The organism is Kitasatospora sp. NPDC004531, from assembly GCF_053602195.1.
Genome location: NZ_JBSGDD010000053.1, coordinates 1 through 53,364, shown reverse-complemented (window position 1 = coordinate 53,364; position 53,364 = coordinate 1). Strand labels below are relative to the sequence as shown.

Annotated in this window: 43 protein-coding genes and 1 riboswitch; of the genes, 21 read left to right on the top strand and 22 right to left on the bottom strand. The window is 73.4% G+C overall.

The genetic code is table 11. From position 1 onward, the window contains the following. Positions 1-99: 99 nt before the first annotated feature. From ACWEMJ_RS21360 to ACWEMJ_RS21345, 4 genes are all read right to left on the bottom strand, one after another. A complete protein-coding gene (locus ACWEMJ_RS21360; protein WP_452138660.1) occupies positions 100-900 on the bottom strand; it encodes an enoyl-CoA hydratase/isomerase family protein in 801 nt (266 codons plus the stop codon). 263 nt (positions 901-1,163) lie between these two features. After that, positions 1,164-1,397, bottom strand: a complete 234-nt coding sequence (locus ACWEMJ_RS21355; RefSeq protein WP_043912348.1) for a helix-turn-helix domain-containing protein — start codon at positions 1,395-1,397, stop codon at positions 1,164-1,166. A gap of 329 nt (positions 1,398-1,726) precedes the next feature. Next, positions 1,727-3,325 (bottom strand): ribosomal protection-like ABC-F family protein, encoded by a 1,599-nt coding sequence (abc-f, locus tag ACWEMJ_RS21350; RefSeq protein WP_452138659.1) that lies wholly within the window; start codon positions 3,323-3,325, stop codon positions 1,727-1,729. Between the two features lie 122 nt (positions 3,326-3,447). After that, on the bottom strand, positions 3,448-4,359 hold the full coding sequence (locus ACWEMJ_RS21345; protein ID WP_452138658.1) for a hypothetical protein: 912 nt from the start codon (positions 4,357-4,359) through the stop codon (positions 3,448-3,450). A gap of 189 nt (positions 4,360-4,548) precedes the next feature. Between ACWEMJ_RS21345 and ypfJ the strand changes: the two genes are divergently transcribed. Together ypfJ and ACWEMJ_RS21335 are read left to right on the top strand one after the other, a co-directional pair. Continuing rightward, complete coding sequence (ypfJ, locus tag ACWEMJ_RS21340; protein ID WP_452138657.1) at positions 4,549-5,436, top strand: KPN_02809 family neutral zinc metallopeptidase; 888 nt, start codon at positions 4,549-4,551, stop codon at positions 5,434-5,436. Positions 5,437-5,558: 122 nt separating this feature from the next. Then, entirely contained in the window at positions 5,559-6,632 is a 1,074-nt protein-coding gene (locus tag ACWEMJ_RS21335; protein ID WP_452138656.1) for a glycoside hydrolase family 26 protein, read from the top strand. On the opposite strand, the gene ACWEMJ_RS21330 is transcribed toward ACWEMJ_RS21335, so the two are convergent. The 9 genes from ACWEMJ_RS21330 to ACWEMJ_RS21290 form a co-directional block, all read right to left on the bottom strand. Further along, entirely contained in the window at positions 6,609-7,784 is a 1,176-nt protein-coding gene (locus ACWEMJ_RS21330; protein WP_452138655.1) for a GNAT family N-acetyltransferase, read from the bottom strand. The two genes, ACWEMJ_RS21335 and ACWEMJ_RS21330, sit on opposite strands and share 24 nt — an antisense overlap. Continuing rightward, positions 7,781-8,410 (bottom strand): Wzz/FepE/Etk N-terminal domain-containing protein, encoded by a 630-nt coding sequence (locus tag ACWEMJ_RS21325; RefSeq protein ID WP_452138654.1) that lies wholly within the window; start codon positions 8,408-8,410, stop codon positions 7,781-7,783. The genes ACWEMJ_RS21330 and ACWEMJ_RS21325 overlap by 4 nt, the downstream gene beginning before the upstream one ends. A 31-nt stretch (positions 8,411-8,441) precedes the next feature. After that, the gene (locus tag ACWEMJ_RS21320; RefSeq protein WP_452138653.1) at positions 8,442-9,593 is read right to left on the bottom strand and encodes a glycosyltransferase; all 1,152 of its coding nucleotides are present in this window, start codon (positions 9,591-9,593) and stop codon (positions 8,442-8,444) included. Beyond that, positions 9,590-10,378: a polysaccharide deacetylase family protein gene (locus ACWEMJ_RS21315; protein WP_452138652.1), complete on the bottom strand. Its 789-nt coding sequence runs from the start codon at positions 10,376-10,378 to the stop codon at positions 9,590-9,592. The genes ACWEMJ_RS21320 and ACWEMJ_RS21315 overlap by 4 nt, the downstream gene beginning before the upstream one ends. Continuing rightward, entirely contained in the window at positions 10,368-12,083 is a 1,716-nt protein-coding gene (locus tag ACWEMJ_RS21310) for a lipid II flippase MurJ (protein WP_452138651.1), read from the bottom strand. Before ACWEMJ_RS21310 ends, ACWEMJ_RS21315 begins: the two co-directional genes overlap by 11 nt. Continuing rightward, the gene (locus ACWEMJ_RS21305) at positions 12,080-13,411 is read right to left on the bottom strand and encodes an O-antigen ligase family protein (RefSeq protein ID WP_452138650.1); all 1,332 of its coding nucleotides are present in this window, start codon (positions 13,409-13,411) and stop codon (positions 12,080-12,082) included. The genes ACWEMJ_RS21310 and ACWEMJ_RS21305 overlap by 4 nt, the downstream gene beginning before the upstream one ends. A 6-nt stretch (positions 13,412-13,417) precedes the next feature. Further along, positions 13,418-14,923: a sugar transferase gene (locus tag ACWEMJ_RS21300; RefSeq protein WP_452138649.1), complete on the bottom strand. Its 1,506-nt coding sequence runs from the start codon at positions 14,921-14,923 to the stop codon at positions 13,418-13,420. 234 nt (positions 14,924-15,157) lie between these two features. Next, positions 15,158-16,321 carry a glycosyltransferase gene (locus ACWEMJ_RS21295; protein WP_452138648.1) on the bottom strand — a complete coding sequence of 388 codons (1,164 nt, stop codon included), beginning with the start codon at positions 16,319-16,321 and terminating at the stop codon, positions 15,158-15,160. Positions 16,322-16,442: 121 nt separating this feature from the next. Then, complete coding sequence (locus ACWEMJ_RS21290; RefSeq protein ID WP_452138647.1) at positions 16,443-16,883, bottom strand: SRPBCC family protein; 441 nt, start codon at positions 16,881-16,883, stop codon at positions 16,443-16,445. 105 nt (positions 16,884-16,988) lie between these two features. On the opposite strand from ACWEMJ_RS21290, the gene ACWEMJ_RS21285 reads away from it, so the two are divergent. Further along, complete coding sequence (locus tag ACWEMJ_RS21285; protein ID WP_452138646.1) at positions 16,989-17,888, top strand: HipA family kinase; 900 nt, start codon at positions 16,989-16,991, stop codon at positions 17,886-17,888. Between the two features lie 1,251 nt (positions 17,889-19,139). On the opposite strand, the gene ACWEMJ_RS21280 is transcribed toward ACWEMJ_RS21285, so the two are convergent. After that, positions 19,140-20,633 (bottom strand): S8 family peptidase, encoded by a 1,494-nt coding sequence (locus ACWEMJ_RS21280; protein ID WP_452138645.1) that lies wholly within the window; start codon positions 20,631-20,633, stop codon positions 19,140-19,142. Positions 20,634-20,826: 193 nt separating this feature from the next. Continuing rightward, entirely contained in the window at positions 20,827-23,736 is a 2,910-nt protein-coding gene (locus tag ACWEMJ_RS21275; protein ID WP_452138644.1) for a glycoside hydrolase family 48 protein, read from the bottom strand. A 383-nt stretch (positions 23,737-24,119) separates the two neighbouring features. Between ACWEMJ_RS21275 and ACWEMJ_RS21270 the strand changes: the two genes are divergently transcribed. From ACWEMJ_RS21270 to ACWEMJ_RS21260, 3 genes are all read left to right on the top strand, one after another. Further along, on the top strand, positions 24,120-24,764 hold the full coding sequence (locus ACWEMJ_RS21270) for a hypothetical protein (protein WP_452138643.1): 645 nt from the start codon (positions 24,120-24,122) through the stop codon (positions 24,762-24,764). A gap of 444 nt (positions 24,765-25,208) precedes the next feature. Next, entirely contained in the window at positions 25,209-25,748 is a 540-nt protein-coding gene (locus ACWEMJ_RS21265; protein ID WP_452138642.1) for a SigE family RNA polymerase sigma factor, read from the top strand. A gap of 56 nt (positions 25,749-25,804) precedes the next feature. Continuing rightward, entirely contained in the window at positions 25,805-27,004 is a 1,200-nt protein-coding gene (locus tag ACWEMJ_RS21260) for a hypothetical protein (RefSeq protein ID WP_452138641.1), read from the top strand. Positions 27,005-27,026: 22 nt separating this feature from the next. On the opposite strand, the gene ACWEMJ_RS21255 is transcribed toward ACWEMJ_RS21260, so the two are convergent. Then, positions 27,027-28,337: a glutamine synthetase gene (locus ACWEMJ_RS21255; RefSeq protein WP_452138640.1), complete on the bottom strand. Its 1,311-nt coding sequence runs from the start codon at positions 28,335-28,337 to the stop codon at positions 27,027-27,029. A gap of 196 nt (positions 28,338-28,533) precedes the next feature. On the opposite strand from ACWEMJ_RS21255, the gene ACWEMJ_RS21250 reads away from it, so the two are divergent. Continuing rightward, positions 28,534-29,166 carry a TetR/AcrR family transcriptional regulator gene (locus ACWEMJ_RS21250; RefSeq protein ID WP_452138639.1) on the top strand — a complete coding sequence of 211 codons (633 nt, stop codon included), beginning with the start codon at positions 28,534-28,536 and terminating at the stop codon, positions 29,164-29,166. A 165-nt stretch (positions 29,167-29,331) separates the two neighbouring features. Further along, positions 29,332-30,819: an MFS transporter gene (locus tag ACWEMJ_RS21245; RefSeq protein ID WP_452138638.1), complete on the top strand. Its 1,488-nt coding sequence runs from the start codon at positions 29,332-29,334 to the stop codon at positions 30,817-30,819. A 60-nt stretch (positions 30,820-30,879) separates the two neighbouring features. Here the strand turns inward: ACWEMJ_RS21245 and ACWEMJ_RS21240 are convergent, their stop codons facing one another. After that, entirely contained in the window at positions 30,880-31,446 is a 567-nt protein-coding gene (locus tag ACWEMJ_RS21240; RefSeq protein WP_452138637.1) for a Uma2 family endonuclease, read from the bottom strand. Between the two features lie 368 nt (positions 31,447-31,814). Here ACWEMJ_RS21240 and ACWEMJ_RS21235 point away from each other — a divergent pair, with 368 nt between their 5' ends. From ACWEMJ_RS21235 to ACWEMJ_RS21195, 9 genes are all read left to right on the top strand, one after another. Further along, entirely contained in the window at positions 31,815-33,590 is a 1,776-nt protein-coding gene (locus ACWEMJ_RS21235) for a 3-hydroxyacyl-CoA dehydrogenase family protein (RefSeq protein WP_452138636.1), read from the top strand. Positions 33,591-33,784: 194 nt separating this feature from the next. Next, a complete protein-coding gene (locus tag ACWEMJ_RS21230) occupies positions 33,785-34,696 on the top strand; it encodes a TetR family transcriptional regulator (RefSeq protein ID WP_452138635.1) in 912 nt (303 codons plus the stop codon). A 366-nt stretch (positions 34,697-35,062) separates the two neighbouring features. Continuing rightward, positions 35,063-36,433 carry a crotonyl-CoA carboxylase/reductase gene (gene ccrA / locus ACWEMJ_RS21225; RefSeq protein WP_452138634.1) on the top strand — a complete coding sequence of 457 codons (1,371 nt, stop codon included), beginning with the start codon at positions 35,063-35,065 and terminating at the stop codon, positions 36,431-36,433. Then, complete coding sequence (locus tag ACWEMJ_RS21220) at positions 36,433-38,457, top strand: protein meaA (RefSeq protein WP_452138633.1); 2,025 nt, start codon at positions 36,433-36,435, stop codon at positions 38,455-38,457. The genes ccrA and ACWEMJ_RS21220 overlap by 1 nt, the downstream gene beginning before the upstream one ends. Before the next feature lie 21 nt (positions 38,458-38,478). Next, positions 38,479-39,438 (top strand): HpcH/HpaI aldolase/citrate lyase family protein, encoded by a 960-nt coding sequence (locus ACWEMJ_RS21215; protein WP_452138632.1) that lies wholly within the window; start codon positions 38,479-38,481, stop codon positions 39,436-39,438. 4 nt (positions 39,439-39,442) lie between these two features. Continuing rightward, on the top strand, positions 39,443-39,940 hold the full coding sequence (locus ACWEMJ_RS21210; RefSeq protein WP_452138631.1) for a MaoC family dehydratase: 498 nt from the start codon (positions 39,443-39,445) through the stop codon (positions 39,938-39,940). A gap of 136 nt (positions 39,941-40,076) precedes the next feature. After that, the gene (locus ACWEMJ_RS21205) at positions 40,077-41,279 is read left to right on the top strand and encodes an acyl-CoA dehydrogenase family protein (RefSeq protein ID WP_452138630.1); all 1,203 of its coding nucleotides are present in this window, start codon (positions 40,077-40,079) and stop codon (positions 41,277-41,279) included. Positions 41,280-41,714: 435 nt separating this feature from the next. Then, a complete protein-coding gene (locus ACWEMJ_RS21200) occupies positions 41,715-42,392 on the top strand; it encodes a phosphatidylserine decarboxylase (protein WP_400303007.1) in 678 nt (225 codons plus the stop codon). Beyond that, positions 42,379-43,257, top strand: coding sequence for a CDP-alcohol phosphatidyltransferase family protein (locus ACWEMJ_RS21195; protein WP_452138629.1), 879 nt, complete (start codon positions 42,379-42,381; stop codon positions 43,255-43,257). The genes ACWEMJ_RS21200 and ACWEMJ_RS21195 overlap by 14 nt, the downstream gene beginning before the upstream one ends. Before the next feature lie 60 nt (positions 43,258-43,317). Here ACWEMJ_RS21195 and ACWEMJ_RS21190 read toward each other — a convergent pair whose 3' ends face one another. From ACWEMJ_RS21190 to ACWEMJ_RS21175, 4 genes are all read right to left on the bottom strand, one after another. Beyond that, positions 43,318-44,655, bottom strand: coding sequence for a hypothetical protein (locus ACWEMJ_RS21190; RefSeq protein ID WP_452138628.1), 1,338 nt, complete (start codon positions 44,653-44,655; stop codon positions 43,318-43,320). A gap of 364 nt (positions 44,656-45,019) precedes the next feature. After that, positions 45,020-46,138: an alpha/beta hydrolase gene (locus ACWEMJ_RS21185; protein ID WP_452138627.1), complete on the bottom strand. Its 1,119-nt coding sequence runs from the start codon at positions 46,136-46,138 to the stop codon at positions 45,020-45,022. A gap of 182 nt (positions 46,139-46,320) precedes the next feature. Then, the gene (locus tag ACWEMJ_RS21180; protein WP_452138626.1) at positions 46,321-47,376 is read right to left on the bottom strand and encodes a CU044_5270 family protein; all 1,056 of its coding nucleotides are present in this window, start codon (positions 47,374-47,376) and stop codon (positions 46,321-46,323) included. Beyond that, positions 47,373-48,008 (bottom strand): RNA polymerase sigma factor, encoded by a 636-nt coding sequence (locus ACWEMJ_RS21175; RefSeq protein WP_452138625.1) that lies wholly within the window; start codon positions 48,006-48,008, stop codon positions 47,373-47,375. Before ACWEMJ_RS21175 ends, ACWEMJ_RS21180 begins: the two co-directional genes overlap by 4 nt. Positions 48,009-48,137: 129 nt before the next feature. Here ACWEMJ_RS21175 and ACWEMJ_RS21170 point away from each other — a divergent pair, with 129 nt between their 5' ends. Further along, positions 48,138-48,428 carry a hypothetical protein gene (locus ACWEMJ_RS21170; protein WP_452138624.1) on the top strand — a complete coding sequence of 97 codons (291 nt, stop codon included), beginning with the start codon at positions 48,138-48,140 and terminating at the stop codon, positions 48,426-48,428. A gap of 1 nt (position 48,429) precedes the next feature. On the opposite strand, the gene ACWEMJ_RS21165 is transcribed toward ACWEMJ_RS21170, so the two are convergent. Next, positions 48,430-48,924 (bottom strand): hypothetical protein, encoded by a 495-nt coding sequence (locus tag ACWEMJ_RS21165; protein ID WP_452138623.1) that lies wholly within the window; start codon positions 48,922-48,924, stop codon positions 48,430-48,432. A gap of 141 nt (positions 48,925-49,065) precedes the next feature. Continuing rightward, a riboswitch (cobalamin riboswitch) is annotated at positions 49,066-49,195 on the top strand. A 31-nt stretch (positions 49,196-49,226) separates the two neighbouring features. Between ACWEMJ_RS21165 and ACWEMJ_RS21160 the strand changes: the two genes are divergently transcribed. The 3 genes from ACWEMJ_RS21160 to ACWEMJ_RS21150 all read left to right on the top strand — a co-directional run. Next, complete coding sequence (locus ACWEMJ_RS21160) at positions 49,227-50,171, top strand: cobalamin biosynthesis protein (protein WP_452138622.1); 945 nt, start codon at positions 49,227-49,229, stop codon at positions 50,169-50,171. Positions 50,172-50,370: 199 nt separating this feature from the next. After that, positions 50,371-51,918 carry a cobyric acid synthase gene (locus tag ACWEMJ_RS21155; protein ID WP_452138621.1) on the top strand — a complete coding sequence of 516 codons (1,548 nt, stop codon included), beginning with the start codon at positions 50,371-50,373 and terminating at the stop codon, positions 51,916-51,918. A gap of 44 nt (positions 51,919-51,962) precedes the next feature. Next, positions 51,963-53,364 (top strand): ATP-binding protein (locus ACWEMJ_RS21150; protein WP_452138661.1); only part of this gene is annotated, 1,402 nt, incomplete at its 3' end.

The window sequence follows — 53,364 nt, the reverse complement described above, 5'->3', positions numbered from 1 at the left end:
CCGCAAGGTCGCGATCAAGTGCAGGTCATTGTCCTGCGTCGCGATCTTGCGGATGGGTACCCTCCGCCTCGCGCAGTTCCCCGCGCCCCCAGATTCCCGCTAGGCCCCCGCCAGGTCGCGGAGGCGGCGGGCCTGGGCCTCGCGCTCCGCGGCTCGCTGCTGGTCGTACGTGCGGTCGCCCGCGCCCTGGAGGAGGGCCTTGGTCTCGATGACGGCGTTGCGCGGGGCGGCCAGCAGCGCGGCGGCGAGGTCGGTCGCGGTCGCCGCCAGCTCGGCGGCGGGGACAGCGACGTTCGCGAGGCCGGTGGCGACGGCCTCCTCCGCGCCGACGCGGCGGCCGGTGGCGCAGATTTCGAGGGCGCGGGCGTAGCCGACCAGGTCGGTGAGGGGCTTGGTGCCGGTGAGGTCGGGGACCAGGCCGAGGGAGGTCTCCTTCATGGCGAACTGCACGTCCTCGGCGACGACCCGCAGGTCGCAGGCGAGGGCGAGCTGGAAGCCGGCGCCGACCGCGTGGCCCTGGACGGCGGCGACGGAGATCAGGTCGGTGCGGCGCCACCAGGTGAAGGCCTCCTGGTAGAAGGCGATGGTGGCGTCCAGTTCGGCGTCGGCGGAGGCGGCCAGCTGGAGGAAGCCGGTCTCGCCGGGGATGCCTTCGGGGGTGAACATCGCGCGGTCGAGGCCGGCGGAGAAGGAGGAGCCCTCGGCCTGGAGGAGGACCACCCGGACGGTGCCGGGGAGGGCGCGGCCGATCGCGGCGAGGGCGCGCCACATCGCGGGGGTCTGGGCGTTGCGCCGCTTGGGGTCGCAGAGCGTGACGGTGGCGAGTTCGCCGGCCAGGTCGAGGCGGACGCCGGCCTGTTCCCACGCGGTGCGGTCGGCGTCGGGGATGTGGGTGGTCATGGCGGTGCTACCTCCAGCGACAGGGCGGGTACGCCCGTCGACCCCGACGGGCTACTGGAGAGTAACAAAGCGCCGGATCCACGTACAGGAATGCCGGCGCAATACCCGCGAATTGCCGGGCGCACCGGCCCGGAAACGGCGGTCGGCGGCTCGGGAGAACCCGGCCGCCGATCCGTGTGGAACGTCGTGCATTGGCGAGCAGCGTACTGGTGCAACAAGGGCGGCGGGCTGCTCGAGCGCCGTCCGCCGGAGCTGATGGGCCGTCAGGAACCGGCGGCCGCAGCCGTTTTGCCCTTGCCGCGGGTGGCGCCGCCGCGACCGCGGAGGTTGACTCCGGACTCGCTGAGCATCCGGTGGACGAACCCGTAGGAGCGGCCCGTCTCCTCCGCGAGGGCGCGAATGCTCGCGCCGGAGTCGTACTTCTTCTTGAGATCGGCCGCGAGCTTTTCACGCGCGGCGCCTGTCACCCGGCTGCCCTTTTTCAGAGTCTCGGCCACCCGTGCCTCCTCGTAGAGGTGATCAGTCAGATTCCCATGATCACCCATTGCAAGGCTCCTGGCCACCCATTCGACAAGGTCCGTCACGCGAAAGCGGGCTCGGCCGGTGGTGTTCGCAGCGCACCAGGGCGCTCACGGAGGGTGTGCGCGCCCCTCCGCGATTCGTGCCGGCGAGCGAATCCGCTGCTCAGCCCGGCCGGGCGGAGCCGGACCGGGCGGCGGCGGTGCGGGGGTACAGAGCCAACGGACGCACGGCCCCGGGTGTTCCCGAATTCGACGGACGACCAGTTCTTCTCGTACCGGTGGCCGACCCGGCGTCTACGCGGGATTCAGGCGAGCGACACCAGGTCGTGGTAAGCGGGGCTCCACAGGTCCTCGACGCCGTCGGGGAGCAGGATGATCCGCTCGGGCTGGAGCGCCTCCACCGCGCCCTCGTCGTGGGTGACCAGGACGACCGCGCCGCTGAACGAGTGCAGCGCGCCGAGGATCTCCTCGCGGCTGGCCGGGTCCAGGTTGTTGGTGGGCTCGTCGAGCAGCAGCACGTTGGCGCTGGAGACCACCAGGGTGGCGAGCGCGAGACGGGTCTTCTCGCCGCCGGAGAGCACGCCGGCCGGCTTGTCGACGTCGTCGCCGGAGAACAGGAAGGAGCCGAGGATCTTGCGGATCTGCACCAGGTCGGTGTCGGGCGCGGCGGTGCGCATGTTCTCCAGCACGCTGCGCTCGGGGTCGAGCGTCTCGTGCTCCTGGGCGTAGTAGCCGATCTTCAGGCCGTGGCCCGGGACGACCTCGCCGGTGTCGGGCTTCTCCACGCCGGCCAGCATCCGCAGCAGGGTGGTCTTGCCGGCGCCGTTGAGGCCGAGCACGACGACCCGGGAGCCGCGGTCGATGGCCAGGTCGACGTCGGTGAAGATCTCCAGCGAACCGTACGACTTGGACAGCCCGGAGGCGGTCAGCGGGGTCTTGCCGCACGGGGCCGGGTCGGGGAAGCGCAGCTTGGCGACCTTGTCGGACTGGCGGACCTGCTCCAGGCCGGACAGCAGCTTCTCGGCGCGGCGGGCCATGTTCTGCGCGGCGACCGTCTTGGTGGCCTTGGCGCGCATCTTGTCGGCCTGCGCGTTGAGGGTGGCGGCCTTCTTCTCCGCGTTGGCGCGCTCGCGCTTGCGGCGCTTCTCGTCGTCCTCGCGCTGCTGCTGGTACTGCTTCCAGCCCATGTTGTAGATGTCGATGGCGGAGCGGTTCGCGTCCAGGTAGAAGACCTTGTTGACGACCGTCTCGACCAGGTCGACGTCGTGCGAGATGACGATGAAGCCGCCCTTGTAGGTCTTCAGGAAGTCCCGCAGCCAGGCGATCGAGTCCGCGTCGAGGTGGTTGGTGGGCTCGTCGAGCAGCAGGATGTCGGCGTCCGAGAACAGGATCCGGGCCAGCTCGACGCGGCGGCGCTGACCACCCGAGAGGGTGTGCAGCGGCTGGCCGAGGATGCGGTCGGGCAGGCCGAGCGCGGCGGCGATGGTGGCGGCCTCGGCCTCGGCGGCGTAGCCGCCCTTGGTGAGGAACTCGGTCTCCAGCCGGGAGTACTTCTTCATCGCGTTGTCGCGGGTGGCGCCCTTGCCGTTGGCCATCCGCTCCTCGTTCTCGCGCATCTTCTTGAGCACGGTGTCGAGGCCGCGGGCGGACAGGATGCGGTCCCGGGCGAGCACGTCCAGGTCGCCGGTCCGCGGGTCCTGCGGCAGGTAGCCGACCTCGCCGGAGCTGGTGACGGTGCCACCGGCCGGCAGCCCCTCGCCGGCGAGCACCTTGGTCAGCGTGGTCTTGCCCGCGCCGTTGCGCCCCACCAGCCCGATCCGGTCGCCCGGGGCGATCCGGAAGCTGGCCGACTCGATCAGGATGCGGGCACCGGCACGAAGCTCCAGGGCGTTCGCGGAAATCATGGCTGGGGTCACTCCTAGACGTGGGTATGGCACTCAGCCATTCGCTTCAGTCTACGGGAGCGCGCGAACCGTTTTTCAGGGGTGGGGGAGCACGGCCGGGGGCGCCTGGGGGTACCTCCGTCTCACTTCTCGCAGTGCGGGGCCACCGCCGCGAACGGCACCGCCGTTCCGCAGTTGCTCTCCCGCGCGCCGCGGGTGGTGTCGTAGACCCAGGTGCCGATCACCGGGCCGTCGTCGATGGCGATGCGGTGGCCGTCGAGGGCGCGCATCGTCACGTCGGGGCCGGTGTTGAGGAAGTTGCCGGGGGCGGTGAGGGAGAAGACCATGACGCCGCCGGGCAGTTGGCGGGCGCCGGCGTTGTTGGTGGGCGGGCAGACGCGGGGAATGAGCACCGCGTCGTCGCTCTGGGCGGTGCGCGCCGGGTCGAAGGTGCAGCCCGCCGGGGGGCGGGAGTTGAAGCGCAGGTCGCCGTCGCGGTCGCGGAAGCCCATCAGCAGGCCGGGGGTGACGACGGTCACGAAGGCGTCGGCCTTCGGGTCGGCGGACGGGTGCAGGACGGTCGCGGCGCGCTGCACGGCGAGCTGTTGGCGCTGCTCGTCGGTGCGGTCGGCCTCGCCGGCCTCGCCGTCGGCGCGCAGCCAGTCGGCCAGGCCGGGGACGCCGCGGTGCCAGCGCACCGAGTGGTCGGCCGGGTTGACCGAGGTGATGATGCCGTCGTCCCAGACCACGGCCGCGTCCTCGCCGGTCATGGTCAGGTGGAGCGCGGTGCTGTTGTCGCGGCGGTAGGACCACAGGTGCTCGCCGGTGCTCCGCGAGAAGGCCTCGACGCCGGGCCCGACTCTCAGCTCCAGGTCGCCGGCGCCGGCCGACTGCGCGCCGACCGGGCTGACGGCCGCGGCGCCGGGCAGGACCTGGTCCCCGAACGGCTGCGGGCGGTTGGCGTGCGCCGCCGCGCCGGCCGCGAGGACCAGCAGTGCGGCGGCGGCGGGCAGGACCGATCGGGGCGACAGACTGCGCAGCGGATTGAAGGACACGGCCGGAGCGTACCGTCCGTCCCTGACGGAATTCAGCTGGATTCGAACGCGCCACGCCGCCGCGGAGGGCCTTGGCCGGTTCCGACGCCACCGTGTCCGACCTGCGTCTGCCGGGCGCTCCCGGGCCGGGGCGGCCGGTTAGGGTACGGCTTCGAAGGGCCGGTGGACTGTTACAGAGGTGAGACAGGGATGCAATTCGACGACGACGCGCAGCTCGACGATTCGCAGGTGCAGGACCGCCGGGGCATCCCGGGCGGCGGGCTGGCGATCGGCGGGGGCGCGGTCGGCATCCTCGGCCTGGTGGTGGCGCTGGTGTTCGGGCTGGACCCGGGCCTGTTCGGCTCCTCCGACCCGCAGGGCAGGCCGGCCGCCAGGCCGGCCGGCGACCAGGGGCAGCTCGGGTCGACGTGCAGGACCGGCGCGGACGCCAACCAGCGGCAGGACTGCCGGATCCTGGCGGTGGTGAACAGCGTACAGAACTACTGGCAGGGCGAGTTCAAAAGCCGCGGCAAGCAGTACTCGTCCGCGCCCACCGTGCTGTTCACCGACCGGGTGCAGACCGCGTGCGGCCCGGCGAGTTCGGCGGTCGGGCCGTTCTACTGCCCGGGCGACCACAAGGCCTACTTCGATCTCGGCTTCTTCAACGACATGACCCGCCAACTCGGCGCCCGGGGCGGCCCGTTCGCGGAGGCGTACGTGGTGGCCCACGAGTACGGGCACCACGTGCAGACGCTGCTCGGCACGATGAACAAGGTCGGCAACGACCGGCAGGGCGCGGACAGCGCCTCGGTGAAACTGGAGTTGCAGGCCGACTGCTACGCGGGCGTGTGGACGCACCACGCCACCACCACCCCGCAGGCCTCCACCGGCCGCCCGCTGATCACCGAGTTGACCGACGACGACATCGCCCGGGCGCTGGACGCCGCCGAGTCGGTCGGCGACGACCGGATCCAGCGGCGCGCCACCGGCGGCACCAACCCGGAGACCTGGACGCACGGTTCCTCGGCGCAGCGCACCCAGTGGTTCACCACCGGCTACCGGAGCGGCGATCCGGCGAAGTGCAACACCTTCGGCTGACCGTTCGAACACGGCGGCGGGGCACGGATGACTCGATGGGGTGACCTGCGTCATTTCTGATGGTCTGTCAGGTTAGGCTCCAAAGACCGGAGTTGTCACCGATCTCTGTTCGGAGTGAGCCCATGCGCCTCGGCCGTCTGACCCTGGCTGCCGCCGCTCTGCTGCTGATGACGACCGCGAGCGTGCCCTCGGGCACGCCGCTCAGCCAGACCGAGCGGCATGCGGCGCTCTCCTCGGAGGCCATCCAGCCGCGCGGCGCCGCGCCCCGCCCGGTGGTGCAACGGGCGCTGCACGAGGTGCCGTTCGGAGCTTTCGTCGGCTCCTGGAACGAGTACATCCCGAACATCGCGCGGATGGCGTCCTGGCTGAACAACGCCAACATGCAGGTCGGCCACACCTACTTGGCGGGCAACGGCTGGCAGGACGTCGAGGGCGAGTCCGCGGTGCTCGGCCTGTGGTCGCAGTGGCGGCAGGCGGACCCGACCCGGCGGCTGGTGCTGGGGGTGCCGATGCTGGTCCCCAACGAGGGCAACGTGCCGGACGACGAGGTGGCCGCCCTGCTGACGCGCGGCAACCGGGGCGAGTTCGACCAGCACTTCCTGCGGCTGGCCCGCAAGTTGGTCGCGCTGGGCGGCGCCGACACCGTGCTGACCCTGGGCTGGGAGATGAACGGCGTCACCTACACCTCGCGCTGCAAGCCCGACCCGTCGGGCTGGAAGGCGTACTGGCGGCGGATCGTCGGTGTGATGCGCTCGGTGCCCGGGCAGCGCTTCGTCTTCGACTTCACCCCCACCCGCGGGCTGGACGCGATTCCGTGGACGCGCTGCTACCCGGGCGACGACGTGGTCGACATCCTCGGGATGGACAGCTACGACATGCCCGCGGGCGCCACCTTCGACGAGTTCGTCACCGAGCCGTACGGGCTGCAGGACCAGGTGGAGTTCGCGGCCAAGCGCGGCAAGCCGGTCTCGTACCCGGAGTGGGGGCTGTTCCGCAACGGCGACAACCCGGAGTACGTGCGGCGGATGGTGGAGTGGATGCGCACCCACGACACCGCCTACCAGACCGTCACCGACTACTGTCCGCACGGCTTCTGGCAGTGTCAGGACAATCCGAAGTCGGCGGCGGTCTATCGGCAGTTGATGTCCGGCTCGGCCGGGGCGGCCGGGTCGTCAGCGCAGCCTGGCGCGCACTAGCTTCTCCTTCAGTTTCGGCAGCCTGGTCCGCAGCAGCCGCACGGCGGCGATCCTGGCCCGCACCCGCAGGGCCCGGGCGGCCGCCCACGGGGCGAGCCGGCCGGGGCCGAACACCAGCCGCTGGTTGGGGAGTTGGTCGGGCCGCCAGCGCTGCTTGTACGGTTCCTGGCCGCGCAGCAGGCTCAGCTGCGGGATCCCGGCGGCGCGCACCTCGTCCAGTGCGGCGCCGAACAGCAGGCCCGCGATGTCCAGGCGTTCGCGCAGCTTGGGGTGGGCGCCGTACATGTAGAGGCCGCCGAACGGGGCGCACAGCAGGACGAGGTTGACCGCGAGCAGTTCCCCGTCGAGCTCGAAGCGGTGTATGGCCGCCCGGCGGGTGGCCACCAGTCCGGTGGTGGACTCGGTGAGGTGGTTCGCGAAGCGCTCGGTGCGGTGTTCGGGGGTGACGCCGCGGTCCTGCCACTGGAGCCGGTGCAGGCGCAGCAACTCGGCGACGGTGTCGGGGACTTCGTCGGCGGTGGCGGAGTGGACCCGGACCCCGGCCTGGGCGATCTTGCGGAGTTTGACCCGGCTGCGCTGCGCGGTCTTGCCGGGCAGCCGCTTGAGCAGCTCGTCCATCGGGACGGCGGGCAGGTACTGGCACAGCGAGTCGGCGAACCGGTGGCGGCGGCCGCGCCAGTGCGCGAACACCCGCTGCACGGCGGCCTCGGGGTGCACCTCGCGCAGATCCAGGCTGTGCCAGGGGCGGCGCAGCGGCAGGGCGGCGGCGAGTTCGGCGGCGGCCCGGTCGGCGCACTCGTCGTCGAGCAGCACGTCGGTGAAGTCGACCAGGCCCGCGCCGAGGTTGGTCAGGCCGCCGAACGGGCCGCGGCGGCGCAGCGCGGCGGCGGCGACCAGCCGACCGTCGCGGCGGACCAGCACCACGACCAGGGCGCCGGGCCGGCCGTAGCTCTGCCACCAGGAGCGCAGCCAGGGCGCGGCCTGGAAGGCGGTGGCGGTGGAGCAGCGGCGGTGCAGGTCGTCCCACTCCTCGGCGACCAGCTCCAGGGCGTCGTCGCCGCGCAGGACTTCGGCGCTCCAGCGGTCGGTGGCGGGGCGGGCGGCCTGGGCGGGGACGCGGGCGTCGGCGGCGGTCGGCTGGCGGAGCTTCACCGGTACACCCCTTCGGAGCGGGAGGCCTCGGCCTGGGCGGGGAGGACGGTGGCGGGGTCGGGTGCGGCGGCGGCCCTGCGGCGGGTGAGCATCGCCAGGGCGCCGAGCAGGACGCCGGCGGCGCCGCCGACCGCGGTGTCCAGGGCGGCGGACGGCGAGGTGGGGGCGTCGGGTTCGGCGGCGGCGGCGAGTTGGACCAGTTTGACGCCGGTCTCCTTGCTGCCGGCGTTGCCGAAGGCGATCAGGGAGCGGGCGACCGCGCCGGCGTTCTCCACGGCGTCCTCCGGGCGGGGGCCGGTGCCGGTGATCTCGATGACCGGGGCGTCCGGGGAGGTGGTGCCGCGCACCAGCTCGGACAGCGTGGCCACCGAGTGGTGGGTCTCGGCGGCGGCGCCGAGCAGCACCTGCGGCTGGCCGGTGAGCCGGCCGTACGCCTGGGCGAAGTTGACGGCGTTGGCGTTCTCGCCCGGGGCCTGCGGGACGACCACCACGTACGCGGAGGAGGCGTAGGAGGGGTGCGAGACCAGGGCGTAGCCGGCGCCGGCCGCCGCGCCGAGCGGGACGGCGGCGGCCAGCGGCCACCAGCGGCGGGCCAGCGCGCGGGCGCGGGGGCGGAGATCGGGCATCGGAGGGCTCCAGGGAACGAGGGGGCGGGGGTCAGTGGGCGCCGGCGCGTCGCCGGGCGGGCTGCCGCGGTGCGGGCAGGGCGCCGGCCGACTCCCGGTAGAGGGCGGCCAGTTCGGCGGCGATCCGGGTGATGTCGTAGTGCGCGACGGCGGGCGGCACCGGGAGCGGGCCGGGCGGCGCGCTGGCCAGGGCGGTCAACTCCCGTGCGTAGCAGTCGGGTTCGGAGGGCACCAGGCGGGCGTGCGGGGCGGCGTCGGCGGGCAGTTCGGCGAGTGCGGGGCAGGCGGAGTGCAGCAGCGGCAGCCCGGCGGCCAGGCCTTCGAGGGCGGCGAGGCCGAAGGTCTCCGCGCGGGACGGGGAGACCAGGGCGTCCATGGCGGTGAGCAGTTCGGGCACGTCGTCGCGTTCGCCGGTCAGCACCAGCCGGTCGCGGACGCCGAGCCGGTCGGCGCGGGCGGTGAGCGCGTCCCGTTCGGGGCCCTCGCCGACCAGCAGCAGCCGGGTGTCCGCCGGGAGCGCGGGGAGCGCCTCCAGCGGGACGTGGAAGCGCTTGCCGGGGACCAGTCGGCCGACCGCGCCGATCACGAACCCGTCGGCGGGCAGGCCGAGTTCGGCGCGCAGGCGGGTGCGGTGGGCGGTGCGTTCGGCGGGCCCGAAGCGGTACCGGGCGGCGTCCACGCCGTTCGGCAGCAGCCGGACGCGGTGCGCGGGGACGCCCCAGGCGTCGAGGGTGGCGGCGACCTGGCCGGAGACCGCCAGGGTGGTGGCGCCGAGCCGTTCGGCGGCCAGGTACAGCGCCCTGACGCCGGGGGTGGTGGGCCGGCCCTCGATCACCCCGGCCTGCAGCGAGTGCTCGGTGGCGAGCACCGTCCGCACCCCGGCCAGCCGGGCGGCCAGCCGGCCGTACAGCATGGCCCGGTACAGGTGGGTGTGGACCAGGTCGTAGCGGCCGGTGCGGATCAGCCGGACAAGGCGGGGCAGCACGCCGAGGTCGCGGTTGCCGCGCATGCCGAGGTGGTGGACGGTGAAGCCGTCGGCGCGCAGTTCGCGGGCCACCGTGCCGGGGTTGGTCAAGGTGGCCACCTCGTGCTGCTGGTCGTCCGGCAAGTGCCGCAGCAGTAGGGCGAGTTGGCGTTCCGCGCCACCCGCGTGCAGGCCGGTGACCACGTGCAGGACTCTCACCGCCGCTCCCCCGCGGCGGCCTTCGGCGGGGCCCAGCGCAGCCCGGTGACGGCCTCGCGCCAGCGGTGCCGGCTGTGCTTGGCGCGCAGCCGCCAGGCGCCGTCGCGGTCGCCGACGTAGCAGCGCGGCAGGGCGTGCCGGCCGGTCAGCGAGGAGTGGGCGATGGCGCAGGCGTAGTCGTAGCCGGCGTCCCGGACGGCCCGGGTGGCGGGCAGGTCGACGGAGCCGTACGGGTAGCAGAAGCCGGTGACGGGGCCGCCGACCAGGTCTTCCAGCTTGCGCCGGCTCTCCTTGGTCTGGCGTTCCAGCGCGGCGGGCGCAAGGCCGGACAGCGCCTGGTGGCCGAGTCCGTGCGAGCCGATCTCCCAGCCGGACGAGGCGAGTTCGGTGACCTGTTCGACGGTGAGCAGCTTCTTGCGGGGGCCTTCGCTGTCCCAGTGGTTGGCGGCGCCGAGCAGGTCGGGCATCACGTAGGCGGTGGCGGTGAAGCCGTACTCGCGCAGCACCGGGACGGCGTGCCGGGCGAAGTCGGCGTAGCCGTCGTCGAAGGTCAGGCCGACCAGCCGGGACTCGCGGCCGCGCTGCTGGGCGTCGAGCAGTTCGCGGACGCTGACGCCGCGCCGGCCGGAGCGGCGCAGCCAGTCCATCTGTTCGGCGAAACGTTCCGGGCTGACGGTGAGTTGGTACGGGTCCTCGTCCTCCTCGGCGACCGAGTGGTACATCAGGATCCAGGGTGCGAGCCGGGGCGCGAGCGCCTGCGTCGGAAGACAGGTTTCAACGGCCATGCGGCTTCCCTTCGGCGGGTGCGGGGGCGTGCGGTCGCCGGGCCCGGGCGAGGATCGCCAGGACCGGCCCGCGGACCTCGGGGACGCCGAACAGCGCGCCGAGGGCCGCGAAGACCAGCAGGACGGTGGCGCCGCCGAGCAGGGCGGCGGTCAGCGGCGCGGCGGCCGCCCGGATGGCGAGCGAGCCGATCGCGGCGGCGGCGATCGCGGCCGCCAGCAGCCGGGCCTGCCCGCCGAGCACCCGACCGAGGCGCAGCGCGACGCCGCGCAGCATCAGGCCGCGCATCAGCAGCGCCGCGGTGAAGGTGATCCCGACGGCGTTGCCGGCGGCCAGGCCGGGGGCGCCGAACTGCGGTGTGAGGGTGACGCCGAGGGTGAAGGTGACGACCAGTCCGAGCGTCATCGCGCCGACCGGGTACCAGTCCAGCCAGGTGGTCCGGTCGCCCTCGGCGCGCGGGGCGTCGGCGCGCCGCACCACCGGGCGGACGCAGAAGTACGGCCGGACCATCACGCCGATCATCGCCTGGGCGGGCAGGCCGAAGCTGTACACCCGGATGACGGCGGCGGTGGCCTCGGTGTCGGCGGGACCGAACGCGCCGCGCTGGAACAGCAGCGCCACCACGGCGGGTGCGCAGGCCAGCAGGAAGGCGGTGCCGAGCAGGACCAGGGCGGCGGCCTGGCCGAGGTCCTTCTCGACCCGGTCGCGGGCGGCGGTGAGGTCGCCGGAGGCCATCGCGCGGGCCACCACGGGGAAGGTCACGGTGACGATCAGGATCGCCGAGGTCATTGCCAACTGGCTGACTTTGGCGGCGTAGTTGAGGTGCGAGATGGTGCCGGGCGGCAGCGCCGAGCCGAGGTAGCGCTCGATGAACACCTGGGACTGCCGGGTCAGCGAGAACGCGGCCACCGGCAGCAGCGCCAGCGGGATCAGCACCAGTCCGCGCCCGGCGCCGCGCGGCCGGGAGCGCCGGCGGCGGGCGTCCAGCCGGCGGACGAACGGCACCACCAGCACGCCGGCCATCAGCATGCTGCCGAGGGCCACGCCGAGCGCGGCGGAGCGCACGCCGAGCAGCCGGTGGCCGCTGAGCAGCAGCGCCAGGATGCCCAGGTTGTACATCACGTAGATGACGGCGGGAGCGGTGAACGCGTGCAGGGCGCGCAGCGCGGAGGCCAGGTAGCCGGCCACGCCGAACGGGACCACGGTGACCGCGGTGATCCGGGTGCAGGTGACGGCGAGCCGGGGGTCGGCCAGGCCGGGGGCGAGCAGCTCGACCAGTTGGGGGGCGAACAGCGCCACGGTGCCGGACAGCGCGCACAGCGCGAGCAGCAGCCCCGGCAGCGTGGAACGGGTCAACTGCCGTACCGGGTCCGGTCCTTGGCGGCGTTCCTCGCGCAGCACCAGGGCCAGGCTGAAGGCCGGGACCATCAGGAAGGCCATCGCGTCCTCGATCAGCAGCGGCGCGGCGGTCTCCGGCACCGTCCAGGCGACCAGGAACGCGTCGGTGCCCTGGTTGGCGCCGAAGTAGCGAGCCAGCAGCAGGTCGCGGAGCAGGCCGAGGCCGGAGCCGGCCGCGCTGAGCAGGGCGGTCACGCCGAAGGCCTTGGCGAGGAAGCCGCCGCGGGGGCCGGCCTCCGCGGCGTCGGCGCGCGGGGCCGGTACGGGGACGGTCGTGGTGACCGGGGCCACCGGCTGGTCGGTCGTCATGCGCCGTTCGCTCCAGTGGAGTCGCAGTGGGCGGGCCCGGGCAGTGCGGTGCGGGCGGCGAGGCCGAGCACCACGGAGGTCAGCACGGTGGTGGTGCCGCCGATGTCGGCGTAGAGGAAGTCCCAGAGCACCCAGCAGAGCAGGGCGAGGGCGGCCAGTCCGGGGCCGGCGGCGCGGCGCAGGCAGCCGAGCAGCAGGGTCAGGAACAGCGCGAGGTAGGCGAGGACGCCCAGCAGGCCCTGTTCGCTGAGCACCAGGAAGTACATGTTGTGCGGGGACAGCAGCGGTTCGCGCTGGAAGCCGATGGTGGCGTCGGCGGCGTCGCTGCCGGAGGAGAGCCGCAGCGGGGCGTGGCTGTCGCGCAGCTGCTGGAACGCCTTGGGGCCGGCCCCGGTCAGCGGGTGGTCCTGCCAGATCCGGCCGGCGGTGGCCCACAGGTCGTAGCGGTCGGAGACGGACTGGTCGGGGGCGGCGGAGACCGAGCCGATCGAGCCGATCCGTGCGGCGACGCCGGACGCGCCGAGGCCGAGGCCGCCGACCAGCACCACGGCGGCGGCCCCGCCGACCAGCACGCCCTTGACGGCCAGCCGGGCGTCGGCGCGCAGCAGCAGCACGGTGGCGGCGACGGCGGTGGCGATCCAGCTGCCCCGGCTGAACGACACGGCGAGCGGGAAGGCCAGGAACGCGGCGCTCGCCCACATCGCGCGGCGCAGCGGGCGGCTGCCGCCGGGGCCGCGCTCGGCCAGGCCGAGGGCGAGGGCGGCGAGCAGCCCGAAGGAGACCACACCGGACATCGCCATGATGTCGAGCGCGCCGAAGGTGCCGACGGCGCGGATCGGCTGCCCGGTGTAGGAGGCGCCGGTGCGGGTCAGGTACTGGAACGCGCCGACCGCGCCCTCGATCAGCGCGGCCAGCACGAAGGCGCCGAGCACCAGCCGCTGGTCGGTGCGGTCGCGGACGGCGAGCAGCACGGCGGCGGGCACCAGCACGAAGATCTGCGTCAGCCGGACGAACCCGGTGAGGCTGGCGGCCGGGTCGACGGAGTGCACGGTGGCGACGGCGGCGGCCAGCACCACGGCGCCCAGCAGCGCTGCGGCGGCCGGGTCGAGCCGGGGCAGCCGGCCGCGCAGCAGCCCGACGGCGGTCAGTCCGACCAGGGCCAGCGAGGCCAGGTCGGCGGGGGTGACGTGGACGGCGGCGGCGACGTCCTTCTCCCCGGTGGGGACGCAGACCAGCAGCACGGTGGCGGCGGCGAGCAGGCTCGGCCGGGGCGCGGCTATGCCGGTCAACCGCCGGGCCGCTAGCGGGAGTCGGAGGGTGACGGCCACGGTGTGTCAGCTCCCGTCCGGGCGGACCACCAGGGCGGCGGTGCGCAGCAGGATCTTGGCGTCCTGCCACAGGTTCCAGCCCTCGATGTAGCGGTTGTCGAAGCGGGCCCGGTCCTCGATGGAGGTGTCCCCGCGCAGGCCGTTGACCTGGGCGAGGCCGGTGAGCCCGACCGGGACGCGGTGCCGGTCGGCGTACTCCGGGTAGGCCTGGCTGAACCGCATCACGAAGTAGGGGCGTTCGGGGCGCGGGCCGACCAGGCTCATGTCGCCGCGCAGGACGTTCCACAGCTGCGGGAGCTCGTCCAGCGAGGTCTTGCGCAGGAACCGGCCGGCCGGGCCCACCCGGTGGTCCTGGGCGATGTTCCAGTGGGTGGCGGACTCGTGCTCGTTGCTGGGGCGCAGGGTGCGGAACTTCAGCAGGGTGAACACCCGGCCGTCGAGGCCGGTGCGCTGCTGGCGGAACAGCACGCCCGGGCCGGTCTCGCGGCGCACCGCGAGGGCGCAGACGGCGAGCAGCGGGGAGATCAGCAGCAGGCCGAGGCCGGCGGCGGCGATGTCGAAGGCGCGCTTGACGACCCAGCCGTGCCGGCGCATCGCGGGGGCGCCCAGGCGCAGACAGGGGAAGCCCCACAGGTGGTCGCCGGCGCCGCGCACCGAGGCGAACTCGCGCATGCCGGGCAGCAGCCAGACCTGGCAGCCGAGGCGGGCGGCCTGCCGCAGGGTGGCCAGGGTGGCGGCGTCGTCGGCGGCGCCGCCGGTGGCCAGCACGTGGTGGATGCGGTAGCGGCGCAGCACCCGGCCGAGCACCTCGCGGCCGCCGAGCACCGGCAGCGGGCCGCCGGGGGGCAGCAGCACCGGGTCGGCGTCGAGGTAGCCGACCGGCCGCAGGCCGTACTCGGGGCGGGCGGTGAGCACCTCGGCGATCCGCTGGCCGAGTTCGCCGGCGCCGAGGATCAGCACCGGGCTGGGACGGCGGCGGCGGGCCCGGCGGGTGAGGTGGTGGACGTAGGCGCGGCCGAGGGCGGCGAGCGGGAGCATCAGCAGCAGCAGGGCGAGCAGCCGCATCGGGCCCATCGCGCCGAGATCCGTCCAGTGGCCGGTCAGGCAGGCGTCGGCGGTGACGGCGAAGGCGGTGGCGACGGCGGCGCGGGCGGCCAGCGCGGGGAACTCGTCGAGGGCGGAGAGGCTGAGCCGGCTGCGGTAGAGGCCGCCGGCCAGGTTGAGCGGGAGCAGGGCGGGCAGCAGCAGGAGGGCGGTGGCGATCGGGCGGGCGGCGGCCGGGGCGGTGGCGGCGGCGGCCAGGGCGACGGCCGCGGTGTCGGCGCCGGCGAGCGCGAGCGGCAGGGCGACCCGGGAGTGCAGGCGGCCGCGGTGGCGGCCGACCCCGGCCGCGGCCCGGGGCGGCAGCGCCCGGGACCTCGGCCGGTCGAGCAGTCCGGCCCCGTGGCGGTGGTGGCCGAGGCCCGCCAGCACGTCCGCCGACCTCGGCACACTCTCGTGGTCAATGCTCATCAGCGCACGAACTCCCCTGCTGTGAACCCGTCCAGGTAAGCACCTGCTGCCGAAAAGGCGGTCGGCCATTTCTCCGGTGGAAAATGGGGACGAAGCAGGCAGAATCAGACATTACCGAACGCCATTGCGCACGCAGGACGTTGACATGCCATTTCATTCCACCCGCCTAATAATCGGACATTCGGGAAAGAAGGCCGCACCTGCGCGGGCGGGCGATCACGGCCTGACAAACGATCAGAATCGCTGCGGGACACGGGATGCGCGGCCCACGGGGACCACCCGGCTCCGAACAATAGTCCGGTAAATTGCCGCCACCTGCGAGATTACTTGCCGGATATCGTGATGATCTGCCACATGTGCACGGGCCACCAGCCCACTCCGTTCGCATTCGATCCGATCGGAAAGGAATTCGACCAGCCGTTCGGCCATCGCACGGGAATTCTCCGGCGGCACCACCGACCGGCCGAGCTCGCCGGGCGGCACGCACTCCCGCGCCCCCGCCACATCGGTCAGCAGCACCGGCCGACCGCAGGCCATCGCCTCCAGCGGCGCCAGCGCCATCCCCTCCCAGCGCGAGGGCAGCACCACCAGGTCGGCGGCGGCCAGCCACAGCCGCGGGTCGGCCACGTCGCCCACCAGGCGCACCCGGGACGGGTCGGGCAGCGAGCGCACCCGCCCGGCCAGCGCGTCCGCGTCCGGGCCGCCGCCCACCAGCACCAGCCGGGCCGCCGGCAGCCGGACCTGCACCCGCTCCCAGGCGTCCAGCAGCACGTCCTGGCCCTTCTGCCGGCACAGCCGCCCGACGCACACCGCCAGCGGGACGGACTGCTCCTGGCCCAGCGTCATCCGGGCGGAGCGCCGGGACGCCGGGTCGGCGGCCGCGAAGTGCGCCAGGTCGACGCCGTTGGGCACCACCCGCCAGTCCGCGACCAGCCCGGCCGCCACGCCGTCAGCCTTCTCCTGCTCGCTGACGCACAGCAGGGTGCGCGACCAGCGGGTGGCGAACCGCTCCCAGCGCAGGCTCGCGCCGGCGAGGGCGCCCTCGACAGCGGCGAAGGACCAGGCGTGCGGCTGGAACACGGTCGGCACGGCGCCCCGGGCGGCCAGCCGGCCGACCAGCCCGGCCTTCGCGCTGTGCAGGTGCAGCACGTCCGGCTCGGCGCGGCGCAGGATCCGGCGCAGCCGCCAGGCCTCGCCGAGGGCGCCCGGCCCGGGTGAGCGTTCGGCGGGCCAGTCCAGGACCTTGGCGCCGGCGGCGGCGGCCTCCTGGGCGAGCCGGCCGCCGGGCGGACAGGCCACCAGGACCCGGCAGCCGGCCGCGCGCTGCCCGCGCACCAGGTCGACCACCACCCTGGCCACGCCGCCGTCGACCGGTTGGGAGACATGAAGGATCGTCATCTGCACGGCCCGGAGCCTAGGTTGACGACCGTGCGCCACCCGGTCCGCTTCACCCGTGCGGGGGAACGGAACACCCGTACGGCTGATGTGCCGTACGGGTGTCCGAATATGGGTGTGCGGTTCAGCCGAGCTCGGCCGCCAGGTTGGCCAGCACCTGGTCGTGGATCCGGTTCAGGCCCTTGGGGGCGAAGGTGCGCTCGAAGAAGCCGCCGATGCCGGTCGCGCCCGTCCAGCTCGCCTCGACGGTGACCTTGCTGCCGTGCTCGCCGGCCGCCGCGACCGTCCAGGTGATCACCATCGAGGAGTTGGCGTCCGTCTCCACCAGGGTGTCCGGGGTCGGCGCCGTCACCGTGAACAGGCAGTCGCGGACCCGCTTCTCGGTGGCCTGGAGCCGCCAGTGCACCTGGGTGCCCGCGCCCGTGCCGCCGGCCCGCACCTCGTACTCGCTGTACTGCGCGGGCAGCAGCTTCGGCCGGGTCACCGCGTAGTCGGCCAGCGCCTCGTACACCCGGGCCGGGCCGGCCCCGTACGTCCGCTCGGTGGTGGCGTGCACCTTGCCCATCTGCTCACTTCTCCTCGGTCCGGTCACTCGACGTCGTCGGCGCCAAGCCAACCACCGCCGCCTGCCCCCGCCAAACCGGAACCGGCCGCGCGTTAGGGTGGGCGGATGCTGGAACAGGTGACGGCGCTGCGGTACGTCGATCCGCTGCGCGCGGGCGGGTCGGTGCCGGGGGTGGTGGAGGCCGACGACCTGGGCACGTACGTGGTGAAGTTCACCGGTGCGGCGCAGGGCGTCAAGGCGCTGGTGGCCGAGGTGATCGTCGGCGAACTGGCCCGGCGGCTCGGCCTGCGGGTGCCGCCACTGGTCCTGGTCGACTTCGACCCGGCGGTCGCCGCCGACGAGCCGGACCAGGAGATCCAGGACCTGCTGCACGCCAGCGCCGGCCGCAACCTCGGCATGGACCTGCTGCCCGGCGCCCGGGACTTCAAGCCCGGCATGATCGACGTCTCCCCCGTCGAAGCCGGCCGGATCGTCTGGCTGGACGCGCTGACCGGCAACGTCGACCGCAGCGTGCACAACCCGAACCTGATGGTCTGGCACGGCCGGCTCTGGCTGATCGACAACGGGGCCGGACTGATCTTCCACCACCGCTGGTCCTCCGCCCACGCCTCGGTCCACAAGCGCTACGACCTCAGCGGTCACGCCCTCGGCGGCTACGGCCCCGACCTGGCCGCCGCCGACGCCGAGCTCGCACCCCTGGTGACGCCCGAACTCCTCGCCGAGATCACCCAGTTGGTGCCGGACGCCTGGCTGGCCGACGAGCCCGGCTTCGACTCCCCGGCGGCCGTCCGCACCGCGTACGTGGAACACCTCGCCGCCCGGGTCGCCCAGTCCTCCGCCTGGCTCCCGGAAGGCTTCGCCACCCCCGAACAGATCCGCGCCGCCGAGGAGCGCGCCGCCGCCGCCCGCACCGCCGCCCGCCCCGCCTGGCTCAAGCAGGTCCCCAACCGCGCGGGCCTCGCCTCGGTCGAATCGGACTGGTCCCGCCACATCGACGAAACCTGACCTGCGGTCGGCCGCGGCCACGGCGGGAGCCGGGCACGTCGGGCCGCTGCCCCCGGCCGGCCACAACGGCCTGCGGCCGGCTCCACCGACAGCGGAGGGCGGCCTCCACCGCGACCGAGCTGCGGAACTCGGCTCGGGCCCGGGGGCTGGAACCACCGTCTCCCGGTCGGCCACGCCGAGACGGAGCCGACAGCCTGCGCGTCAGCTGCACCCGCGTCGGAAGCTCCGCCCCGGGCCACAGCCGGAGGCAACCGAGGCACCGCCGACTGCGCCTGCGGCGAGGCCAACGGACCGCGCCCAGCTGGGAAATCGTCGGACCCGGCCGGCAGCGGCCCCGGCTCGCACTGCGACGGGGCCACCGACCCGCCGCAGGCAACAGGCGCGCCCGAGCCTGCGACGCGTCGGCCGGCCGGCGGCACCGGACCCGCTGACGCCCGGCCTGTCACACCGGAGCTTCGACCCGCTGCGCCGACGCCGGGGAGCCTCCGGCCCCGGACCACGCGACGCCCCTGCTCCCGGCGCGCCACGACTGCCGGCTCCGACGATGTCGGAAGGCCTCGGCCCCGGACGGTCACACCGAGGCGGAGCCGGCAGCCTGCGCGTCAGCTGCACCCACGTCGGTAGCTCCGCCCCGGGCCCACAGCCGGAGGCAACCGAGGCACCGCCGACTGCGCCTGCGGCGAAGCCGCCGAGGCGAAGCCAACGACCGACGCCCAGCTGGGAAATCATCGGCCCCGGCCGGCAGCGGCCCCGGCCCGCACTGCGACGGGGCCACCGACCCGCCGCAGGCAACAGGCGCGCCCGAGCCTGCGACGCGTCGGCCGGCCGGCGGCACCGGACCCGCTGACGCCCGGCCTGTCACACCGGAGCTTCGACCCGCTGCGCCGACGCCGGGGAGCCTCCGGCCCCGGACCACGCGACGCCCCTGCTCCCGGCGCGCCACGACTGCCGGCTCCGACGACTCGGCCCCGGACGGTCACACCGAGGCGGAGCCGGCAGCCTGCTGCCGGCTGCACCCGCCTCGGAAGCTCCGCCCCGGGCCCACAGCCGGAGGCAACCGAGCACCCCCGACCGCGCCTGCGACGAAGCCGACGGACCGTGCCCGTGCGGGAAAGCACCGGGCCCGACCGCCCGAGGCCCGGCTCACAGCGGCGTGATCGAACCACCGAACCGGGCCTGCGGCAGGTCGGCCGGCCGTTCCGGCTGCTCGGGGCCTCGTGTCGTGCCGCAGGCCCGGTGGTGGTGGGGGGGTTACTGCTTGGCGGCCTTGGCGGCGTTGACGATGCCGGCGCCGTAGAAGCCGTTGTTGGCGGGGGTGCCTTCGCAGGTGGCCTGGTAGTCGCCGGTGCCACCGGGGTTGAAGACGCCGGTGGGGCAGGCGTGGGGGTCGGCCTGCTGGGTGAGGAGGGTGCGGAGCTGGTCGGGGCCGGCGGTGGGGTGGGTGGAGGCGAGCAGGGCGAGGACGCCGGCGACGTGGGGGGAGGCCATCGAAGTGCCGGACATGTAGGCGTACTTGTTGCCGGGGACGGTGGAGAGCACGCCGCCCCGGTGGTCGGGGGTGTCGGGCGCCTGGAAGGCGGTGGCGTCGCCGCCGGGGGCGGAGACGGTGACCTTGTTCAGGCCGTAGCTGGAGTAGTAGGACTTGTCGCCCTTGGAGCCGATCGCCGAGACCGAGATGACGCCGGGCAGTTCGGCGGGCAGGCTGAGGCAGCTCGCGTCGATCGGCCGCTCGGCCGGCTCGGTGTCGTCGGGGCTGGTGACGTCGACGGTCTTGTGCGCCAGGTCGATGTTCTCGTTGCCCGCGGCGGCGACGTTCAGCACGCCGCCCCGGCGGGAGTAGTCGACGGCCCGGCGGACGGACTCACTGACCGCGGCCTGGTCGGGGTCGCCCGCGCAGTTGAACATCCACGGGTCCACGTAGTAGCTGTTGTTGGTGAGCGTGAAGTGGTGCTCGGCGGCCCAGACGAAGCCGCAGATCGCGTACTCGGGGTAGATGAACCCGCCGTTGTCGACCACCTTGACCGCGGCCAGCCGAACGCCGGGGGCGATGCCCTCGATGCCCTTGCCGTTCTTCGCGGCGGCGATGGTGCCGGCCACGTGGGTGCCGTGGCTGCTGCTGGTGGGCTGCCAGGACTGCCAGCTGGTGTCGGCGCGGCCGCTGAGGCAGGACGCGGAGAGCGACGGGTCGACGGCGGCGGCGAGGTCCTCGTGGGCGGCGTCGATGCCGGAGTCGAGCACGCCGACCACCACGTCGCGGCTGCCGAGGGTGGAGGCGTGGGCCTGGTCGACGCCGATCTGCCGCATGTCCCACTGGTTGGCCCAGAGCGGCTCGTTGCCGTCGGCGGCGGCGGTCGGCGCGCTCTCCTCGACGCCGGCCTCGACGTCCATGGCGGCCTGGATGCCGGCGGTGCGGCTGGCACCGACCGAGTCGATGGTCTTCGACTTCCGGAGCTTGGCGGCGAAGCCGGGGTCGCTGGAGCGGGCGATCACCACGCCTATCTGCTCGTAGGACACGACCACGGTGCCGCCGGCCGCCTGGATCTCGCGCTCCGCCTTCTTGGTCTGGCCGTGGTTGGCCTTGGTGTTCACCACGTAGTTCATCGGCTGTCCGGTGGCGGCGGCCGAGGCGTCGGCGGCCGGTGCGGCGGAGGCGGCGCCGGCCGCCGGTCCGGCGAGGGCGCCGGCCGTGATCAGGGCGAGACCTGCGGCGAGGAGTGCGGAGCGGCGGATCCGGGGAACGCTCATAGGGGTTGACCCTCCCGAGTCTCGGCGGACGCGATCGAGGTGATCGAAAGCGCGCGAATGGCCGGGAGACTATTCATCCCATATGACAAAAATCAAGAGGTAGTAAAACAATCGGCGTAGAGCGGGCGAGTGCCCGGTCCGCTGTCGGTCGGACCGGGCACTCGCGCTTCGGGGGCGGCTCCCCGACGGCCGGTCAGCCGCCGAACAGCTCACCGTAGGCGGCCATCGCCGTGGCGATGTCGGCCTGCGCCCAGAACCGGTGGTAGCTGAACGTCGGCGCCGCGCCGCCGTTCAGGTAGCTCTGCACCTTGGCGAACGACGGGTCGCTGCGGTACCAGGAGCGGATCGACAGGAACGTCGAACTGCTGTTGATCGCATCGCCGTTGGGCATGGTGCCGGTCCAACCGCTCGGCACCGACACCGAGTCGTTGAAGCGGCTGTAGTCGGTGCGCGTCTCCGGCACCGAGATGCCCAGCGCGTCCTGGTTGTTGGCCCACATGCCGTCCAGCAGCTTCTGCGCGGCGGTCTTCGCCGCGGTGTTGCCGGACTTGGCCGCGTAGTACGACAGCAGCTTGGCGTACGAGCCCGCCACGCCGACGTCGTTGGTGTAGTCCACCACGCTCACGTGCAGGCCGGTGTTGGCGCCGGGCGAGCTCGCGTTCCAGGTGTCCGGCTTGCCGCTCCAGGACAGCGTGGACGGGATCCGGTAGCTGCCGTCGGCGTTGAAGGTGGTCTGCGACAGCGCCCAGGTCACCCACTTGTCCAGGATGGCCTTGGCCCTGGCGTCGCCGCTGGAGAAGTAGTACTCGGCCATCCGCTCCAGGCCCCAGGCCTGGAAGCCGAACCACTGGTTGGACGGCGGGTCGTGGTAGACCGGCGCCTCGTCGTAGAACATCCCGTAGAAGGTCGGGGTGCCGGCCGGCGGGGTGTCGTAGCTGCCGTTCCAGCTGTTGGTGGCGCCGCCCGCGATGGCGCCCTCGCTGGACTGCAGCCACTGGGTGAACTCGACCTGACGGCCCATCGAGGTGGTCCAGTCGGCCTTGCCGGTGCTGGACTTCGGGGCCATCGCCGGGTCGTTGACCAGCGCGTACGCGGCCATCGGGTTCTGGTAGCCGCCGTGCGCCGCGCTGTCGCCGATCCGCCAGGCCCAGCCGGCCGAGGTGTCGGTGGCGCCGCCCCAGGCGTAGTACCAGGACAGCAGGTAGTGCTCGGAGTCCTTGCCGTTGCCGGCCGGGCAGCTGGTCGGGCCGGTGCAGTTGCCGACCTTCTTGAAGTACTTGTCGAAGAACGAGTACCGCAGGTAGTCGCCCATCTTGCCGGCCTTGGCCACCGTGGTCGCCACCTGCGAGCCGTTGCCCTGTGCCTTGGCCCAGGTGTCGGCCCAGTACGCGGCCTGGATGGCGCGGGCGTCGGCGTCCGGCGCGTCGGTGTACTTCCACTGCTTGGCGTAGGAGCTGTCCTTGATGAACAGGTCCAGGTAGCCGTTCTTGCCGCCGTAGGTGAACTTGTCGCAGGTCGGCTGCGGGACGGTCTCCCACACCGACTCCTGCGCGCCGCGCTGGTAGGTGTTGATGAACGACGGCCCGGTGTCGGTCGGGCCGGCCTCGCACTTGCCGGGCGCGTTGCCGTAGCCGTAGACGTTGTCGACGTCCTGCAGCCAGTGCATGCCGTAGATGTCGTCGGTGCCGTACGCGCTCTTCAGCTCCGCGGCGATCGGGTCGTTGCCGGGAGTGACGGCGGAGTCCATGGTCGACGGGTAGTCGCTCGGCAGCGGGTGCTCGGGCGCGTAGGTGGCCGGCTTGGACGCGTTGTACGCCGAGTTGGTGGGCTGGTCGGCGTGGCCCGGGATCATGTACGTCTCCATGAGCGTCCACGCCGAGTTGAACTTCGACCAGTCCTTGGTCACCCGCCCGTACTGGGCCTCCAGCCAGAGCAGGTACGAGTACGCCTCCGAGGTGGTCTCGTGGCCCTGGTCGGGGGCCTCCACCAGCAGCGTCTCCACCGAGTGGTACGGGATGCCCTCGGGCGAGAAGTAGCCGTTCGCCGGGTCCTTGATCTTGTTGTACAGCTGCAGGAACCGGTCGTTGTACACCCCGGACGCGGCGGCCAGCTCGGTCACCGTCACCGCCGAGGAGGTGTAGCCGGTGGCGGCGGAGGTGAACGTCGCCGAGCCGGTGGACGAGGCGTCGGCGGTCAGCGTGACGGTCTGCGCGGTCGACCAGTTGCTCGGCGTGAAGGTCAGCGTCCCGCCGGAGCTGACCGACAGCCCGGTGTTGCCCGAGGTGCGGGTGGTGGTGACGGTGACGTTCGCGCTCGGCTGGGCGGACAGCTTCAGGGTGAAGCTGCCGGTCTTGCCCTGGTTCACCGACAGCGTCACCGGCGTGGCCGTGACGGCCGGACCCGCCGCCACCGTGATGCCCGCCGGGGTGGACTCGCTGCTCGCGCCGAGGCTGTCGTACGCCTTGGCGTAGATCGAGTGGCTGCCGCTCGCCGCGCCCGTCCAGTTGAAGGTGTACGGGGCGGTGGTGGCGGTGCCGAGCAGCGTGGTGTTGTCGTAGAACTCGACCTTGCCGATGCTCGCGCCGTCCGCCGCGCTCGCCGTCGCGGCGAGCGGGATCGCCGCCCCCGCCTGGTAGTTGGCACCCGGCGCCGGGCTGGTCAGGGTGGTGGTCGGGGCCGCGTGCGCGCCCGCGCAGGCGGTGCCGTTGACCGCGAACGCGGTGGGGGCCGCGTTGGTGCCGCTGTACGCGAAGTTGGCGCCCGCGCTGACCGAGCCGCCCGCCGCGATCGTCCCGTTCCAGTCGGCGTTGACCACCTTGACGTTCTTGCCGGACTGGCTCCAGGTGCCGCTCCAACCCGCGCCGGAGAGCGTCTGGTTGCCGGCGTAGGAGTAGGTGAGCGTCCAGCCGTTGAGCGCGGCCGTGCCCTTGTTGTTGATCGCCACGGTGGCGGTGAAGCCGCTGCCCCAGTCGCTGACGGTGTAGTCGACCGAGCACTGCACGGCGGCGGCGGACGCGGGCAGCACCACGGCGGTGGACAGCCCGGCGGTGAGCAGCAGGAGGGCGGCGCTGAAGGCGGTGGCCCGGTTGCTGGGTGGAGGCATGACGGCTCCTCGGGTGGGGGTGGGTGGAGGGAGTCCGGAGTGGGAGCGCTCCCAAATATCGGGAGGGCGGTGGGGAGTGTCAAGGGATTGCGCAGCCGGGGGTGGATTCAACTCCCCTGCGGGTGACCCTCGTTGGGAGATCTGCTGTGGGAGCGCACCCAATCGGCCGGGTTGGCGGGCCCAGTGGCGGGCTGAAACTTTCCGGCGCCCCGGCCGAGTAGCGGACCTCGGCGAGGAACGCCGGGGCGTCCGGCGGGGGCCATCGTTGAAAGGCTGCCGCTCCGGTCGCCCGCCGGATTTCCGTCTGTCCCCGACGGCGCCCCGGTGCCTAGAATCGGCTCCGCCCGGCGCGCACCGAGCAACATCCGGACGCCTCCGGCCAGTTGACCACACGTGGAAGCGAGGGGCGGATGGCGGGCGAGGAGATACCCGGCGCGCGGGAGGAGCTGCGGCGGCGCGGCGAGCGGCTGTTCGCGGAGTTCGCGGCGCTGCTGGCGGCGCTGGCACCCGGGCAGGCACCGCCGGAGCACCCGGAGATCACGGCCTTCGGCAACCCGCTGTCCTTCGGCTACCACCGCCAGGTCGCCTTCGACCGCACGCCGGCCGGCCCCGACCTGCCGGACCGCGCCCGGGCCGCGCTGGCCGGCTGGGAGACGACGGCCGAGCGCACCGGATCCGGCTCGACCGTCCTGCACGCCTGGCGCGACGGCATGACGCTCCGCCTGCACCTCCACCCGCAGCGCGGCCTCACCCTCGCCCGCGCCGACCTCGAACCGGCTGCGCTGCACCTCCCGGAGGTCTTCGTCCGCCCCGAACCGCTGCTCGCCCCCGAGGACGTCCGCCCCGGCTACGAACTCTGCCCCGAATGCGAGGGCCTCGGCTGGTGCGAACGCTGCTGGGGCCGCGGCTGGACCATGGGCGGCATCACCTGGGGCGGCCGCACCGAAGGCCAGGCCCGCTGCGGCGACTGCCTGGGCAGCCGCGCCTGCCCGTTCTGCCGCGGCGCGGGCGAACGCCCCCAACGCTGAGGCCTCGCGGGGCGGAGGGGAACCGGCGCACCCGACAGCGCCCTGCGGGCAGCCGCGCCCCGCCCGCTGAACGTCCGCCGGGCAAAGGCGGACTGCGCCCGGGCAGCCGACGGCGGTGCGGGCCCTGCGGGGCTCGCTGTGGACCGGATCGTGCCACTGGGCTGCGGGCGAACCACCGGAAGCGCCGCGGCCCGCCACGCGCACCGCGGTCGCAGCGATCGCCGGGCGGACGGGCGGGCGGCAGCGGCTTCGACAGGCTGTTCGTCGCAGGCCGGCGCGTGCCCGTTCTCCTTGTCGGGGTCCGGCCCGCGGTGCGGCGGTGTCGGTGCGGGCGCCTGGCGGGCGGGGGGCGGGAAAAGAATTCTGCTGTTGCCCCGTGACATCCGCGGCACCCTGGTGCGTCTGATGGGTGACGAGGCACGGAGTCCGGGGAGAACAGCGAACGTGGCGGGAGCAGCAGCGCGGGGCGGGGACGCGGAGTACGCGGAGTTCGCGGCCAATCGGTCGGGGCCGTTGTACCGGTCGGCGTGTCTGCTGACGGGTGGTGACACCCATCTGGCCGAGGACCTGGTGCAGGAGACGCTGAGTCGGATGTACCTGGTGTGGCGGCGACCGGGGCGGTTGTTCGGCGGTCGGGCGATAGAGAATCCGGCGGGGTACGCGCAGGGGGTGCTGTACCGGCAGTTCATCGACCATCATCGGCGGCGCAGTTCGGGTGAGCGTCCGGTCGCCGAGCTTCCTGATCTGCCGGGCCCGGACGGCGGCGACAGCACCTTGCGGATGACGCTGCTCCAGGCGTTGGGCGAGCTCGCGCCGCGTGACCGTGCGGTGCTGGTGCTGCGCTACTGGGAGGACGTCAGCGTCGAGGAGACGGCGGAGATCCTGCGCTGTCGTCCGGGTGCGGTCCGGTCCCAGACGTCCCGGGCGCTGGCCCGGTTGCGGGTGCTGCTGGGTGACGGCCTGACCGATCTTGCCGCGCGCTGACGCCCCCGGCACTGCCTTCTGTACTTTCCTTTCGTTCCCGGAGACGGTGATCACGCATGCCCGCACTGCCCGAGCAAGACTTCGAGGACCGGCTGGGCCGGGTCTTCCGCGAGACCGGTGAGAGTTTCGTCGCGGACGCTCCGCTGCTGGTTCTCGGCGGCGCGGACCGGGGCCGGCGCCGGCAGCGTCGGCGGCTGACGCTGGTGGCGTCCGTCGCGGTGGTGGCCGCGTGCGGGGTGACCGCCGGCGTCCTGCCGACGGTGCTGAGCACGGACGGCATCGGCCCGGCCGCGCCCGCCGTCGCTCCGCCGTCCGCGAGCGCCACGCCCGCCGGTGCGCTGATCCCGCAGGAGGCGCACATGGTGTCGGCGGTGGCGGAGCGGCTGCCGCCGGGCGTGCGGATCGTGCGCTCGGACGGTTCGACGGCCGGCTCCGCCGCGATCCCGTCGACCCGCGCGTGGGCGGAAATGACCCTGGACGACGGCGGCGGGGAGAGCCTGCTGGCGGTGACCGTCTCCCAGGTGGACGAGGGCTGGCCCCAGCCGTGCACGGCGCCGGAGATCGTCCCGGACGCGGAGTGCCGGGGGGAGGTCCGACCGGACGGCAGCGCGGTGTCGATCGTGGAGTACAGCTCGGGAGGCAAGGACCCGAACCGGCACAACGGGATCACCTGGGTCACCCCGGACGGGATGAAGGTCATCGCCATTTCGTACAACTTCGGGCGGAAGACCGGCGAGTGGACCAGGCCGGCGCCGCTGCTGGACATCGCCCAGCTGAGGGCGCTGGTCACCGACCCCGGCTGGCGCACCTTCGAGGCGTCGGTGCGCCGGACGCTGCCGAAGTACTCGGCCGACACCCCGGTGCAGCGGCCCGATCTGCTGCCGCCCGACCTGAAGGTGGTCGCCGTCACCACCGGCCCGGAGCAGACGGTGACGCTCGCCGACGGCAACCGGACGGTCGTGCTGCGGTACCAGGAGGAGCAGGCCGAGGAATCGGCCCAGGCCTGGTTCGCGGACGCCCCGGAGCTGCCGGACGGCAGCCGCGTCCGCAGCGTCGCCGACCGTCCGGTTCCGGGCTCCCAGGGCTCCACCGAGTCGGTGGTGGACCTGCTGCGCCCCGACGGCCGCCGGATCCGGGTGACGGCGGTCAACCCGGCGGGCACCGGCCATCCGGACGCGGGCCGTGAACCGCTGCTGACGCTCGACCGACTGACCGCGATCGCCTCCTGCCCGGGCTGGACGGTGCCGCGCAGGTGACAGGCCCACACCGGGCGGCGGGTCAGTACCGGTAACGGACCGCCTCGATGATCTCCGCCGGGGCGAGCTCCGCGAACCGTGCGATCTCCGCCTCGCGGACGTCGATCACCGACTGCCACAGCGACTCCCCCAGCGCGGCGCGCAGGACTTCGGACTTGCGCAGGGCGTCCGTGGCCTGGCCGAGGGTGGCGGGGAGGCGTTCGGCGATGCCGTCGGGGTTGCCGGCGGTCTCGGCGGGGAGGTGGAGGGCGGCGCCGAGGCCGGCCAGGCCGGCGGCGAGGACGCCGCCGACGGCGAGGTAGGGGTTGGCGGCGGCGTCGAAGCACTTGATCTCGGCGTTGGCCTGCTCGGGGGCGGAGCCGGTGATCAGGCGGAGGGCGGCCTCCCGGTTCTCCAGGCCCCAGCAGCGGTACGGGCCGGACCAGTGGTCGGGGACCAGCCGCAGGTAGCTGGCGACGGCCGGGGCGCCGAGGGCGAGCAGGGCGGGCAGTTCCGCGAGCACCCCGGCGAGGAAGGCCTCCATCTCCCGGGTGAGGCCGTGCGGGCCGCTGCCGCCGTGGCCGAGGTTCTGGCCGTCACGCCACAGGCTCAGGTGCAGGTGGCCGCCGTTGCCGACGCCGTCGGGGGCGGTGACGGGTGCGAAGCTGGCGCGCAGGCCGTGCTGCCGGGAGACGGCCAGCACGGTGTGCCGGACCAGCATGGCGGTGTCGGCGGCCTCGACGGGCCCGCCGGGGGCGAGCGAGAGTTCGAACTGCCCGGCGGCGTACTCGGGGTGGAGCTGGAGGACGGTCAGCTTCTGCTCGCGCAGGGTGCGCAGCAGGTCGCGCAGGTAGTCGCTGTGGTCGATCAGGCGGCGCATGCCGTACGCGGGGCCGCTCTCGCCGCCCTCGACGATCCACTCGACCTCGATGCCGGCCTGCACGGCGATGCCGCGTTCGGCGAGCGCCTCGGCGGTGCGGCGGGCGAACTGCCGCTGGCAGCCGGGGTGCGGCTCGCCCTGCTGGGTCCAGCGGTCGCCGGGGGCCCAGGCCCAGCCGGGCTGGGCGGCGAGCCGGCGCAGCGCGGCCAGGTCGGGGACCAGCCGCAGGTCGCCGACCGGGCCGGCGGCGGGGGCGAGCGAGTCGTCGACCAGGATGGCGTCGAAGCACGGCGCGGCGCCGACGCCCCAGCGGGCGGCACTCTCCAGGCCGCGGACGGGCACGGACTTGACCCGGGTGACGCCGGAGTTGTCGACCCAGCCGACGATCACCCCGTCGACGCCCTCGGCCTCGATCCTGGTGGCGGCCAACCGGGCCTCGGCGGCGCGCTCGGCGCGCGGCTTCACGGTGCTCATGCGCCCATGCTGGCCTGCGGCGATGCGGCGGCCGGACGACTCGGCCGACAGCTCACCCGTCCGTGGAAACCTGAAAGTGACGCAGGTCACATGAAATGACGAAATTCCGGGGACCAACTCCCCGTTTGAACCTCTGTCCAGACCGAAACGGGGACTCACTCCCCGCTCTCCACCGCACGAAGGGGGCGTCACGCCAATGACCACCGCCACCGCTCCCGCCCGCCGTGCGGACGCCACCCGCAACCGCGCGCGCATCGTCGCCGCCGCCCGCGAGGCCTTCGTCGAGTACGGGGCGATGGCCCCGCTGGACGAGATCGCCCGCCGGGCCGGCGTCGGCAACGCCACGCTGTACCGCAACTTCGCCGACCGCCGGACGCTGATCCAGCAGGTGTCGCTCGCCGTCATCGACCGGGTCGTGGCGCACGCGCACGCGGCCGCCGCCGAGGAGCCCGACTCCTTCGCCGCGGTCAGCCGCTTCGTGCACGCCGCCGCCGACGAGCGGATCGGCGCGCTGTGCTCCCTGCTGTCCGACTCCGTCGACCCGTGCGATCCCGAACTCGTCGACGCCCGTGCCGAGATGAAGCAGGTCACCGAAGACCTGGTCGCCCGCGCGCAGGCCGACGGACTGCTCCGCACCGACGTCGGAGCGGGCGACATCGTGGTCGCCATGTCCCAGCTCACCCGCCCGCTCCCCGGCACCGGCTGCCTCAACCTGGACCACCTGGTCCACCGCCACCTCCAGCTGCTGCTGGACGGCCTGCGCACCGTCGCCGCCTCCCCGCTGCCCGGCCACGCCGTGACCCTGGAGGACCTCACGCACCGCGCCTGAGCCTCCTCGCGCGCACCGAACTCCTTTACCGCACGCACGACTTACCGCACACGACTTACCGCGCACCGACTTCACGCGCACCGACTTCACGCGGCCCGCCCGACCGGGTCGGCCGCACGTTTCCGCTCGTTCTGTACGCTCTCGCACTCACAGGTGGGTACCTCCATGTCCGAAACCCTCCAGCCGGACCCACGTCGCTGGAAGGCGTTGATCTTCATCGCGCTGGCCCAGCTGATGGTCGTCCTCGACGCCACCGTGGTGAACATCGCGCTCCCGCGCGCCAAGGAAGACCTCGGCTTCGCCGACAGCACCACCCAGTGGGTGATCACCGCCTACGCGCTGGCCTTCGGCGGTCTGCTGCTGTTCGGCGGCCGGGTCGCCGACCTGTGGGGCCGTCGCCGGACCTTCATGGTCGGCCTGGTCGGCTTCGCCGCGGCCTCCGCGCTCGGCGGCGCCGCCGTCAACACCGCCATGCTGCTCGGCGCCCGCGCCCTGCAGGGCGTCTTCGGCGCGCTGCTCGCGCCCGCCGCGCTGTCGCTGCTCGCGGTGATGTTCACCGACGGCAAGGAGCGCGCCAAGGCGTTCGGCATCTTCGGCGCCGTCGCCGGCGGTGGCGGTGCGATCGGCCTGATCCTGGGCGGCGCGCTCACCGAGTACCTGAACTGGCGCTGGACCTTCTACGTCAACATCCCGTTCGCGGCGGTCGCCCTGGCCGGTGCGATCCTGGTCATCGCCGAACCCGCCGTTGGCCGCAACCGCAACCGCCTCGACATCCCAGGCGTGCTGCTGGTCACCCTCGGCCTGGTCTCCCTGGTGTACGGCTTCACCCGCGCCGAGAGCAACGGCTGGGGCGACTCCAGCACCATCGGCCTGTTCGTCGCCGCCGCCGTGCTGCTCGCCGCGTTCGCGCTCGTCGAGAGCCGGGTCTCCGCGCCGCTGCTGCCGCTGCGGGTGATCACCGACCGCAACCGCGGCGGCGTCTACCTCTCGCTCGGCATGGCCGTGATCGGCATGTTCGGCCTGTTCCTCTTCCTCACCCTTTACATGCAGGGCGTGCTGGGCTACAAGCCGCTGGTCAACGGCGTCGCCTTCCTGCCGATGGTGGCCGGCATGATCACCGGCTCCACCCAGATCGGCGCCCGGCTGATGACCCGCGTCCCCGCCCGGTACCTGATGGCGCCCGGCTTCCTGGTCGCCTCGCTCGGCCTGCTGATCCTCACCCGGATCGACGTCGGCACCTCGTACTGGCAGATCCTGCCCGGCCTGGTGCTGATGGGCCTCGGCATGGGCACCGCGTTCATGCCCGCGATGAGCCTGGCCACCTACGGCGTGCAGCCGCGCGACGCCGGTGTCGCCTCCGCGATGGTCAACACCTCCCAGCAGGTCGGCGGCGCGATCGGCACCGCCCTGCTCAGCACCGTCGCCCACAGCGCCGGCACCGAGTGGGCCAAGTCCCACGCGGCCGCCGCCACCGACCAGAAGCTGTTCGCGCTCCAGGCGCAGGTGCACTCCTACTCCACCGCGATCTGGTGGGCCGTGGGCATCCTGGCCCTGGCCTCCCTCACCGCCTTCACCCTGATCAACGCGGGCAAGCCGGAGCACCACGACTCCACCGCCGAGATCGAGGACGCCGTCCCGGTCATGGCCCACTGACCCCACCACGACAGCCGAACGGCCCCGCCCGGATCCTTCCGGGCGGGGCCGTTCCGCGTGTCAGCGGCCGAATTCCTTCAGAACCTCCGTGTCGAGATCGAGGCCCACCGGCTCCGGCACAGCCACGGTACGACCGTTGGCGACAGTCACGATGCGCCCGTAGCGACCGCCCCCGGGCTCGCTGAACACCGTGACAGCCCGGTCCGCCCGGTCGATCAGGAGGAACACCGGGACGCCGGCCCGGGCGTGGGCCGCCGGCTTCTCCTCCCGGTCGCACGTGCGCGCATCCGGGTCCCAGGAGGTCACCTCGACCACCATCAGCACCTCGGCAGGGTCCGACCACTCCCCGTGGCCGGCGAACGCGCCCCGGCGGGCGAGCACGCCGTCGGGCCTGGTGCGGCAGGTACCGGACAGCCGCAGGCGCCGCCCCGGGTAGAGGCGAAGATCCGGCCGCTGCGCCATGCAGCACTCCATCAGCCACATGACGATCTCGGCGTGGTCGCCGTCGGGCATGGGTTGGACCTGGAGCCCGCCGCCGATGAACTCGAACGTCACATCCTGTCTCGCGGCCGTCTTCGCGACTGCTTCGAACTGGTCAGGACGCATCTGCGGACGTTCGCGGGTCATGCCGGAAACGTAGAGCAATCACCGCCGTACGTACCGCACTTGCCTCTTCCTACCCGCCAGTAGCTGGGCTACAGTGTCGGCACGCGCCAGCGCCGGGCTTCGGGAGCCGCACCGGTGGGTTGCGTTTCTTCTCTCGTGTGCGCGTCGGCGTCGCTTCATGATCCTGTCGGAGCGCCTGGGCACCAACGGCATTGAACCCTCGAACGGAACCGGAGCGGACCGGTCCGTAGCGCGGGGTCGCCGCTGTTCTTCTTCCGTTCCCCTCATTTCTCCCGTGCCGGCGGCACACCCTCCCCTGTCATGCGTGCCCGGCTGCCCGGGTGGTGGCGGGGGCCGTCGACGCGGGCCCATGACAAGGAGTCTGGACAATGGAGCGTCCCTTCCCCACTGTTGCCGTCGTCGGCCTGGGCACCATGGGTGCCGGGGTGGCCGTGGCGGTGGCCCGTAGTGGTCGGCGGGTGATCGGCGTGGAGGCCGGTCCGGCGCAGGCGGCGCGGGCGTTGGCCCGGATCGAGGCGGCGACCGGCCGGGCGGTGGCCCGTGAGCGGTTGACGGAGCAGGAGCGCGCCGAGCTGCTCGCGCTGATCGAGGTCGGCGACGACCTCTCGGCGGCGGCGCGGGCGGAGCTGGTGATCGAGGAGGTCCCGGAGGACCTGGAGCTCAAGCGCGGCCTGTTCGCCGAGTTGGACCGGATCTGCCCGCCGGAGACGGTGCTGGCGACCGGCACGACGGCGCTGAGCGTGACCCGGATCGCGGCGGCCACCTCCCGCCCGGAGCGGGTGCTGGGGGTGCACTTCTTCAACCCGGTGCACTCGATGAAGCTGGTCGAGGTGGTCCGCACCGTGCTGACGTCGCCTCAGGCGGCCGAGCAGGTCGCCGAGTTGGCGCGCGACCTCGGCAAGGAGCCGGTCGCGGCCGGCGACCGGGCGGGCTTCATCGCCAACGGCCTGCTGTTCGCGTACCTGAACCAGGCGGCGGCGATGTTCGAGTCCCGGTACGCCACCCGGGAGGACATCGACGCGGCGATGCGGCTGGGCTGCGGCCTGCCGATGGGCCCGCTGGCGCTGCTGGACCTGATCGGCGTCGACACCGCCCGCACGGTGCTGGAGGCGATGTACGAGCAGTCCCGCGACCGCCTGCACGCCCCGGCGCCGATCCTCGGACAGCTGGTCGCGGCGGGCCTGTTGGGCCGCAAGTCGGGCCGCGGCTTCTACACCTACGAGGCCCCGGGCTCGTCCAGGCCGGTCGCCGAGAGCACCGAGGAGGCCGCGGCCCGCCCGGCCGGCCGCGAGGTGCGCGGCGTCGGGGTGTGCGGCAGCGGGACGATGGCGACCGGCATCGTGGAGGTGTTCGCGAAGGCGGGCTTCCCGGTGCTGCTGGCGGCCCGCAGCCAGGAGAAGGCGGAGCGGGCGAAGGCGCAGCTGGCGAAGTCGCTGGAGCGTTCGGTCTCCCGGGGCCGGCTGTCCGAGCAGGCCAGGGACGAGGCGTTGGCGCTGGTCACGCCGGTGTCCGACTACCAGGAGCTGGCGGACGTCGACCTGGTGGTGGAGGCCGTGGCGGAGGACCTCGCGGTGAAGCGCGAGCTGTTCGCCACCCTGGACAAGATCGTCAAGCCGGGTGCGGTGCTGGCGACCACCACCTCCTCGCTGCCGGTGATCTCCTGCGCGACGGCGACCTCCCGTCCGCAGGACGTGATCGGCATGCACTTCTTCAACCCGGCGCCGGCCATGAAGCTGGTGGAGGTGGTCTCCACGGTACTGACCGCCGAGGACGTCACGGCCACCGTGCTGGAGCTGTGCGGCACGGTGAAGAAGCACCCGGTGGAGTGCGGCGACCGGGCCGGTTTCATCGTGAACGCGCTGCTCTTCCCGTACCTGAACGACGCGGTGCGGATGCTGGAGGAGCACTACGCGACGGTGGACGACATCGACACCGCGATGAAGCTGGGCTGCGGCTACCCGATGGGCCCGTTCGAGCTGCTGGACGTGGTGGGCCTGGACGTGTCGCTGACCATCGAGAAGGTGCTGCACCAGGAGTTCCGGGAGCCGGGCCTGGCGGCGGCGCCGCTGTTGGAGCACCTGGTGGCGGCGGGTTGTCTGGGCCGCAAGACCGGTCGCGGTTTCCGCGACCACGCACGGCGATGACCGGCCGTCCGGCGTCCTCGCCGGGCCCCCGTCCGTCGTCCGCCGGGGGCGTCAACCCGGCTGTGCGGCAGCCTCCTTGGGGTGCGGGGGCGGTGTCCTCGCGGTGGCCCCGGCCCGCCGTGGTGCCGCCTTCGGCACCGGTGCGCAGGGCCAGGCCGGCGGGGGCGCCGCCGGGTGCGTGTAGCGTTCCGGACATGGATCGCCAGACCTCGCCCTCCCAGCAGCAGATTTCGGCCGCCGGGCCGGACCAGTCGCGGTCGGGGGTGGAGTCCGGGGCGGGCAGCCGCCGGGCCGCCGCCCAGCGGCTGCAGATGCGCCAGGACCTCACGGCGGCGGCGATGCAGCTGTTCGCCACCCAGGGGTACGAGGAGACGACGGTCGACCAGATCGCGGCCGCGGCCGGGGTGGCCCGGCGGACCTTCTTCCGGTACTTCCGGTCGAAGGAGGAGGCGATCTTCCCGGACCACGACGACACCCTGGTGCGGGTGGCCGACCTGCTGGCGAGCGCCGAGCCGGAGGAGCACCCGCTGGACGTGGTGTGCCGGGGCATCAAGGAGGTGCTGCGGATGTACGCCTCCACCCCGGACATGTCGGTGGCCCGCTACCAACTGATCCGCCAGGTACCGGCGTTGCGCGAGCGGGAGATCGCGGTGGTGTCCCGGTACGAGCGGCTGTTCACCCGGTACCTGCTGGGCCGTTTCGACGCGGCCGAGCAGACTCCGCCGGGCTGGCAGCGCGGCGGGGACGACGACTCGATGCTGGCCGAGGTCTCGGCGGCGGCGGTGGTCGCGGCGCACAACCACGTGCTGCGGCGCTGGCTGCGGGCCGGCGGGCACGGCGACGTGGAGGCGCAGCTCGACCACTCCTTCGAGGTGATCCGGGGGACGTTCTGGCCGACCCCGCCGAGCGGCGCCCGCCGCCGCGGCACCACCCTGGCACCCGGTGCCAATGGTGACGGAGTGCTGCCGGAGGACTCCGCTGCCGTGAGCGCACTGAGTGCCAGCCCGGGCGGTGAGGTGCTGATCACAGTGGCCCGCACGGACGCCCCGCTGGAGACCGTGGTGGATTCGATCCGGGCCGCGCTGGCGGGCCGAAGCCCCGTGTAATCCAGGCGGATTCAGCAGGTAGCAGCTGATTCGAAGGCCCGTTCCCGGTTTCGGGAACGGGCCTTCGGGCGTTTCCGGAAACCCCCGCGGGGGCGTGTTCTGGCTCACGCCAGAAGTTGGCACCCCGTGTCTTTACGAGTGGCACAGGGTGCCACTACCTTGTTGCCACCGGTCGCGGCGCCGCGGCTCCCCACCTCGGCGCGCCGTCTCCGGTGTCCCCCCACCTGGGGGACGCGCACCCGCGACTCCACCCCTTCGTCGCACCACCGCAGTACCCGCCCTCAGACCCTCAGCGAAGCCGGTGTCCGCTCCCGGCTCCCCCAGACGCCCTGTGTCCCTCGCACAGGTACGCCTTCGGAGGCAGCCATGCAGGAAATTCTCGACGCGATCCTCAGTGGCGACGCCACGTCCGCCGACTACGCGGGCCTCGCGCTGCCCGAGTCCTACCGGGCCGTGACGCTCCACAAGGACGAGGAGCAGATGTTCGCCGGCCTCGCCAGCCGCGACAAGGACCCGCGCAAGTCGCTCCACCTGGACGACGTCGCGCTGCCCGAGGTCGGCCCGGGCGAGGCCCTGGTCGCCGTGATGGCCAGCGCCGTCAACTACAACACCGTGTGGAGCTCGATCTTCGAGCCGGTCTCCACCTTCTCCTTCCTGGAGCGCTACGGCCGGCTCTCCCCGCTGACCAAGCGCCACGACCTGCCGTACCACGTGGTCGGCTCCGACCTGGCGGGCGTGGTGCTGCGCACCGGCGCGGGCGTCAACGCCTGGCAGCCCGGCGACGAGGTGGTCGCGCACTGCCTGTCGGTCGAGCTGGAGTCCCCCGACGGCCACAACGACACGATGATGGACCCGGAGCAGCGCATCTGGGGCTTCGAGACCAACTTCGGCGGCCTGGCCCAGCTCGCGCTGGTGAAGACCAACCAGCTGCTGCCCAAGCCCAAGCACCTCACCTGGGAGGAGGCCGCCTCCCCGGGCCTGGTCAACTCCACCGCGTACCGCCAGCTGGTCTCGCGCAACGGCGCGGGCATGAAGCAAGGGGACAACGTGCTGATCTGGGGCGCCAGCGGCGGCCTCGGCTCGTACGCCACCCAGTACGCGCTGGCCGGCGGCGCCACCCCGATCTGCGTGGTCTCCAACGACGCCAAGGCCGATGTCTGCCGGGCCATGGGCGCCGAGGCGATCATCGACCGGTCCGCCGAGGGCTACCGGTTCTGGAAGGACGAGAACAACCAGGACCCCCGCGAGTGGAAGCGGCTGGGCGCGAAGATCCGCGAGTTCACCGGCGGCGAGGACGTCGACATCGTCTTCGAGCACCCGGGCCGCGAGACCTTCGGCGCGTCCGTCTACGTCACCCGCAAGGGCGGCACCATCGTCACCTGCGCCTCCACCTCCGGCTACATGCACCAGTACGACAACCGCTACCTGTGGATGTCGCTCAAGCGCATCGTCGGCTCGCACTTCGCCAACTACCGCGAGGCGTTCGAGGCCAACCGCCTGATCGCCAAGGGCAAGATCCACCCGACCGTCTCCAAGGTCTACTCCCTGGAGGAGACCGGGCAGGCGGCGCTGGACGTGCACCACAACAAGCACCAGGGCAAGGTCGGCGTGCTCTGCCTGGCGCCCGAGGAGGGCCTGGGCGTGCGCGACCACGAGCTCCGCGCCAAGCACCTCGACAAGATCAACCTTTTCCGCGAGCTCGACGAGCGGAACAACAAGCGCAGCCGGGACATCTGATGAGCGCTCAGGAACGCGACCGCCCCTGGCTGATGCGCACCTACGCCGGCCACTCCACCGCGAGCGACTCCAACGCGCTGTACCGGCGCAACCTCGCCAAGGGGCAGACCGGCCTGTCGGTGGCCTTCGACCTGCCGACCCAGACCGGCTACGACTCCGACCACGTCCTCGCCCGCGGCGAGGTCGGCCGGGTCGGCGTGCCGGTCGGGCACCTGGGCGACATGCGGACCCTGTTCGACGGGATCCCGCTGGAGCGCACCAACACCTCGATGACCATCAACGCCACCGCCATGTGGCTGCTGGCGCTGTACCAGGTGGTCGCGGAGGAGCAGGGCGCGGACATCGCCAAGCTGACCGGCACCACCCAGAACGACATCGTCAAGGAGTACCTGTCGCGCGGGACGCACGTCTTCCCGCCCGGCCCGTCGGTGCGGCTGATCACCGACATGATCGCCTACACGGTGGCGCACATCCCGAAGTGGAACCCGATCAACATCTGCAGCTACCACCTGCAGGAGGCCGGGGCCACCCCGGTCCAGGAGATCGCCTACTCGATGTGCACCGCGATCGCCGTCCTCGACGCCGTCCGCGACTCCGGGCAGGTCCCGGCGGAGCGGATGGGCGAGGTGGTCGGCCGGATCTCCTTCTTCGTCAACGCGGGCGTCCGCTTCGTCGAGGAGATGTGCAAGATGCGGGCCTTCAACCGGCTGTGGGAGAAGGTCACCCGCGAGCGCTACGGCATCGAGGACGCCAAGCAGCGGCGCTTCCGCTACGGCGTGCAGGTCAACTCGCTGGGCCTGACCGAGGCGCAGCCGGAGAACAACGTCCAGCGCATCGTGCTGGAGATGCTGGCCGTCACGCTGTCCAAGGACGCCCGCGCGCGGGCCGTCCAACTCCCGGCCTGGAACGAGGCGTTGGGCCTGCCGCGGCCGTGGGACCAGCAGTGGTCGCTGCGCATCCAGCAGGTGCTGGCGTACGAGTCGGACCTGCTGGAGTACGGCGACCTGTTCAACGGCTCGCACGTGGTCGAGGCGAAGACCGAGGAGCTGCTGGCCGGCGCGGAGGCGGAGATCGCCAAGGTGCTGGAGATGGGCGGGGTGATCCCGGCCGTCGAGTCCGGCTACCTGAAGTCCAACCTGGTGGCCTCGCACGCCGCCCGGCGGGCCCGGATCGAGGCCGGCGAGGACCGGATCGTCGGCGTCAACTGCTTCGACACCACCGAGGACAGCCCGCTCACCGCCGACCTGGACACCGCCATCATGGTGGTCGACCCGGCGTCCGAGCGTTCCGTGCTGGCCAACCTGGAGGCCTGGCGCGGCAGTCGGGACGAGGCCGCGGTGCGGGCCGCGCTGGCCCGGCTGAAGGAGGTGGCGGCCACCGAGCAGAACCTGATGGCGGCCACCCTGGACTGCGCCCGGGCCGGCGCCACCACCGGCGAGTGGTCGTTCGCGCTGCGCGAGGTGTTCGGCGAGTACCGCGCCCCCACCGGGGTGGGCGGCGCGCCGGTCGCGGTCGCCGCCGAGCCGGGCGGCGAACTCGCCGCCGTCCGCGAGGCCGTGGCCGCCACCGCCGCCGAGCTCGGCGCCGGCAAGCTCCGCCTGCTGGTCGGCAAGCCCGGCCTGGACGGGCACTCCAACGGCGCCGAGCAGATCGCCGTCCGGGCCCGCGACGCCGGCTTCGAGGTGGTCTACCAGGGCATCCGCCTGACGCCCGAGCAGATCGTCTCGGCCGCCGTCGCCGAGGACGTGCACTGCGTGGGCCTGTCCATCCTGTCCGGCGCGCACCCGGAGCTTGTGCCCGACGTCATACAGCGGTTGGACCGGGCCGGGGTGGAGGATGTGCCGGTGATCGTGGGTGGAATCATCCCCGCAGCGGACGCCGAGGTCCTCAGGGCCGCCGGGGTCGCCGCCGTGTTCACACCCAAGGACTTCGGCATCACCACCATCATCGGCCGGATCGTGGACGAGATCCGGCTGGCCAACAGGCTTCAGCCGTGGGCCGCGACCACCGCCGCGACCAGCTGACCCGGAAGGAAACCCCTCTCAATGTCTGTGAACCGCCTCCGTCCGCGCCGTTCCTGCCTGGCCGTGCCGGGCAGCAACCCGCGCTTCCTGGAGAAGGCCCAGGGCCTGCCCGCCGACCAGGTCTTCCTGGACCTGGAGGACGCCTGCGCCCCGCTGGTCAAGGAGAGCGCCCGCCACACCATCGTGGACGCCCTGAACAACGGCGACTGGGGCGGCAAGACCCGCGTCGTGCGGGTCAACGACTGGACCACGCACTGGACCTACCGCGACGTGATCACCGTGGTCGAGGGCGCCGGGCAGAACCTGGACTGCATCATGCTGCCCAAGGTGCAGGACGCCCAGCAGGTGATCGCGCTGGACCTGCTGCTCACCCAGATCGAGAAGACCGTCGGCCTGGAGGTCGGCAAGATCGGCATCGAGGCGCAGATCGAGAACGCCAAGGGCCTGATCAACGTCGACGCGATCGCCGCCGCCTCGCCGCGCCTGGAGACCATCATCTTCGGCCCGGCCGACTTCATGGCCTCCATCAACATGAAGTCCCTGGTGGTCGGCGAGCAGCCGCCCGGCTACGGCGCCGACGCCTACCACTACATCCTGATGCGCATCCTGATGGCCGCCCGCGCCAACGACCTGCAGGCCATCGACGGCCCCTACCTGCAGATCCGCAACCAGGACGGCTACCGCGAGGTCGCCCGCCGCTCGGCCGCCCTCGGCTTCGACGGCAAGTGGGTGCTGCACCCGGACCAGGTCGCCGCCGCCAACGAGATCTACTCGCCCGGCCAGGAGGACTACGACCACGCCGAGCTGATCCTCGACGCCTACGACTGGTGCACCTCCGAGGCGGGCGGCGCCAAGGGCTCGGCGATGCTCGGCGACGAGATGATCGACGAGGCCAGCCGCAAGATGGCCCTGGTCATCGCCGGCAAGGGCCGCGCCGCGGGCATGCAGCGCACCACCAAGTTCGAGATCCCGGAGGCCTGACGCCATGCAGTTCGGACGCACCTACGAGGAGTTCGAGGTCGGCGCCGTCTACAAGCACTGGCCCGGGAAGACCGTCACCGAGTACGACGACCATCTCTTCTGCCTGCTGACCATGAACCACCACCCGCTGCACATGGACGCCAACTACGCGACCACCACCGTGCAGGGCCGGAACGTCGTGGTCGGCAACTACATCTACTCGCTGCTGCTGGGCATGAGCGTCGAGGACGTCTCCGGGAAGGCGCTCGCCAACCTGGAGGTCGAGTCGCTGCGGCACATCGCGCCGACCTTCCACGGCGACACCATCTACGGCGAGACCACCGTCCTCGACAAGAACCCCACCTCGAAGCCGGACCGCGGCATCGTGTACGTCGAGACCAAGGGCTACAAGCAGGACGGCACCGTGGTCTGCGTCTTCCGCCGCAAGGTGATGGTGCCGACCGAGCAGTACCTGAAGGAGCGCGGCGGCGACCAGCCCGGGCGCCCCGAGCCGCTCGCCTGACACCCCTTCCAAGGCCCCGGACGGGCGGGCCGCCGTCATCGGCCCAGCCCCCACCCGGTACCGGGGGCCTCGCGGCAGCCACGCGCCGCGGGGCCCCCTCACCCCCAACCCTCTTGAGCATTCACGGAGCCGCACGATGGGACGCCTCGCACAGACCGACGGCCTCACCGAGATCCAGCGGGACATCCTCGCCACCGTGCGGGAGTTCGTCGACAAGGAGATCATCCCGGTCGCGACCGAGCTGGAGCACAAGGACGAGTACCCGACCGCCATCGTCGAGGGCATGAAGCAGCTCGGCCTGTTCGGGCTGACCATCCCCGAGGAGTTCGGCGGCCTCGGCGAGTCACTGCTCACCTACGCCCTGGTGGTGGAGGAGATCGCCCGCGGCTGGATGTCGGTCTCCGGCATCGTCAACACGCACTTCATCGTCGCGCACATGATCAACGCGCACGGCACCCAGGAGCAGAAGGACTACTTCCTGCCGAAGATGGCGGCCGGCGAGCTGCGCGGCGCCTTCTCGATGTCCGAGCCGGGCCTGGGCTCCGACGTCTCCGCGATCTCCACCAAGGGCGTCAAGGACGGAGACTTCTACGTCCTGAACGGCCAGAAGATGTGGCTGACCAACGGCGGCACCTCGTCCGTCGTCGCGGTGCTGTGCAAGACCGACGAGGGCGGCAGCACGCCCTACAAGAACATGACCACCTTCCTGATCGAGAAGACCCCGGGCTTCGGGCCGAACGAGACCGTCCCCGGCCTCACCGTGCCCGGCAAGATCGAGAAGATGGGCTACAAGGGCGTCGACACCACCGAGCTGGTGCTCCAGGACGTCCGCGTCCCGGCGGACCGGATCCTGGGCGGCGTCCCCGGCAAGGGCTTCTACCAGATGATGGACGGCGTCGAGGTCGGCCGGGTCAACGTGGCCGCGCGCGGCTGCGGCGTCGCCCGCCGGGCGTTCGAGCTGGGCATCGCCTACGCCCAGCAGCGCACCACCTTCGGCAAGAAGATCGCCGAGCACCAGGCGATCCAGTTCAAGCTCGCCGAGATGGCCACCAAGGTCGAGGCCGCGCACCAGATGATGGTGATGGCCGCCCGCAAGAAGGACAGCGGGCAGCGCAACGACCTGGAGGCCGGCATGGCCAAGTACCTGGCCTCCGAGTACTGCAAGGAGGTCGTCGAGGACTCCTTCCGGATCCACGGCGGCTACGGCTTCTCCAAGGAGTACGAGATCGAGCGGCTGTACCGGGAGGCCCCAATGCTGCTGATCGGTGAAGGTACGGCGGAGATCCAGAAGATGATCGTGGGACGTCGCCTGCTGGAGGAGTACCGGCTCGCCGACTGAGGCACTCCCCTATATCGGGTCGGGAAGCGGGCGTGCGGGCCCGCCGCCGTCCCGACCGTGCCCGCCCCCGGCCTGGTCAGTCGGACCAGGGCGGGCACGGCACTCGGAGCGGTCGCCAGGCGCGTTTCCCCAGGTGCGCGCCGGGCGGCCGCTTCCGTGCACGGCCCGTGACCGGCGTGTCGCTGAGACGTGAATCACCCGTGACCCGGGACCTCTTGGGGAACCGCACCCGGTCCGGTTACGGTCGTACACATAGCAGGTGCACGACTCGGCAGGCAGGCGTAGTTCCACTAGCAGGCGGCTTGCCCAGATACCGGCAGGTCCCGATAGCATCCACCGGGACAGCAGCCGTCCCAGACAACTCGATCCCCGCGGTGGCCCTCGTCCAGGGGCCATTCTGTGTCCCCGCGCGGGGCCCGCGACTAAAGGTCCTCGATGCCCATCAGCCCGTCCTCTCACACCTCCGCCCAGGGATTCGCCCCCGAGGGTCGGCGTCCCCGCGTCACCATCGCGCGCGGTGCCACCCCCTGGTTCGTTCCCACGCTGGCCACCGCCGCCGTGACGACCGCCCTCACCCGGCGTTCCGGCAAGTGGGCCCTGGCGGCCGTGCCGGCCTGCGCGCTCAGCGCGGGCATGCTGTGGTTCTTCCGCGACCCCGAGCGTGAGATCGGCGCCGGCAGAGTGATCTCCCCGGCCGACGGCGTGGTCCAATCGATCGACGAGTGGCCGGACGGCCGCACCCGCGTCGCGATCTTCATGAGCCCGCTCAACGTCCACGTCAACCGCGCGCCGCTGCCCGGCACCGTGACGTCGGTCGAGCACATCGCCGGTGGATTCGTCCCGGCGTTCAACAAGGACAGCGACCGCAACGAGCGCGTCGTGTGGCACTTCGACACCGAGCTCGGCGACATCGAGATGGTGCAGATCGCGGGCGCCGTCGCCCGCCGCATCGTCCCCTACATGGACGCCGGCACCAAGGTCGAGCAGGGCGAGCGGGTCGGCCTGATCCGCTTCGGCTCCCGCGTCGACACCTACCTGCCGGCGGGCGTCGAGGTCGGCGTCACGGTCGGCCAGAAGACCACCGCCGGGGTGACTCGCCTTGACCGTGACTGATCCGGAGACCCTCGTGGGCCTCGGTGACGAGGAATCCACCGACCTGCGCCGCCGCCGCTGGGCGCGGGACCGCGAACTGCGCGCGCCCCGCTCCCCCCAGCACCTGTCCACCGCCGACTTCCTGACGCTGGGAAACGCCGTCTGCGGCTTCCTGGCGATCTACTCGACCACCACCGGCATCCTGATGCCGCACCTCACCGGTGAGTCGAACGCCCCGGTCAAGCACAGCGCGGCCACCGTCGTCACGCTGCTGCTGATCGGCGCGATGTGCGACCTCTTCGACGGCCTGGTGGCGCGCAAGCTGCGCTCCTCCGCGCTCGGCGCCGAGCTCGACAACCTCGCCGACCTGATCAGCTTCGGCATCGCGCCGGCGTACTTCGTCGCGGTGTGGGGCCTGGTCTCCTCCGGCTCCAACCAGCAGTTCTCGGCGTTCATCGCGCTGACCGTGCTGCTGGCGGTGGTGCTGCGGCTCGCCCGGTTCTCGGCCGTCAAGATGCGGCCGGGGATCTTCCAGGGCATGCCGTGCCCGATGGGCGCCATGACCGTCATCGCGATCGTGCTGCTCGACCCGCCGTTCGTCCCCGGCCTGATGCTGATCTTCGGCGTGGCCTACCTGATGGTCAGCCGGATCGAGTACCCGAAGCCGCAGGGCCTGCTGGCCACCGCGACGGTGGCCTGGATCGTGGTCTCCATCGGCTGCCTGGCGGCCTGGGCGGCGGGCCTGCCCGGCGGCGACACGCTGATGCACATCGGGGCGCTGGCCCAGATCGCGCTGGCCGCGATGGCGCCGCTGCTGGTCATCCGCCGCAAGGTCGGCGAGAAGGTGGGCGTGGTCCGCGCCCGCCGCGCGGAGAACCGCGGCTGACCCGCACAGCAGGAAGCCCCCCGCTCGATCCGAGCGGGGGGCTTTCGCGTCACCGGGAGCTCACGCCCCGCCGGTGTGGACCGAGAAGGCGCTGCGGCGGGCGGCGCGGGCCACCGCCGGGTCCGGGTGGACGGAGGCGACGGCCGTCAGGACGCTCGCGGCGCGCGGGTGGCCGGACTGGCGGGCGCGGTGGAACAGGCGGACCGGCTCGCCCGCCGAGGCGCCCTCGACGTGGCCGACCAGCAGCTCGGTCTCGCCGTGGTCGAGGACGGCGGCCGCGGTGTCCACCCACAGCCAGGCGGCGTCCTCCGCGCCCAGCACGTCCGCCGGGGAGGCGCCCCCCTCGTCCAGCTGTTCGGCCAGCCAGAGCAGCGCGTAGGGCCGCAGCACGGCCTCCTCGACGGCGGCCCGGACGCCCTGCTCGGCGGTGGAGCCGGCCACCACCCGCAGCGCCTCGAACGCCAGGCCCCGCACCAGTGCGTCCTCGCCCCGGGCGGCCTCCAGCAGTTCGGCGACGGCCCGGTCGGCGGGACGGGCGGCGACCCAGGCCCGGAACTCGGCGCGGGCCGGGCCGGGGCTGTAGTCGGCGCAGGCGCTGAGCAGTTCGAGCGCGCTCTGCTCGATGTGCCCGGCGGCGGTCTGCGCGACGGTGCAGATCTCCTCCAGCTTGGCGCGCACCGCCCAGTGGCCGAGCGGGGACAGCTCGGCGGCCTCGTCCCGGCGGGACAGCGCGCCGACGGCGGCCAGGCCGTCCAGCATCCAGTCCAGTACGGCGGCCACGTCGGCGGGCGCGTGCGGGGTGTCGATCTGCGGCTCCCGGCAGGTGCCGCGGACGGCGGAGACCGCCGAGGCGGCGTGCGGGACCGGGGACAGCGGGAAGGTGCCGCTGCCCGGGCCGAGCCGGCGCTCGTCCAGGCCGCGGCGGAGCAGTTCGAGCAGCTCGCTGTCGGCGACCGGCCCGTCCACCAGGTGCAGGAAGGACAGCAGCTGCGGGGCCTGGTCGACGGCCTGGCCGGCCAGCTGGGCGAACACCCCGCGCAGCGCGGCGGGCGGCACCGGGGCGAGCAGCGTCCAGGCGTCGAACAGCGCCGACCAGCCGCGGATCACCGCCTCGTCGTCGCGTTCCCAGGCGTGCAGCCGCCAGCCGGGGCCGGCGCCGCCGTCGCGGAGCTCGACCAGGCCGACCAGCAGCGCCTGGCCCCAGGCGTTGGCGGCGGCGCCGACCGTCATGGCGAGGGCGCGGCCGGCGGCGCGGGCGTCCTCCGGGAGGAGCTCGCCGCGCTTGTCGACCTCGGTGAGCTCGCCGGCCCAGCGGGCGACGCGGACCGCGTCGGCGAGCATCCGACGGGCCAGCGGGGCGAGTTCGGCGGGTGCGGGAAAGCCGTCCGGGACGGGCACTCGGCCCCGTCCGGGCTTGGCGGGTACCCGGCGGCGGTTGGCTGCGGGTACGGTGCCCTCCGCACGCCCGACGGCCGTTCCGGGCAGACGGGTCACCGTCGCACCGATGCGGCGGGGCGGGTGCGGGGCATCACGGTCGCGCGGGTTCCGAGACGTCACGCCGTGCAGTCTTCCCCTTGTACGGGCCTTCTGTCACATCGACTGCCGGGCTGTCTCGACGCATTGTCCGAACCGTTCGAACGAGGGACGGACAAGCTGTGGCAAAGCGGGACGAAGCACTCCGCTTTGCGTCATGAACATGTCGCAGACCGTCATCACCCGAGATGAGGACGCGGCGGGCCCGCTTCCGGTTCCCGCCGGCCGCTCACAGCAGCGGGACCAGGAAGCGGCGCACCGCCTCCGTGTACCCCGCCGGATCGGCGTTCCACAGCGCGGCGTGCTGCGCCTGTGGCACCGGGTGCAGGCTCACCAGGTCCGCGCGCTCCGCCGCGAGCCGCCCGGCGGCCGCCCACGGGCTGATCGGGTCGTCCGGGCTCTGCAGCAGCAGCACCGGGGCGGGCAGGTCGGCGCCCGAGGCGATCCGGGCGAAGTCGGCCAGGTCCACGCCGGTGCGGCCCTGCGCGGCGAGGGCGCCGAGCTCGGCGAGCATCGGGGACGCCCCGGCGCGGGCGCCGGCCCGGCGCACCGACTCCGGCCAGTCCAGCACCGGCGAGTCCAGCACCAGCCCCGCGATCCGGCCGCGCAGGGCGGAGCGGGCGGCCGTGTGCAGGGCGATGGTCGCGCCCATCGACCAGCCGAACAGCACCACCTTCCCCGCGCCCTGGTCGAGCGCGGTGCGGATCGCCGCGTCCACGTCCTGCCACTCGGTCTCGCCGAAGTGCCCGAGCCCGTCCGGGGACGCCGGGGCGCCCTCGTCCCCCCGGTAGGTGACGGTGAGCGTGGGCATCCTCAGCGCGTGCAGCAGCGGCAGCACCGGCAGCGCCTGCGAACGGTCGGCGGCCGCGCCGTGGATCAGCACCGCCCACGTCCCGCGGATGCCCGCGGTGTGCCAGGCCGGGAACGCGCCGAGCTCGCCGGCCACCGCCGTGCCGGAGAAGTCCAGCCCGAGCGCGCTGCGCGGATCGCCGAGCAGCACCCGGGCGGTCACCCGCACCTCGGTGCCGACGGCGAGCGTCCCGCTCTCCGCCCGCTCCAGGCGGCGGGTCACCCGCCCGCCGCCGGACTCCAGCACCTCGCCGACCACCGCGTGGCCGACCTCACCCCACTCCAGCGCGTAGTGCCCCCGCCGGGCGGTGTCCTCCGTCGCCGTCAGCGTCACCCGGCCCGGCCCCAGCTCCAGCACCGTCACCGGCGGCGGCGACGGCGGCTCCACCGTCCACGGCTGCACCACCCGGCCCGACACCCGCCGCCCCACCAGCAGGAACGCCGCGGCCCCCGTCCCTGCGGCAGCAGCTGCGACAACAGCGGCGGTTCCCCAACGCATGGCGGCCTCCCGGGTACTGACGGTCCTGTGGCTCCTCCAGTGCAACCGCCCGCGGGCCGCTCGGCGAATCGGGGACCCGCTGGGGGTGACGCCCGGGGCCCGGCGGGGCGGGACGCGAACGCCCCGCCGCGGACGTCCGGGGCGGGGCGGCGGGCGGCGGGCGGTCGCCGCCGGTGGGGCCGTCAGGCGTTGGCCTGCCCGGTGCCGGGGCGCTGCTTGTCGGCGTCGACGACCGCGCGGCCGACGATGGCGGTGCGCTCCACGACGGTGCCGGGCTTGATGCCGCCGACCTCGCGGACCTGCACGCCGCGGCTGCCGAGGTACTGGTGGCTGGTCCGGTCGAAGATCCACTCGGACCGCTCGCCGGTCTGCGGGTCCAGGCGCGCCAGGGCGATCCCGTCGCGGTCGGCGGCGTCCTGCGCGTGCTCGACCACCACCACGCCGGGGATCCGGCCGGCCGCCTCGTACAGCGCGGCGGCGAGGTCGGAGGGCACCAGCTGCTCGCGGATGACGTCGCCGATCGCGTTGAACGCCTGCTGGTCGCGGTCCCTGGGGGTGTTCGCCGTCGAGTAGGCGAACTTCAGCAGCGCGTCGGGGTCGGCGGGCTGGGCCGCGAGCCAGGCGTAGGTCAGCTCCTTGCGGGGATCGTCGCTGCCCAGCTCGACGCCGCCCTCGGCCTGGTAGCCCGGCTCGTCCAGCCGGCCCTTGGTGCCGTCGGGGGACTTCCACACCTCGCGGTCGTGCAGCGGCTGGACCCAGGTCCTGGACTCGCCGGTGTCCCCGTTGTGGCTGGAGGCCTGGAAGGACACCCGGCTCTTGATGTAGATGTACTGGCCCGGTCCGGGCCTGGGCGCGGGGCTGGTGCTCGCGGCGGCGGCGATCTCCTGGACGGTGGAGGCGAGTCGGACGGTGCTGCCCTCCTCGATCTGCACGACCGGCGCCGGGACCGGCCGCGGCGCCGCCACCGCCGTGCCGCCGGGCGAGCCGGCCAGCGAGACGACCAGGGCGAGGGCCGCGGCGGCGGCGACCGGCGCCGCGATCAGGACGGCGCGGCGCAGCGGGCGGCGGGCCGGGGCGGGGGCCGTCGCGGTGTCGGACCGGTGGATCTCGTTCATCAGGTGCTCCTCCAACAGGTGCCGGCGGTCGGCCGCCAGGCGGGGGTCGGCCGGTGCGGGCAGGAGGCGGGCGAGTTCCGCGTGGTCGAGCGGTTCGCCGCGCCGACGCGGGTTGCGGATCATCGGTGCGTCTCCTTGTGCGGCCGGGCCGCGGTGTCGCGGCTGCCCTGTACTTGTCCGGGGACCGGGAGGGGTTCCGGGTTCTTCTTCGCGGCGCGCAGTTCCTCGTCCGCGAGCTTGCGCAGGCGGGTGCGGGCGCGGGACAGGCGCGAGCGGACGGTGCCGACGGGCACGCCGAGGCCGGCCGCCGCTTCGGCGTAGCCGAGCCCGGACCAGACGCACAGCGCGAACACCTCGCGTTCGGAGCGCCGCAGGCGGGCGAGGGCCTTGCGGGCGGCCGCGAGTTCCTCGGAGTCGGCCATCCGGCCGACGAGTTCGTCCGCGAAGTCGGGGACCACGTCGGCGGCGGGCATCCGGGACATGGCCGCGCTGTGGCGGCGGGCGGCGCGGGTCGTGTTGCGCAGCACGTTCACGGCGATGCCCATCAGCCAGGGGCGCGGGCTGTCGCCCTCGTCGCGGAGTTTCCCGCGCAGACGCCAGGCCTCCAGGAAGGTCAGCGAGACCACGTCCTCGGCCAGCGCCCAGTTCCCGGTCACGCGCACGGCGTGGCGGTACACCAGCGAGGAGTGGTCCCGGAACAGGTCGCGGAACGCTTCGGGGTTCCCGGCCCGCAGCCGGGAGTGTGGATGGTTCACGTCATGCCTTGTCCGCTCGCGGGCGCCGGTTCCCGTGACCCGGGTCACCGGCCGGGGCGGCGCCGAACCGGGCTGCTCGGCGCGGCAGTTCGGGCCCCCGCTGTCATGGGCCGTCCGTACGGTGGGGCGATGACGGGCTACCGGTCGAGTGCGGCACTGCTGTCCCTGGTCGAGGCGGAACGGGGGTCGGCCGTGGAGGCGGGCGTCCGGCGGCGGATCGACTGGGCGGTGCGCACCATGGGCGACGGCCCCCGGTACGGGCGGGGCAGCCGGCTGGTGTACGTGCTGGAGGCGGTGGTGCGCCGCGCGGAGGACCGGGCGGAGACCGAACTCGCCGACCGGTTCCGGGAGTTCGCGGCGTACGCGCGCGGGGAGCTGACGCTGGACGCGCTGCGCCGGGCGGGCGGGGCCGAGGCGTAGCTCAGTGCGTCCGGCAGGCCGTGGCTTCGAACTCCGCGACGGGGACGGTGAGCGTGGCGGTGGGGCCGTAGTAGCGGACCTGTCCCGGGGTGAGCTGCGCCAGGTCCTCCGGGGTGAAGTCGACGTGCGTCGAGGTCGAGGAGTCGTCCTCGGTCCAGCCGTCGAGGAGGTAGGTGGTCCGGGCCTCCAGCGGGGCGAGCGGGCGCTCGGTCTCCCAGCCCTCGGCGGGGGCGTCCAGGGCCCAGGTGGTCAGCCCGGGCCGCAGGGCGGTGCGGGCGCTCCAGCGGCCGACGTCCTCCCGGTGGCTGCCCTCGCTGGTGGAGAGGGTCGCCCCATCGATGCGGTGGTCGCAGACCATCAGGACGCCCAGCGGGCGGCCGTCCTCGGTCACCGAGATCCCGGCGACGGCGCGGCCCGGCGCCGCGCACCCCGGGAGCGCCGCCAGCGCGGCCGCCGCCGCGACGGCCGATGCGGCCCGCCGGACCAGTTGTCGCACGGTGTCTCCCCCGGTGTCCTGCCCGTCCGTCCGGGCTCGGCCAGCAGCATAGGGCCCGGCGGAGGCCGTCCGACCTCGGCCCCCGGGTGTGACCAAGCCCTCCGGTGGCTCGGTTGACTGGTCGGAACGGGGCGTGGTGGGATCTTCGGGCCAAACGGAGGCAAGCAGAGGAAGCCGGTGCGAGTCCGGCGCGGTCCCGCCACTGTGACCGGACACCCCGCGCGGGGGTGACCGGAAGTCAGGAGACTCTGGCCCCCGTTCCGTCGATCCAGGGCGCGGACCCTGAGTGAGGACACAACGCCATGCGGGCTGCCCCGTACCTGGTGGGCGCGGTCGCGGGGTATCTCGCGGACGCCCGGCTCGGAGACCCCCGGCGCGGACACCCCGTCGCGCTGTTCGGCACCGCCGCGGGCCGGCTGGAGCGCCGGCTGTGGCGCGACCACCGCGGGGCGGGGGCCGCGTTCACGGCGATCGCCGTGGGCACGGTGGCCGTGGGTGCGACGTCGGCCGCGCGGGCCGTCCGTCGCGCTCCGCTCGCCGAGGCCGCGTTGACGGCCGCCGCGACGTTCACCGTCCTCGGCGGCACGTCGCTCACCCGGGAGGCCCGGACGATCGGACGGTCGCTCGCCGCCGGTGACCTGACGGCCGCGCGGGAGCGGCTGCCGCACCTGTGCGGGCGGGACCCGTCCGGGCTGGACGAGCAGCAGATCGCGCGGGCGGTGGTGGAGTCCGTCGCGGAGAACACCGCTGACGCGGTCGTCAACGCGCTGGTGTGGGGCGGAGTGGCGGGCGTCCCCGGGCTGCTGGCGTTCCGGGCCGTGAACACGCTGGACGCGATGGTGGGTCACAAGTCCGCCCGGCACCGCCGGTTCGGCTGGGCGTCCGCGCGGCTGGACGACGTCGCCGGGTGGCCCGGGGCGCGGCTGACGGCGCTGCTGACGGTCGCCGCGTCGGACGCGCCCGGGCGGGCCTGGCGGGTGTGGCGGCGGGACGGCTCCGCCCACCCCAGCCCGAACGCCGGCCAGGCCGAGGCCGCGTTCGCCGGTGCCCTCGGCGTCCAACTGGGCGGCACCCTGCGCTACGGCGAACGGGTCGAACACCGCCCGGTGCTGGGCGCGGGCCAGCCTCCGGTGGCGACCCGCGACATCGAACGCGCCTGCCGGCTCTCCCGCCGGGTCGGCGTGCTGGCCCTGGCGGTCACCGCCGGCGCGAGGTGGCTGGCGCTCGGGCGGGCCGGGCGGAAGTGAGTTCGCCCGACGGGGCAGGAGGTCCGTCTCCCGCACCCGCCAGCGGGGCCGTCGGCGGTGCAAGTGGCTGCGGCGTGCGGCGGTTTCGGCGTGCCGCCTTCCGCTTCGCGCAGTTCCCCGCGCCCCTGGTCTCTCGCCCTCCCGCGCCTGCTGCGCCCCCGGTTTCTTCTCTTCTCTTCTCCTCCGAAGGTGGCTGTCTGTGAGTGGTGCGTTGTTGGTGGCCGGGACGACGTCGGATGCCGGGAAGAGTGTGGTGACGGCGGGTATCTGCCGGTGGTTGTGGCGGCAGGGGGTGCGGGTGGCTCCGTTCAAGGCGCAGAACATGTCGCTGAATTCGTTCGTGACGGCCGACGGGGCGGAGATCGGGCGGGCGCAGGCGATGCAGGCGCAGGCGGCGGGGGTGGAGCCGGAGGCGGCGATGAACCCGGTGCTGTTGAAGCCGGGGGCGGACGGGCGGAGCCAGGTGGTGCTGATGGGGCGCGCCGTGGCGGAGGTGGGGGCGCTGGACTACCGGGACCGCAAGCCGGTGCTGCTTGAGCGGTCGTTGGAGTGCCTGGCCGATCTGCGGTCGCGGTTCGACGTGGTGGTGTGCGAGGGCGCGGGTTCGCCGGCGGAGATCAATCTGCGGGACCGGGACATCGCGAACATGGGTTTGGCCTCGGCGGCCCGGCTGCCGGTGGTGGTGGTCGGGGACATCGACCGCGGCGGGGTGTTCGCGTCGATGTTCGGGACGCTCGCGCTGCTCTCGGCCGACGACCAGTCGCTCGTCGCGGGCTGGTTCGTGAACAAGTTCCGGGGTGACGCGCGGCTGCTCGCGCCCGGGTTGGAGATGCTGCGGGAGTTGACGGGGCGTCCGGTGCTGGGGACGTTCCCGATGCTCCAGGGGCTGTGGCTGGACGCGGAGGATTCGCTGGACCTGGCGTCGGTGGCGCAGCGTCCGGCGGCGGGCGGGCCGGTGGGGGCGGAGGTGCTGCGGGTCGCGGTGGTGCGCTTCCCGCGGTTGTCGAACTTCACCGACGTGGACGCGTTGGCGCAGGAGCCGGGGGTGCTGGTGCGCTGGGCGACCCGTCCGGAGGATCTGGCGGACGCGGACCTGGTGGTGCTGCCGGGTACCCGGGCGACGGTCGCGGATCTCGCCTGGCTGCGGGGGCAGGGCCTTGAAGAGCCGTTGCGGCGGCGGGTCGCGGCGGGGTTGCCGGTGCTGGGGGTGTGCGGCGGCTACCAGATGCTGGGGCGGGAGATCGTGGACGAGGTGGAGTCGCGGGCGGGGGCGGTGGACGGTCTGGGGCTGTTGCCGACCCGGGTGGTGTTCGGGGCCGAGAAGGTGCTGGCCCGTCCGACGGGGGTGGCGCTCGGTGAGCGGGTGGCGGGGTACGAGATCCACCACGGGGTGGTGACGGTGGACGGCGGGGAGGCGTTCGTCACCGATGGCGAGGGGGCCGCGCTGGACGGGTGCCGGGTGGGGCCGGTGTGGGGGACGACCTGGCACGGGGTGTTGGAGAACGACGCGTTCCGGCGGGTGTTCCTGGCCGAGGCGGCCCGGGCGGCGGGGCGGGCGTTCGTGCCGGCGCCGGACACCTCGTTCGCGGCGGCGCGGGAGCAACGGCTCGACGCGTTGGGCGACTTGGTGGCGGAGCACGCCGACACGGACGCGTTGTGGAAGCTGATCGAGAACGGGGCGCCGGCGGGGCTGCCGTTCGTGCCGCCCGGGGCGCCGGCTCCGGTGGAGATGGGGAGTGCGAAGTGAGTGGACCGACCGATGTCCGTTACCCGTTCACGGCGATCGTGGGCATGGACGACCTGCGGCTGGGGCTGCTGCTGAACGCGGTGTCGCCGGCGGTGGGCGGGGTGCTGGTGCGGGGCGAGAAGGGCACCGCGAAGTCGACGATGGTGCGCGCGCTGGCGGGGCTGCTGCCGTCGATCGCGACGGTGGCGGGCTGCCGGTTCGCGTGCGATCCGGCGTCGCCGGACCCGCAGTGCCCGGACGGGCCGCACGCCGGCGGCGGGGCGGTGGAGCGTCCGGCGTTCCTGGTGGAGCTGCCGGTGGGCGTCTCCGAGGACCGGGTGGTCGGCTCGCTGGACCTGGAGCGGGCGCTCGCGGAGGGCGTGAAGGCGTACGAGCCGGGGCTGTTGGCGAAGGCGCACCGGGGCGTGCTGTACATCGACGAGGTGAACCTGCTGCAGGACCACCTGGTGGACCTGCTGCTGGACGCGGCGGCGATGGGGCGTTCGTACGTGGAGCGCGAGGGCGTGTCGGTGCGGCACGCGGCGCGGTTCCTGCTGGTGGGGACGATGAACCCGGAGGAGGGCGAGCTGCGGCCGCAGTTGCTGGACCGGTTCGGCCTGACGGTGGAGATCGCCGCCACCCGGGACGCGGACGAGCGCGCCGAGGTGGTGCGCCGGCGGCTCGCGTACGACGCCGACCCCGTCGGCTTCGCGGCGAGTTGGGACGAGGCGGAGCGGGCGCTGGCGGAACGGATCGGCGCTGCACGGGAGTTGCTGCCGAGCGTCGAGCTGTCCGACCTGGCGCTCCGTCAGATCACCGCCGTGTGCGCGGCGTTCGAGGTGGACGGTCTGCGCGCGGACATCGTGATGGCGCGCACGGCGGTGGCGCTGGCCGCCTGGGCGGGGCGCACCGAGGTGCTGGAGGAGGACGTCCGGAAGGCCGCGCAGCTGGCGTTGCCGCACCGGCGGCGGCGCAACCCGTTCGACGCGCCGGGGCTGGACCAGGAGCAGCTGGACCGGACGCTGGCCGAGCACCAGGAGCCGCAGGACCCGCAGGGGCCGGAGGGCGGCGGCGGGCCGGACGACGACGGGCCGGGCGGCGGGCCGGACGGCGGTGGCGGTTCGCCCGCGCCGTCGGAGCCCGACCGCCCTGCCGCACCGTCGGAGCCCAACGGGCCTGCCGCGCCCGAGAGTTCGGAGCAGCACGCGGTGCCGCCGCAGCAACGACCGGGCGGGGCACCGGAGTCGTCGCCCGTCGCGGCCGAACGGCCTTACCGGACACGGCTGTTCAAGGTGGACGGCACCGGTCGTGGCGCGCAGGGTCGCCGCTCCCCCGCCGAGACCGACGCGGGGCACACGATCCGGGCCCGCCGCCCGCAGGGGCGGCTGCCGTTCGTCACCGAGGTCTGGCAGGTCTACCTGGCGGTGTTCCTGCTGCAGGCCGCCTCCGCCGCGTTCACGCCGATCT

What these genes read in the sequence shown, in the direction of transcription:
- ACWEMJ_RS21300 (WP_452138649.1), bottom strand. Translation starts at nt 14,923, where the DNA reads ATGAGCATTGACCACGAGAGTGTGCCGAGGTCGGCGGACGTGCTGGCG.
- ACWEMJ_RS21220 (WP_452138633.1), top strand. Translation starts at nt 36,433, where the DNA reads ATGAGCGCTCAGGAACGCGACCGCCCCTGGCTGATGCGCACCTACGCC.
- ACWEMJ_RS21315 (WP_452138652.1), bottom strand. Translation starts at nt 10,378, where the DNA reads ATGGCCGTTGAAACCTGTCTTCCGACGCAGGCGCTCGCGCCCCGGCTC.
- ACWEMJ_RS21215 (WP_452138632.1), top strand. Translation starts at nt 38,479, where the DNA reads ATGTCTGTGAACCGCCTCCGTCCGCGCCGTTCCTGCCTGGCCGTGCCG.
- ACWEMJ_RS21210 (WP_452138631.1), top strand. Translation starts at nt 39,443, where the DNA reads ATGCAGTTCGGACGCACCTACGAGGAGTTCGAGGTCGGCGCCGTCTAC.
- ACWEMJ_RS21250 (WP_452138639.1), top strand. Translation starts at nt 28,534, where the DNA reads ATGACCACCGCCACCGCTCCCGCCCGCCGTGCGGACGCCACCCGCAAC.
- ACWEMJ_RS21260 (WP_452138641.1), top strand. Translation starts at nt 25,805, where the DNA reads ATGCCCGCACTGCCCGAGCAAGACTTCGAGGACCGGCTGGGCCGGGTC.
- ACWEMJ_RS21200 (WP_400303007.1), top strand. Translation starts at nt 41,715, where the DNA reads ATGCCCATCAGCCCGTCCTCTCACACCTCCGCCCAGGGATTCGCCCCC.
- ccrA (WP_452138634.1), top strand. Translation starts at nt 35,063, where the DNA reads ATGCAGGAAATTCTCGACGCGATCCTCAGTGGCGACGCCACGTCCGCC.
- ACWEMJ_RS21245 (WP_452138638.1), top strand. Translation starts at nt 29,332, where the DNA reads ATGTCCGAAACCCTCCAGCCGGACCCACGTCGCTGGAAGGCGTTGATC.
- ACWEMJ_RS21325 (WP_452138654.1), bottom strand. Translation starts at nt 8,410, where the DNA reads ATGCCCGATCTCCGCCCCCGCGCCCGCGCGCTGGCCCGCCGCTGGTGG.
- ACWEMJ_RS21230 (WP_452138635.1), top strand. Translation starts at nt 33,785, where the DNA reads ATGGATCGCCAGACCTCGCCCTCCCAGCAGCAGATTTCGGCCGCCGGG.
- ACWEMJ_RS21275 (WP_452138644.1), bottom strand. Translation starts at nt 23,736, where the DNA reads ATGCCTCCACCCAGCAACCGGGCCACCGCCTTCAGCGCCGCCCTCCTG.
- ypfJ (WP_452138657.1), top strand. Translation starts at nt 4,549, where the DNA reads ATGCAATTCGACGACGACGCGCAGCTCGACGATTCGCAGGTGCAGGAC.
- ACWEMJ_RS21180 (WP_452138626.1), bottom strand. Translation starts at nt 47,376, where the DNA reads ATGATCCGCAACCCGCGTCGGCGCGGCGAACCGCTCGACCACGCGGAA.
- ACWEMJ_RS21280 (WP_452138645.1), bottom strand. Translation starts at nt 20,633, where the DNA reads ATGAGCGTTCCCCGGATCCGCCGCTCCGCACTCCTCGCCGCAGGTCTC.
- ACWEMJ_RS21240 (WP_452138637.1), bottom strand. Translation starts at nt 31,446, where the DNA reads ATGACCCGCGAACGTCCGCAGATGCGTCCTGACCAGTTCGAAGCAGTC.
- ACWEMJ_RS21310 (WP_452138651.1), bottom strand. Translation starts at nt 12,083, where the DNA reads ATGACGACCGACCAGCCGGTGGCCCCGGTCACCACGACCGTCCCCGTA.
- ACWEMJ_RS21360 (WP_452138660.1), bottom strand. Translation starts at nt 900, where the DNA reads ATGACCACCCACATCCCCGACGCCGACCGCACCGCGTGGGAACAGGCC.
- abc-f (WP_452138659.1), bottom strand. Translation starts at nt 3,325, where the DNA reads ATGATTTCCGCGAACGCCCTGGAGCTTCGTGCCGGTGCCCGCATCCTG.
- ACWEMJ_RS21170 (WP_452138624.1), top strand. Translation starts at nt 48,138, where the DNA reads ATGACGGGCTACCGGTCGAGTGCGGCACTGCTGTCCCTGGTCGAGGCG.
- ACWEMJ_RS21235 (WP_452138636.1), top strand. Translation starts at nt 31,815, where the DNA reads ATGGAGCGTCCCTTCCCCACTGTTGCCGTCGTCGGCCTGGGCACCATG.
- ACWEMJ_RS21295 (WP_452138648.1), bottom strand. Translation starts at nt 16,321, where the DNA reads ATGACGATCCTTCATGTCTCCCAACCGGTCGACGGCGGCGTGGCCAGG.
- ACWEMJ_RS21335 (WP_452138656.1), top strand. Translation starts at nt 5,559, where the DNA reads ATGCGCCTCGGCCGTCTGACCCTGGCTGCCGCCGCTCTGCTGCTGATG.
- ACWEMJ_RS21185 (WP_452138627.1), bottom strand. Translation starts at nt 46,138, where the DNA reads ATGCGTTGGGGAACCGCCGCTGTTGTCGCAGCTGCTGCCGCAGGGACG.
- ACWEMJ_RS21205 (WP_452138630.1), top strand. Translation starts at nt 40,077, where the DNA reads ATGGGACGCCTCGCACAGACCGACGGCCTCACCGAGATCCAGCGGGAC.
- ACWEMJ_RS21285 (WP_452138646.1), top strand. Translation starts at nt 16,989, where the DNA reads ATGCTGGAACAGGTGACGGCGCTGCGGTACGTCGATCCGCTGCGCGCG.
- ACWEMJ_RS21255 (WP_452138640.1), bottom strand. Translation starts at nt 28,337, where the DNA reads ATGAGCACCGTGAAGCCGCGCGCCGAGCGCGCCGCCGAGGCCCGGTTG.
- ACWEMJ_RS21160 (WP_452138622.1), top strand. Translation starts at nt 49,227, where the DNA reads ATGCGGGCTGCCCCGTACCTGGTGGGCGCGGTCGCGGGGTATCTCGCG.
- ACWEMJ_RS21290 (WP_452138647.1), bottom strand. Translation starts at nt 16,883, where the DNA reads ATGGGCAAGGTGCACGCCACCACCGAGCGGACGTACGGGGCCGGCCCG.